Source organism: Mycobacterium sp. (genome assembly GCF_049608025.1).
GTDB lineage: Bacteria > Actinomycetota > Actinomycetes > Mycobacteriales > Mycobacteriaceae > Mycobacterium.
The window spans coordinates 1-57,671 of sequence record NZ_JBMYXC010000003.1 but is presented as its reverse complement, the minus strand read 5'-3'; the positions used below and the strand labels follow the sequence as shown (position 1 = coordinate 57,671).

Below are 57,671 nucleotides of genomic sequence, written 5' to 3'. Positions count from 1 at the left end.
CCGCGCGGGCATCTCCCGCCCGACCCACCCGGGCATCTCCCCCCCGCCCCACCCGGTGGTGGCCGGTAAAGCGGGTCGTCGTCCACTCCCACACGTTGCCGATCATGTCGACCAGTCCGAACCCGTTCGGCGAGAACGAACCCACCGGCGAGGTGCCCACCCACCCCAGCGCACCGTCGTTGCGGTAGGGAAATCGGCCCTGCCAGGTGTTGGCCATCAGCCGCCCGCCGGGAACGGGATCCTCGCCCCAGGCATAGGTCGCCGCCGAACCGCCACGCGCGGCGAACTCCCACTCCGCCTCGCTCGGCAATCGCCGGCCAGCCCAGTCGGCGTAGGCCAAGGCATCGGCGAAACACACCTGCACCACCGGGTGCTCGGACTTGCCTTCGATGGAGCTTTTCGGTCCGAAGGGATGACGCCAGTTCGCGCCTGGCATCCAGGCCCACCACTGCTGCCAGTCACGCAGGTCGACGGCGCCGTTCGTCTCCCTGAACACCAGTGCGCCGGGCACCAGATCCTCAGGCGCGGCGCCGGGGAACAGTGCAGGGTCGGGCGCCGTCTCGGCGAGGGTGCGGTAGTCAGTCTGAGCCACGAACTCGCCGAACTGTGCGTTTGTCACCGGGTGCCGCTCCACCGCGAACGGCGCAACGGTAACGGTGTGCACGGGAGCCTCTTCAGGGTAGAACTGCGTCGATCCCATCCGAAACGCCCCGCCGTCCAATTCGACGAGGTCGGTGAGCATGGCCTTCAGGGTAGGCCGATACGGTTTCGTCGGTCGGACATCACCCTCAGTCCTGGGCGAAGGCCTGAGCGAAATCCCGCTGCAGATCACGGTACGGGGCGCCGGACACGTCGACCCTCACCTCCGCGATGGTGCCGCCGGAGAACGGGAACGGCGCCTGGTAGGCCCGCGAAACCGCTTGTCCGACATTGCGGCCCACGCTGATGCCGCCGCCGGCCAGGCCGAAAATGAAGGGGTGGGCTCTTACGTCCGGCAAAGTCGCGACCGCAGCGTCGTTCACGTAGAGCGTCACCTCACCCACCGGGGTGTGACTGCCCTCAACCGTTCCTGTGCGGGCATAGCCCACACCGAGAACCTGGTTGCCCAGCCGCAGCCGCTTCCGAGCGGACACGCGTTGCTCCTCCTCGCCAAAGAAGTTGTAGACGAACTGCAGACGACCGTCCTCGACGTACAGCACGTAACCGCCGTGACCGGCACCCTGCTTCAACAACACGCCCTGAACATCCCGACTGGTTACGTCGACTTCGGCCAGCACCGAGAACGAACGGCCCATAATCTCCGCGCAGCCGCCCACCGCGACCGGCGCTGTGTTCGGGTAGTAGACGAAGGAGGAACGTTCACCTACCAGTGACGGGCGCGTACGCCCGACCATCTCCAACATGTTCAGGTCGGACAGCGGAAAACCGTTGTACTTCTGGGCTTCGGAGAACCACAGCGCCTGCAACTCGGCCAGCTTGTCGGGATGTTCGGCTGCCAGGTCGTGGCATTGACTGCGGTCGGAGTCGATGTGGTAGAGCTCCCAGCGGTCCTGATCGAAGTGCGACCAGCCCGACGGAGCCGCCGCGTGGACGGCGTTGGCAAACCAGCCCCGGTGCCAGATTCCCCGGGTTCCCAACATGGTGTAGAACTGGGTTTCCTTGCCGGTGGGCGCATCCGGATCATCAAGGGCCACTTTGAAACTGACACCGTCCAAGGGCTTCTGCGCGATGCCCTTCACGGTGGCCGGCGGCACGATATTCAACAAGTCGTATACGGTCGGGCTGATGTCGCACACGCTGGTGTAGTTGTCCCGGATTTCACCGCGCGCAGCGATGCCGGCGGGCCACGAAATGATCGCCGCGTCAGCGATTCCGCCCTCGTGCGAGGCGTACCGCTTGTAGAGCTTGTAGGGGGTGTTGAACGCCATCGCCCAGCCGATCGGGTAGAGGCAGTAGGTCGTAGGACCGCCCAACTCGTCGAAGAATCGCATGCTCTCCTCGACGGTGTCGATGTATCCGTTGAAGAACTTCCCCTCGTTGACCGACCCGTTGGGCCCACCCTCTCCGCTGGCACCGTTGTCACTGATCACCACGATGACGGTGTTGTCGAGCTGTCCGGATTCTTCGAGATAGTCCAGAATCCGGCCGATCTGAGCATCGGTGTAGGACAGGAAACCGGCGAAGACCTCGGCCATCCGGGCGAAGAGCCGCTTCTCCTCGTCGTTCAACGAATCCCATGGCCGCACGGTGTCCTGTTCAGGCCAGTCCTGCCCCTGCGGCCCCTTGGCGTCCTGATACGGATTGACCGACGAGAGTTCGGTTTCCGGTGGAACTATGCCCATCCGCTTCTGATTCTCGAGAACGACGTCCCGGTAGCGCTCGTACCCCATGTCGAATTTCCCGGCGTAGCGGTCAGACCACTCCTTGGACACATGGTGGGGGGCGTGACCGGCCCCCGGACACACATAGGAGAACCACGGCTTGTCGGGGGCGATAGTGGTTGAGTCGCGGATGAATTCGATTGCCTTGTCAGCCATATCCTTGGAGAAGTGATAGCCCTCCTCCGGGGTCGCGGGTGCCTCCACAGGGTGGCCGTCGTAGATGAGCTCGGGGTACCACTGATCGGTCTCGCCGCCCATGAAGCCGTAGAACCGGTCGAATCCGCGGGACAACGGCCAGTTGCGTCGTGACGCGGCCAGGTTGGACTCCTCCAGCGGCGTCAGGTGCCACTTGCCCACGCAGGAGGTGCTGTAGCCCTGCTCGGCCAGCACTTCGGAAATCAGCGCGGTGTCGTTGGGGATGCGCCCGTTGATGCCGGGGAAACCCTCGGTGAATTCTTCGACGACGGCCATCCCCACCGTCGTGGCGTTGCGACCGGTCAGTAGCGATGCCCTGGTCGGAGAGCACAGCGCAGTAGTGTGGAATTGCGAAAGCCGCACGCCACGTTCGGCGATCCTGCTCATCGCGGGCATCTCGACGAGCCCGCCGAAGCAATCCCAGGTCGCGATGCCGACGTCGTCCCACACCAGGTACAGCACATTGGGCGCGTCGGGCTGGGCCTTAGGAGCTGCGTAGGGTCCCCAGTCGGGTTCCGAGTCGCGGATGTCGAGCTCAATCTTGCCGTTGAATTCACGTGTCATGTCAGCCTCGTCTCCATCGTGGTGATCGATGCACGATCGCCCGGAGACTACACCCGGCGGGCGCGATTGGCGCCCGTATCGGTGTCGGCACCCTGTTACCTGTTGTCCGGCTAGGGCTCAACCCACCTGATGGAGAAGCCGTTTAGGCGGCACACCAAAGCCCCCGCCGCCGAGAGGCGTACGGGGGCTTTGGTTACAGCTCAGAGAAACGCGGGCTTACTTGGCCTTTTCCAGGATCTCCACGAGGCGCCAGCGCTTCGTCGCAGACAGGGGCCGGGTCTCCATCAGCGAAACGCGGTCGCCGACACCGGCATCGCCGTTCTCGTCGTGGGCCTTGACCTTGGTGGTGGTTCGGATGATCTTGCCGTAGAGCGGGTGGCTCTTACGGTTTTCCAGTTCGACCACGATGGTCTTCTGCATCTTGTCGCTGACCACGTATCCGATCGCGGTCTTGCGGCGACCGCGAACCTCCTCGTTCCGAGGGGTCCGCTTGGGTCCGGGCTCGGTACCTTTTTTTGAACTGACTTCAGCCATTACGAATCCTCACCTCCGGGTCCGGCGGCCAGACCCAATTCACGTTCGCGGAGCACGGTGTAGACGCGCGCGATCTCCCGCCGCACGATGCGCAGCCGGCGGTTGTTGGTCAGCTGACCGGTCGCCATCTGGAAGCGCAGATTGAACAGCTCTTCCTTCGACTCGCGAAGCTTGTCGGTCAGTTCGTTGTCGCCGAGCTCACGCAGCTCGCCGGTCGCGGTTCCAACGGCCATCAGAACTGCTCCTCTCGGGTGACGATGCGTGCCTTGATCGGCAGCTTGTGGATCGCTCGGGTCAACGCTTCCCGGGCAACCTTCTCGTCCGGGTAGCTCAGCTCGAACAGGATGCGACCGGGTTTGACATTGGCGACCCACCACTCCGGCGAACCCTTGCCCGAACCCATGCGGGTTTCGGCCGGCTTCTTGGTCAGCGGGCGGTCCGGGAAGATGTTGATCCACACCTTGCCGCCACGCTTGATGTGCCGGTTGATCGCGATACGCGCGGACTCGATCTGCCGGTTGGTGATGTAGGCATGGCCCAGGGCCTGAATGCCGTAATCGCCAAAGCTCACCGAGGTCCCGCCGCTGGCGATGCCGCGTTGCCGCGGGTGGTGCTGTTTGCGGTGCTTGACCTTGCGGGGAATCAACATGACTAACTCTCCGTTGTTTCTGGCTTGCTCGCATCAGGCACAGCCTCCGCTGCGGGGGCCTCGGCAACCGGAGCGGCATCAGCGGCCGGCGCCGCAGCGCCTTCCGAGGTCGCAGCACGGCCGGCGTCGGTACTCGTCGCGGTGGTGCCCGACGCACCACTACGGCGCGGCCTGGTTCCGGATGGGCGCTCACGACGCGGACGATCTGCTCCGGCGGGTGCCGCGGCGACCTGCTCCCGCTTACCACCGACGATGTCGCCCTTGTAGATCCACACCTTCACACCGATGCGGCCGAAGGTTGTCTTGGCCTCGTAGAGGCCGTAGTCGATGTCGGCGCGCAGCGTGTGCAGCGGAACCCGACCCTCACGGTAGAACTCCGAGCGGCTCATCTCGGCGCCGCCGAGACGGCCCGAGCATTGCACCCGGATGCCCTTGACGTTGGGCTGGCGCATCGCCGACTGGATCGCCTTTCGCATGGCGCGGCGGAACGCCACCCGGTTGCTCAACTGCTCGGCGACGCCCTGGGCTACCAACTGCGCCACCGACTCCGGGTTCTTCACCTCAAGAATGTTGAGCTGAACCTGCTTCTTGGTCAGCTTCTCCAGATCGGTGCGGATGCGGTCCGCCTCGGTGCCGCGGCGGCCGATCACGATGCCGGGACGCGCGGTATGGATGTCGACGCGCACGCGGTCACGCGTGCGTTCGATCTCCACGTCGGCGATGCCGGCCCGCTCCAGACCGGTAGACAGCAGCTTGCGGATGGCCACATCTTCTTTGATGTAGTCGGAGTACTGCTTGTCGGCGTACCACCGAGATTTCCAGTCGGTGGTGATACCCAGCCGGAAGCCGTGGGGGTTGATCTTCTGGCCCACTACTGCGAGCCTCCCTTCGCTTCGCTAGAAGCCTCGGTCGATGTCGCCTTCTTAGCAGCCGCCTTCTTGGCGCCTGCCTTGTTGGGGGCCGACTTTTTGGCAGTCGCCTTCTCAGCGGCTGCCTTCTTGGGGGCCGACTTTTTGGCAGTCGCCTTCTCAGCGGCTGCCTTCTTGGGGGCGGACTCGGCCGCACCGGCGGCACTCGCCGGAGCCGGACTCGTCCCACTCGCCGCCGGAGCGGGATTCGCCGCACTCGCCGCGGCAGCCTTGCTGCCCTGCGCTCGCCGCGACCGGGTGCTGGCTGCCGAACCGGCAGCCCCGCCGCCCTTGGCGCCGCCCTCTCGAGGGGGCCGGCTCTCGACGATCACGGTGATGTGGGTGGTGCGCTTGCGGATCCGGAACGCACGCCCCTGCGCGCGCGGCCGGATGCGCTTGGCGGTGGGGCCCTCGTCGGCATAGACGGTGGCCACGACCAGCGTGGCCGGATCCAGTCCGTCGTTGTTCTGGGCGTTGGCGGCAGCGCTCGCGATCGCCTTGGCGACCGGCTCGCTGGCCGACTGTGGTGCCCATCGCAGAATATCGAGGGCCTGCTCGACGCTCTTGCCCCGAACCAGGTCGATAACGCGGCGGGCCTTGCTCGCCGAGATGCCCACGTGACGGGCAACCGCAGTTGCGGTCGGGTATTCCGTAGCCGCAGAGTTCATAGAAGTCGTAGGCATTAGCGGTGTCCTCTGCTCTTCGCGCAAGCGCTCATCGCCGCTTCGCTTTCCGGTCGTCCTTGATATGACCCTTGAAGGTGCGGGTGGGGGCGAACTCGCCCAGCTTGTGCCCGACCATCGCTTCGGTGACGAACACCGGGACATGCTTGCGACCGTCGTGCACGGCGAGCGTGTGTCCGATGAAGTCGGGGATGATGGTCGACCGACGGGACCAGGTCTTGATGACCTGCTTGGTGTTCTTCTCGTTCTGGACGTCGACCTTCTTGAGAAGATGGTCGTCGACGAACGGGCCCTTCTTCAGGCTGCGTGGCATCGCTGGATACTCCTAGCGCTTGTTCTTGCCGGTGCGCCGGCGTCGGACGATGAGCTTGTCGCTCTGCTTCTTGGGCTTACGGGTGCGGCCCTCGGGCTTGCCCCAGGGGCTGACCGGGTGGCGACCACCGGATGTCTTGCCCTCGCCGCCACCGTGCGGGTGGTCGACCGGGTTCATCACGACACCACGAACGGTGGGGCGCCTGCCCTTCCATCGCATACGGCCGGCCTTGCCCCAGTTGATGTTCGCCTGCTCCGCGTTGCCGACCTCGCCGACGGTGCCGCGGCAGCGGACGTCGACGCGGCGGATCTCACCGGAGGGCATACGCAGGGACGCGTAGCTGCCTTCCTTGCCCAGCAGCTGGATGCTGACGCCTGCGGAGCGCGCCAACTTGGCGCCACCGCCGGGCCGCAACTCGACGGCGTGGATAACGGTGCCGGCAGGGATGTTGCGCAGCGGCAGGTTGTTACCCGGCTTGATGTCGGCGTTGGCTCCGGACTCCACGATGTCGCCCTGCGACAGTCCTTGCGGAGCAATGATGTAACGCTTCTCGCCATCGAGAAAGTGCAGCAGCGCGATGTTCGCAGTGCGGTTGGGGTCGTATTCGATGTGCGCGACCTTGGCGTTGACACCGTCCTTGTCGTGGCGACGAAAGTCGATCACCCGGTAGGCACGCTTATGGCCACCGCCCTTGTGCCGGGTGGTGATCCGACCGTGTGCGTTACGACCACCCTTGCCGTGCAGCGGACGCACCAAAGACTTCTCCGGGTGGTCGCGAGTGATCTCGGCGAAGTCAGAGACGCTGGAGCCGCGGCGACCCGGGGTCGTCGGCTTGTATTTGCGAATTGCCATGTCGTGTAAGTCTCTCTAGCTCTCTTGCCCCTGGCCGATCAGGCCGGCGCTCCGAACAGGTCGATCGGCTTGCTGCCCGCCGCCAGGGTGACGATCGCGCGCTTGGTGCTCTTGCGCGTCCCGTATCCAGCGCGCGTGCGCTTGCGCTTGCCCTGGCGGTTCAGGGTGTTCACCGAATCGACCTTGACCTTGAAGATCTTTTCGATCGCGATCTTGATTTGGGTCTTGTTCGAATCGGGATGCACCACAAACGTGTACACGTTGTCCTCGATCAGCCCGTACGACTTCTCCGAGATAACCGGAGCCAAGATGATGTCGCGGGGGTCGGTCACGGTAGCCATCAGGCCGAAACCTCCTGATCCTGATCGGTATTGGCTGCGTTGGCCTGGATGTAGGCATCCAGGGCCTCTACGCTGAAAACCAGGTCGTCTGCGTTCAGCACGTCGTAAGTGTTGAGCTGATCCGGCGAGATCACGTGCACGCCCGGCAGATTGCGAACGCTCTTGGCGCCCACCTCGTCAGCGCGGCCGATAACCACGAGCACCTTCGGGTTCTTGGCGGTGTTCGCGGCCAGGAGCGTCGCCAGGAATGACTTGGCGCTCTTGGTCGACGGGACCTGACCGGACACCAACTCGGTGACCGCGTGGATCCGATCGTTGCGCGCCCGATCGGAAAGCGCCCCGCGCAGGGCCGCGGCGATCATCTTCTTGGGAGTCCGCTGGCTGTAGTCGCGCGGCTGCGGTCCGTGCACGACGCCGCCGCCGGCGTACTGCGGCGCACGGGTCGAACCCTGGCGGGCGCGGCCGGTGCCCTTCTGCCGGTACGGCTTCTTGCCGCCGCCGGAAACCTGGGCGCGGGTTTTCGTCGCGTGCGTGCCCTGCCGCTTGGCGGCCAGCTGCGCGGTGACGACCTGGTGCATCAGCGCAATGTTGGCGTCGACGTCGAACAGTTCGGCGGGCAACTCGACGGTGCCGTCCTTCTTGCCGTCCGGCGTCTGCACGGTGATCTTCAAAAACTTCTCAGCCATTACTTCTCGCCTCGCTTGATTGCGCTGCGGACAACCACCAGTCCACCGTTGCGGCCGGGGATGGCGCCCTTGATCAACAGCACGCCGTTCTCGGCATCGACCTTGTGCACCTTGAGGTTTTGTGTGGTGACCCGGTCGCTGCCCATCCGGCCAGACATCCGGGTTCCCTTGAAGACGCGGCCCGGGGTGGAGCAGCCGCCGATCGAACCGGGCCGACGGTGCACCGCTTGCGCGCCGTGGCTCGCGCCCTGGCCTTTGAACCCGTGGCGCTTCATCGTGCCTGCGAAGCCCTTGCCCTTGGATGTGCCGGTCACGTCGACGTAAGTGCCGTCGACGAAGATCTCCGCGGTCAGCTCCTGGCCAACCTCGTAATCGGCGGCGGCGGACTCGTCATCGAGACGGAACTCGGCCAGGTGACGGCGCGGGTTCACCCCGGCGGCCGCGTACTGACCGGTGACCGGCTTGTTCACCTTCCGCGGGCTGATCTCGCCGTAAGCGAGTTGCACGGCGCTGTAGCCGTCGCGCTCAGGGGTGCGGATACGGGTCACCACGTTGGGCCCGGCCTTGACGACCGTTACTGGGACGACCTTGTTGTTCTCGTCGAACACCTGCGTCATACCCAGCTTGGTGCCCAGAATGCCTTTTCTTGCCATTGCTCTGGATTCTCCTACTGGGATAACTACTGAATGTTGACGTCGACGCTGGCCGGCAGATCGATGCGCATCAGGGCGTCAACGGTCTTCGGGGTCGGGTCGACAATGTCGATCAGCCGCTTGTGGGTGCGCATCTCGAAGTGCTCCCGCGAGTCTTTGTACTTGTGCGGGGACCGGATGACGCAGTACACGTTCTTCTCAGTCGGCAGCGGCACCGGGCCGACCACGCTGGCGCCCGTTCGGGTAACCGTCTCCACGATCTTGCGCGCCGAGGCATCAATCGCCTCATGGTCGTAGGCCTTGAGCCTGATGCGGATCTTTTGTCCCGCCACGCTTGTCCTACCTCACTACTCGTACGGGCCCTGGCCGTTCACGCACCCTTGCGGGCCTGGCTGTGCCGCCGCTGTTTACCTGTCTGTGGTCCACCGGCCCCCGCGGTCGGGTGTGTCGCCCGCACGCACACTCTCCCGCCACGAAATGCTCGTCACGATCGAGGTTGGGACCGGATGCGCCGGTGAGGGCGCTGGTCGCATGCCCGGCCAGGCGAACCCGGCTCAAGGCAACCCGAACAGTATGCCTGAAGAACCGGGCCTGCTCCAAATCTCCGGAGACGACCACCCCGCGGGACGGCCGACCGCGCAAAACCACCCGCCGGTGGGCCCCAACCGCACGGTCGGTGGATCCGTATTCCACCGACAATTAGGGTGGGGAAAATGAGTCCCGTGACCGCCACATATCGCATGTGGCAGCGGCTGGAAGGCCTGCCGGCGGGCCGCCACCTGTTCTCCGCGGCCGCCATGGCCCGGGTGCCCTACTTCGCGTCGGTTCTGCCGCGCGTGCGGCGCATGGAGCCCGGCTTGGCCGAGGTTGACGTCCCCAAGTGGTTCTTCGTGCATAACCACCTTCGGACTGTGCATGCCATCGCCTCGTGCAACGCCGCCGAGATGGCCATGGGCATGCTCATGGAGGCGACGGTGCCGACGACGCATCGCTGGATCCCCAAGGCGATGAGCGTGCAGTACCTGCAGAAGGCCACCACATCACTGCGCGCCACCGCCAGCATCGATCCGCCGGACTTCACCGGCATCACCGAGGGCATCGACATCGTCGTGCCCGTCAGCGTGACCGACCGAAGTGGCACCGAGGTGGTCCACGCCGACATCACCGTCTGGGTGACGCCGGCCGTCCGGGCGACATCGACGGTCTGAGCGCGCAAACGCAGTCAGACGCTCACCGCGTCGAATCCAGGGTCGAATCCAGCGTCGAATCCAGGGTCGACTCCGGCGTCGAATCCAGCAGGATTTTCGCGTCCTGCGGGTGCAGCGGGTTCGGAGGAGCGCCACTTCTCTCTCAGGATCGAGGGGCTGGACCCGAACCACCGCTGACATGATCGAGTGAGCACGCTCTGCTCGGCGTAGCCGAGTTCTCGGGCCAGATGGGACAGCGTCATCCGGGTGTCACGCAGGTAGCGCTGCGCCATGTCTCGGCGCACGTCATCGACCAGCGCCGCGAACGTCGTTCCCTCGGCAGCGAGTCGTCGCTGCAGTGCCTTCGGGTGCAGCCGGAACTGTCTGGCGATCACCGGCTGGCAGGCCGCCCCGGTCGGCAATAGTTGCCGCACCAGCTCGCGGACCGGTGTGATCATCCCGGGATCGTGGCGATCGATGACGCTGTCGAGGTACTCGAGCATGGCCCGGTGTGCCACCTCGTCCCGCACCAGCTGTCGATTCAGGTGATCGCTGGCAATGGTGAAACCCGCACGCCGCGCACCGAAGCTGGTCGGACCGGAAAAATAGCGTCGATAATCCTCGCGGGGACCGAGCGGATCGTGGGGTACGTGCACGAGGGTCGGCGCATAGGTGGACCCCAACAGGAAGCGAAGCACCCGCAACATGACACCGAGTGACAGCTCGATCACCTGCGGGTGCGCCGGCGGGCGCGCGAGCAGAACGCGGAACTCGAAGAAGCAGAATCGGAGGTCGGGCATCGGGGACAGGCTCACCGAGATCGCGGGACTGTAGGCAGCGAGATAGTGCTCGCAGGTATCCAGTGCCTGGGCGACCGTCCCCGCCGTGCGCGCCGCCACGCCGACCGCCCCCAGGATCTCGATACCCTGCCGCCGCCCGAGCCGGCGACCGAAGTCGGGTGTATCAGTCTGGGCCGCAGCCGATTCCAGCGCCTGAATCAAGGCAAGGTAGGTGAAGAACGCGTCGAACCGCGCGACGTCGTCTCGCCGGATGCCGGCGCGGCTCAGCAGCGCGTCGGAGTCTCCGCCGAGTTCGTCCACCAGCGCGGGATAGCCGGTCAGGGACGTGCCCCGGATCATCGACATGTCCTCTAATGTCAAGAACTTGTCCTCTACTGTCAAGACTTCGCCCAGGGTGGCGGGCAAGGTGGAGGTCACCAACAGACCCGAGACAAGGACAGATCACATGACCACGACACTTGCTCCCGCCCCGGCGAACACGTCCACCGGGGCGACGCTGCCAGTGGTGGCCCTGCCGCAGGGCGAGCTGCTGACGGTGAACGAGAAGGACATCCCACTGATCAAGAATTCGCTGGGCGCCGGCGTGCACTTCAAGCCGCTGCGGCTCGACATGGAACTCGGAGAGTGGGTGGTACTGGCCACTTTCGAGCCCGGCGCGCGAATCCCGCTGCACTACCACACCGGCGCGGTCGATGCCTGGACCATCAGCGGCAGCTGGCACTACGTCGAGTACGCCGACCAGCCCCAGACTGCCGGCTCCTATCTGTTCGAGCCCGGCGCCTCGGTGCACACACTGGCCTGCCCCGAATCCAACACCGAAAACACTGTTGTGCTATTCCGGGTCACCGGCGCCAACATCAACTTCGACGACGACGGCAGCTTCCACTCGGTTCTCGACGCCGCCCTGATCTCCTTCCTGACCGAATCGCTGGCCGCCGAGCAGAACCTGGGCACCATCAGCTACCTCACCGGCGGGACCGTCGGGTACACCAGCGCGCAGGTCCGATGACCGCCTCACAGGTGCACCGGCCCGCGCCATCGCTGGCGAACCGGAAGTTCTTCATCACCGGGGCCAACGGCTTCATCGGACGCGCCATGGCGGAGCGATTGCGCACCCTGGGCGCCGAAGTCGGCGGAGTCGACCTGGTCGCCGATCCGAAGCACGACGTAGTCGCCGGCGACATCACCGAACCGCAGCAGTGGGCAGCGGCTCTGGACGGAGTCGACACGGTGATTCACACAGCGGCGCTGCTCGGCGCGGCTTTCCCGTTGGAGCTGGCTTGGAAAGTCAACGTGCTCGGCACCAGTCGAGTTTTGGGTGCATCGGTTGAGTCGGGTGTGCGCCGGTTCGTGCACTTCTCCTCGATCGCTGCCTACGGCTTCGACTTTCCCGACGGTGTCGACGAAAGCTATCCGACGCAGGTGAACGGGGACGTCTACACCGACACCAAGATCAACTCCGAGGCGGTCGCGCTTACTGCTCACGCCGCCAAGCAGATTGACGTCACGGTGATCCGGCCCGGCGACGTGTGGGGACCCGGCTCGGTATGGGTGCGATCGCCCATCGTCGAGATGCGAAAGCCATTCGGTTTCCCATTGCCCAACGGCGGCAACGGTATTTTCTCGCCGGTCTACATCGACAACTTCGTCGACGGCATCGTGCTCGTGGTCACCACCGAGGCAGCCATCGGCCAGGTCATCACGCTCACCGACGGGGAAGGCATGCGCTGCGCGGATTTCTTCGGACACCTGGCGGCGATGTGCGACGGCACCATCCGTACATTGCCGATCCGGGTGGCCGCGCCGCTCGCGGACGCGGTGGGCTCGTTGCTGCGCCGCATGGGGCAGCGGACCGAACTGTCCGCCGGGACCATGTGGTTGCTCAACCGGCCAGGCACTTACTCGATCGGCAAGGCGCAGAGGATGCTTGGCTACCAGCCGCTGGTGACGATCGAGGAAGGCATGGCGCGAGTCGCCGAATGGGTTCGCGCGGAGGGACTTGTGGATGACTGATGCCGGCTGATCCCTGATAGCCGCCTGCTAACGAAGCCCATCCCAGAACTGGCAGCGGTGCGCCCGCGCGAAATCGGCAGACAGCCGGTTTCCGTCGGGATGCAGCGACATGACGGATTCGGCCGCACGCACGCTGGGCCAGTCCGCCTGGCCATCGGCCCGGGGGGTGCCGTTGGTCACGAACTGCGCCCAGTAGTCGATCATCTCGTCGGACAAGTTCTGTTGGGCGGGATCGAAAGGCGGCGCCCCGCCGACATCGAACAGGTAGCGAAGCTCCAATGAATGGCTGGCTCCGACCGGAAAGGGCAGAGTGCGCAACGGGTCGGGCGTCGGTGCGCCGCGGTCGCTGAACTCGTAGAAATAGACGCCATCGTCTTCATCTCGGTCCGGGCCGTCTCGGTCCAGCGCCCCGGCCATCCGGTTGCCGACACAGGCGAACGCCCCGTCGGTGACCGCCGCTGAATACGCCAGCGGAACGCTGTCGAAGTCAGCCAGCGGATACTGTTCGGCCACCGCGGCCGAGTTGCCCCCGAAGGTCGCCGCCAGCAGACCCGGATAGTCCGATTCGGTGAATGACTTGCCTTCACGCAGATATTCCAGGGCGACGAACAGCGTGAACTCATCGCGTGTGGTTCCGATCATGACCGGGACTCGCGCGGCCCGGCCTTCTTCGAAGCCGGTGACCGGATCGACCGGCAGCGCTGCCGTGCCGGTCACCGGACCGATGAGTTCTTTATCTCCGATATTGATGAACCACAGAGGTTTTCGCAGCTTGCCTACCGGCAGCGCGCGCAGGCACGCGGCGGCGAGCTCTGGATCGGCGCAGCCCACTTCGGCTGCGTAGTCGAGGCTGCGGACCTGCGCGACCGGCAGGCTGGCCTGCGCCTGACAGGGCGCGCTCTGGATGATCGCGGCGTCGAACAGTCCTCGGGAACCCGGGGCCACGAGGTGGTCGCATACCGACATGCCGCCGGCCGACTGCCCGGCCACCGTAACCTTGCCGGGGTCACCGCCGAATCGCGCGATGTTGTCACGTACCCAGCGCAGGGCGGCCTGCTGATCAACCAGACCGTAGTTGCCCACCTCTCCTGTGGGGCCGAGCGCCGGGTGGGCCAGAAAGCCCAGCACGCCGAGTCGGTAGTTGATCGTGACGACGATGATGTCGCCGCGCGCGGCGAGGCGGCGCGCGTCGTAGACGCCGCTGCTGCCGTTGGCGAAGGAGCCGCCGTGAATCCACACCATCACCGGCCGCGGCTGTGCCGGTGCCGACTCCCGGCTGGGCGCCGGCGTCCAGACGTTGAGGGTCAGGCAGTCCTCGTCCGTCTGGCGGCCCAGTTCGAGGTCACCTCCGAGATCCTGAATGCACCGCGGCCCGACGTGGCTGGCATCCCGCACTCCGTCCCACTTCGGTGCCGGCTCAGGGTATTTCCAACGCAGCTCGCCGACAGGCGCTGCGGCGTAGGGGATTCCGGCAAAGAAACGGTGGTCTTCGGCAAGCACTCCTCGTAGCGCTCCGGCCGCAGTCTGCACCACCGCCGAATCCGAAGGTGCCGCCTGCGGTTCCTGTTGCCCCCGGTTGCATGCGGCGACCATCGCCACGGCGGCCGCGGCCGCTACGCATACGAGATTGCGAAGAACCGAGGGGGGCGCCACGGGGTCCGAGCTTAATCGTGCACCGAGGATATGGGGCCGTATGGTGGCCGATGGCTACGGACTCGGTCGGACCCGGTCGGGCGTGCCCGAGCAAGTGGAGGGCCAATTGTGACGGAGATCGGGTTTATCGGCCTCGGGCACATGGGAGTTCCGATGGTGCGCCGTCTCATCCACGAAGACCACCACGTGGTCATCGTCGGGCGTCACCCCGAAGTGGTGCAGAGCTTGACGGCGCTCGGGGCCCGTGCGGTGGCATCTCCGAAAGACCTTGCCGATCAAGTCGAGACGGTGATGGTCTGCCTGCCCTCGCAGCAGGCTTCGCTGGACGTGGCAACCGGCGCCGCGGGGGTGATCGAAGGCTCACGGGTGAAGCGTTACGTCGAGTTGTCCACGGTGGGCAGCAAGACGGCAGTGCAGATCCATGATCTTCTCGCCGAACGGAATATCGCGGCGATCGACAGCCCGGTCAGCGGCGGGGTCAGCGGGGCCGAGAAGGGGACGCTTGCGGTGATGGTGTCCGGGCCTCATGACGAATTCGAATTGCTGCAACCGTTGCTCCAGGCGATTGGCCGACCATTCTTCGTCGACGCACGGCCGGGCGCGGCGCAGACCATGAAACTCATCAATAACCTCTTGTCCACCACCGCCCTCGTTGCGACGGCAGAAGCCATGGTGATGGGCGTCAAATCCGGACTCGACCCCGGCGTGATGCTCGATGTTCTCAACGCCGGTTCCGGTGCGACCACCGCGAGCCGCGACAAGTTCCCGCGCGCGATCCTTCCCCGCACTTTCGACTATGGCTTCGCTACCGGATTGATGGTCAAAGACGTGCGCCTCTACCTCGACGAAGTCAAGGCGCTCGGGATGACCACCGAAGTGGCTGACGCGGTCGGTCGACAGTGGGAACTCGCACTGCGCGATCAGGGCCCCGATTCGGACTTCACGACCGTGATCAAGCCGATCGAACAAGCTGCCGGCGTCGTCGTGAGCGAAGATGTGACGCCCGGCGGCAGGCGCGGCGTGCCACCTTCCCCCGCTGGGTCCCGTTCACCTAAACTGCAAAATTGACACCCGTCAAGTATTTCTTCAGCCTCGGACGAGGAGACCGCATGAACACTTCGGCAATCGAGGAAAAACAGCCTGCGAACGTCCTCGCCGATCCGACGGCCTATGCCGACGACTCCCGACTACATGCGGCGCTTGCCTCTCTGCGCGCCAACGAACCCGTCGCGTGGGTGAATAATCCACCGTATCGCCCCTTCTGGGCGCTCACCAAACACGCCGACATCATGGCCGTGGAACGCGACAATGAGTTGTTCATCAGCGGGCCGAGGCCCCTGCTGATGCCGGCCGAGGGCGACGATGTGATGAGGCAACAGCAGGAGGCCGGGATCGGACTGCGCACGTTGATCCACATGGACGACCCGCACCACCGCGACGTCCGCAAGATCGGCGCGGACTGGTTCCGGCCCAAGGCAATGCGCGACCTCCAGGTCCGGGTGGACGAACTGGCCAAACGGTACGTAGACCGGATGCGCGACATCGGTCCGACATGCGACTTCGTCACCGATATCGCGGTCAATTACCCGCTGTACGTGATCCTTTCGCTGCTCGGCTTGCCCGAGGACGACTTTCCCCGGATGCTCAAGCTCACCCAGGAGATGTTCGGCGGTGACGACACCGAACACAAGCGCGGTGAGGGCACCACCGAAGACCTGGTGGCGGTCCTGATGGATTTCTTCGCTTATTTCTCGGCGCTGACCACCTCGCGGCGTGAGAATCCCACCGGGGATCTGGCTTCGGCGATCGCCAACGGCACCATCAATGGTGAGCCGCTCTCGGACATGGACACCGTGTCCTACTACGTGATCGTTGCCAGCGCCGGCCATGACACCACCAAGGACGCCATCTCGGGCGGTTTACGTGCACTTATCGACAACCCGGATCAGCTTGCTCGCCTGCGCGGCGATCTCGGGCTGATGGGCACTGCCGTCGAGGAGATGATCCGTTGGACCACGCCGGTGAAAGAGTTCATGAGGACCGCCACCGCCGACACCGAGATCCGGGGGGTGCCGATCGCCGCCGGCGAGTCGGTGTACCTGGCATACGTCTCGGCCAACCGGGACGAAGAGGTCTTCGAGGAGCCGTTCCGCTTCGATGTGGGCCGTGACCCCAACAAGCATCTGGCCTTCGGGTACGGAGTGCACTTCTGTCTCGGCGCCGCGCTGGCGCGGATGGAAATGAACAGCCTGTTCACTGAGCTGCTGCCCCGACTGGAGTCCATCGAGCTCGCCGGCGAGCCAGAGCTGTCGGCGACGACGTTCGTCGGCGGCCTGAAGCACCTGCCCATCCGCTACTCACTCAAGTGATGAATTCGGCCGCGCGATGGCCCGCCATCACGATCGTCGCGTGCGGCCCACGACTGGTGATCGCGGGCAGTATCGAACCATCGACCACCCACAGTCCGTCCACCCCGAAGACCCGGCACTGATTGTCGACTACTGCGGCAGGGTCTCCGTCCCAGCCCATCCGGGCGCTTCCGCACAGGTGCTGCGAGGTCCCCCACGAAGCCTCGGATTGCACTGCTGCACCAGCTATTTCGCGCGCTAGCTCGGTTCCCGAGCGCAGCAGTTCCACATCGGCAGCCTCGCTGTCATAGCGATGTTCGATCACCGGAACGACGTCGGGGTCAGCGGACACCAGTGTTATTCGGCCCCGGGAGCGAGGACGCATCAACGTGACGCCCAGATGCGGCTGATCGGTGGGGTCGTCACGACGTCCGCTCACCATGGCGCCGAAGCCCGCCGTATACGGCCTGATCTCCAGCCCGTCCTGCGTGGTCAATATCGCCTCCAGCGGTGGGACGCCGTGGGTTGGCGGCCAGCTCACCGGCAGTACCCATTCCGGATGGTCGATGGTGTCGATGCCGACGGGAAGATCGACTGCAACGGGAACACCCGCGGCCCGCAACACCTGCTCGGGCCCCACACCCGACAACATCAGCAGGTGGGCTGAGCCGATGGCACCGGCGCACAGGACGGTCCGCTCAGCGGTCAGAGCCAGGCTTCCGCGCGGCCCCAGACAGTCGAGAGCCCCTACCCGGCCTCCGGCCAGGCGAATCCGTCGCACCCGGGTGTCGGTCAACAGTGTCAGGTTCTCACGATGCAATGCCGGTTGCAGAAAGGCCTCTCCAGGGCCGACACGATCACCGCCATTGATGTTCAACGGCACCGCACCCACTCCGGGAGGGAGCGGAGAACCCCGCGTCGCGCCGTTGAGGTCGCCGATCCAGCCGAAGCCCGCCGATCGCGACGACTCGACGAATGACGCTGTACAGCCGTCGAATTCGGTAGCCCGACGTACCGTGATAGGTCCATCGGACCCGTGCAGCGGGCCACCGAAGTCGATGTCGTTCTCGATGGCATTGAAGTGGGGCAGAACATCGGACCAGGACCAGCCGTCCAGCCCCCATCCGTCGATGTCCGAGGGCAGAGCGCGGCAGAAATAACCGCCATTGATGGCGCCCGATCCACCGACGACGGCGCCGCGGATGAGCTGGCCGTAACGTTTGGGCGCCTCGGTCAGGGTGGTGGCGTAGCGCCGAACCACTGAACTCGCTGCTCCGATCGGAAGCCTCAGGCCGTCAGTGATCTGCCCGAGAACTCGCGGACTCGCCGGTCCTGGACCCGATTCCACGACGGTGACCTGGCATCGCGCGTCGAGCGAAAGTCGTTCTGCCAATACTGATCCTGCGCTGCCGGCACCTACGATCAGGACGTCGCTGTGCACCGGGGAGCGCTCAGGTGCGAATCTGCGGCTTGAGTGCGCCTGCGTGGCGCTCCCGCACCACCCCGCCCCACAGCCCCAGGCCGTAGGCGATGTCGTCGAGCCGCTTGAGCAGGAGATAGGTGAACAGCCCGACCGGCTTGGTTTCGTCGTCGGCGCTGCCGTTGCGGCTGATCCAGTCGAATACTCCGTCCAACACCGCGGTTACCAGCACCACGCGGCGACAGCGTTTCGACAGCACCGCGGCGATCAGAGCGAGCGGCCAGTAGTGCCGGCAGATCGCCGCCGCCAACTGGCGGGCCGCCGTCCACAGCCCTTGTGCGGCGACGGCGAGGACCTCCATGGGCTCGGTCTGCACGCCGGACAGCGACGTCGCGATCCGGTGGCCGGTGATCCCCGCGACGACACCCGACGCCAGGTAGCCCAGACCTGAGCCGATGGCCGCCAGGATCCAGACCACCAACGTCCACCCCGAAATCACCAGGGGGGCCGTCTTGCCAGGGTGCCGGATTGCCAGCGGCGCTGCGGCCCTGCCGTAGAACCTCTTGCGGTCGAACCACTTTCGCAGATCAGTGCGATGATCGTGGGCTACTTCGGCAATCGGTTCATAGCGCAGTCGGGCGCCCGCCTCGCTTAGCCGCCAGCACAGGTCGACGTCCTCACCCGACTCGAGCGATTCATCGAAACCCCCGACCTCGAGCAACGTACGGCGGCGGCAGATGATCGCGGCGCTGGGCACGTAGGACACCGTTCCGAACGGGACCACCGGCGCCTCGCGCAAACCCAGATCGAGCGAGGAGCGCACCGCCTCGTAGCGAGCCACCACGCTGTCCGACGGATCCAGCGCGACAATCCGTGGTGCCACCAGCGCCACCGCGGGATCGCAGAAGTGCCCGAGCAGGGCCTCCAGCCATCCGCGACGGGGCACCACATCGGAGTCCAGAAAAGCGACGAAGTCCGTCTCGCAAGCTCTCAGTCCGGCATTGCGCGCGGCGGCGGGCCCCTTACTGCGGGGTTGCCTCAGGATCTGGATGTCGCAGGGCATGTTCTCGAAGTCGGAAGCCTGCACCGGCGTCACCGAGCCGTCATCGACGATGACGACCCGAAGTCCCCGCAAAGCCATGACCAGCCTCTTGAGCCCGGATAGATTATCCCGCACCGGGATAACAATCGTGACGTCCCGGTGTGACGGCCCGCTCTGCGGGCGCGGGTGGGCGACGGTAGCATCCAGCAGGGTCCGGGCCAGCTGTGCGCTGACGGCGTCGCGCACCTCGAGCCTGCCGCCGTTGAGCATCGTCTGTGCGGCAGGCGCCAGACGCAGCAGGCGGGTGGGCGAGCCGCCCAGCAGCGCAGCCCCCTCCCCGAGCACCCGCACACGCCGGTCCACCTGGACGGCGAAGCCGTCGGGTAGCCGAGGCCCGCTCACCTCAGCATCCCCTCATGATCGGGCGCCCACCGGATCACCCTTCCCAGACATGCGTCAACCATCTCGGCAAAGATTCTCCCCCCTTCGTCGGCGGTCGCTGTGGTCGGGTCCCCGAGCACTCCCAGCGAACTGACGGCGGATACTCCCCCACGGCGCATTTCCGGCATCAGCTCCGCCAGCGGAGCGCGGTTACCCGGCACTCGCTGATCCTCTTTGACAACGCCCGGCGAAATATGTAGCAATACAGATGTTTCGGTGTGCCCGGCGTGTGCGTCGGCGTTGCTCACGCTGCAGGTACACCATCCCGCGTCCCGCCCCTCGGCCCGCAACAGCCTGGCCGCGCGTCGCAGCGCCTCGACATTGCCTCCGTGGCCGTTGACGAAGACCATCCGAGCGGCCCAGCGACTCGCCGATCGGGCGAACTCCACCAGCAGTTCCGCCAGCACCGGCGTGCCGATCGAGAGAGTTCCCGCGAAGCCTTCGTGCTCCCCGCTGGCGCCGTACCCGATAGCGGGGGCGACCAGCCAGTTGGATCCATTCCCCGGACGATCATCGGCCGCACAGAGGCGCATGACGAGCGCGTTTGCGACCGCGGTCGCAATGCGGGTGTCGGTATCCAGCGGCAGGTGAGGTCCGTGTTGCTCGGTAGAACCGACCGGGACGACCAACGCGGGCGACGTGTTCTCTAGCTGCCTTGACGTCGAAATCCCGAGCTCGTTGGGAAAAGGCACGCGACGATGGTAGGACGAATTCACCTGGCGTGCACCAATTGTTTGCGCATCCGCGGCAAATACCTTTCTGCCGTCCGGCGCCAGGTCGCCCAACGGGATTCTCGCCAGCCCCCTGCGCCACGCCCGTACCAGGCTCACACCCCGAGCGTGCGGGTGAAGCCGTCGGGAATCAGGATGTCCTCGCGGGTCAGCTCATGGATCGAAGATTTGCCAAGGCCCATCAGAGCGGAGTCGACACCACTGCGGAGAATGTCAAGTACGTTCTCGACGCCCGCCTGGCCGTTGGCGGCCAAACCCCACAGATAGGCTCGGCCGATCATGACCGCCCTGGCACCCAGCGCGACGGCCTTGACCACATCGCTTCCTCGGCGGATGCCGCCATCCAGCAAAACCTCGACTTGGTCGCCCACCGCGTCCGCGATGGCGGGTAGACAGCGGATTGCGGCCGGAGTGCCGTCCAGGTTGTTGCCGCCGTGATTGGACACGGTGATCGCGGAAACGCCGGCATCGACTGCGCGTTTGGCATCGTCGACGCGCACCATGCCCTTGAGCAGGAACGGCCCGCCCCACTGCTCACGCAGCCAGGCGATATCTTCCCAGGTCGGCGGCGGAGTGCCCATCCACTCCCCATAGGCCTGGAAGAAGGTGGGACCGGCCTCGCCGCGTCTGCCCAGGTTGGGAACCCGCAGGTTCGGAGGGCGCAGGCCCTTGCCGAAACCCCACAACCAGCGCGGTTTGGTAACCACCTCGGGAGACATCCGCAGCATGGTGGCAAGGTTCATCTGCTCGGGAATCTTCGGACTGCCCCAGTCGCGGCCGTGCGAGAAGCTCCAGTCGGTAGTCACAATGAGCCCGACGGCCCCCGCGTCTTTGGCACGCTGCACCCGTTCGGCGATCTGGTCGCGGCCGCCCAACCAGTAAGCCTGGAAGAAGATCTTGTCGTTGACGGCCACGACTTCTTCCACTGGCTTGCTGGCGAAGGACGACAGCCCCATCGCGGTGCCCCGCGCGGCCGCGGCCCGCGCAACGGCCACCTCGCCGTCGGCGTCAACAGCCTGCACGCCGGTGGGCGAGATGATCACCGGCAACGAAATGTCTTGACCCAGAACTGTCGTCGCCATATCCCGTTTCTCGGTGGCACCGATGACATGCGGGGCGAAGCCGAGTTGATCGAACGACTCGACGTTGTCGCAGACCGTTACTCCCTTCTCGCTGGCCGATATCAGCGACGAGTAAACGGATTTGGGCAGCCGCTTCTTCGCGCGCTGCTGAGCGACGGCGACGGTTTCGAACCAGGTATCGCGGGCCATGAATTCAGACAGGACTTTCGTTGCAGAACTTCTTGGGGGGAGCGCTCAGCAGTGTGAGCGGGATTGGACCCGAGGGAGTGTTGCGGTTGGCGGCTCGAGAATGGTCGACACTGGACTTGGGCTTGGCACGCTCGCGGGCCAGAGCGGGTTCGCCGTAACCCTGCACGCATTCTGGGTCCGGGCCATCCAGCGGCAGCCCGGTGAAGAACTTCGCCGCCATGCAACCTCCGCGGCAGCTGTCGTAGTGTCCGCAGCTTCCACACGCACCGGCTGACTGCGGTTCACGCAGCTCGCGGAACAGCTCCGAATTCTGCCAAACATCCTGGAAGCGGGTCCCAAAGCCTGATTCCGACAGCACATTCCCGGCCAGGAACGTGTCATGAATCGCGAATGGGCACGCATAGACGTCCCCGACCGGATCGATGAGGCACACCACCCGGCCGGCTCCGCACAGGTTCAGCCCGGCCAGTGCGCCGGGATCACCCAGCCCCGACAGATGGAAAAATGAGTCGCCGGTGAGCACCCGCTCGCCGTTGGCCACCAGCCAGTCGTACAACTGAACCTGCTGAACGGGCGTGGGGTGCAGTTCGTCCCACACGTCGGCACCGCGGCCAGAGGGCCGCAACCGGGTGATGCGCAGTGTCGCGCCGTACCCGTCGGCCAATGCCTTGAAGTCGTCGAGCTGGTCGATGTTATGGCGCGTCGCCACCACAGAGACCTTGGCGTCGGAGAAGCCGGAGTCCTTGAGGTTCTGCAGCGCGCGGGTAGCCATCGCGAAGGAACCCGGACCGCGCACCGCATCGTTGACTTCCGCGGTTGCACCGTCCAGCGAGATCTGCACATCGACGTAGTCGCAGGCGGCCAGTCTCGCTGCCACCTCAGCGGTGATGCGGACTCCGTTGGTGGAGAACTTGACCCCCACATGGTGCGCGGTCGCATAGTCCACGAGTTCCCAGAAGTCCGCTCGCACAGTGGGTTCCCCGCCACCGATGTTCACGTAGAACACCTGCATGCGTTCCAGCTCGTCGATGATGTCCTTGCACTGCTGTGTGGTCAGCTCCCGCGGGTCCCGCTTTCCCGAAGATGACAGACAGTGCACGCACGACAGGTTGCACGCGTAGGTCAGTTCCCAGGTAAGGCAAATCGGCGCATCCAGACCGCGTTCGAACTGATCGACAAGCCTGGGGGGAGATTCCATCCCGGTCATGGTGTCTCCTCATGGACCAACATCGCCGACCGCGCGAGTACCCCCAGCGCGTGCAAATAGGGCGCCTGGGCCGCCTCCTCGATCCCCGCGGCAAGGCAGGCAGATCGAGCGTCGGGATGGTCCGGCAACGAATTGACCACTTCTACGATCGTCTGATTCTTCAGGAACGACAGCTTGCGGGTACCGAAGTGGTAAAGCAGCGCGCCGAAGGTTTCGGGCCGCACCGCGACCCGGGGGTGCAGACGCCAACGCAGGCCCGGGTCGAAAGTCGGGTTCTGCTGGAGTTCAGCCATCGGCGCGGCCACGATCAGTAGACCCCGCACATCCCGTCAATCGAGACTTCCTCGACCAGGCTCTCGGTGACCATCTCCTCGGTCTCCACGCTCTGATTCGGCTCCATTGGGTTCACCTTTCTGCGATGCGGGCTCCGAGTAGGGGCTCGACAATTGTGATCCAGGTCGCAACAATATGGCATCGGGTGCCGGAATGAAAGGAGAGTGCCGATGGACACTGCCAAGGCACCCGTGGGTCGCCGCCGGTCGACAAGTTGGGAACACATCAGCGACGTGGCGATCGACCTGTTCATGACGCAGGGGTTCGACGATGTCAGCGTCGAGGATGTTGCGGCGGCCGCGGGGATCGCGCGCCGCACGCTGTTTCGCTACTACCCGTCGAAGAACGCGCTGCCATGGGGTGATTTCGACGCGCATCTCGAGCATATGCGCGCACTGCTGGACAACCTCGAACCCAGCGTGCCGATCCGCGAGGCACTGCGCGCCGCGCTGTTGGCGTTCAACCAGTTCGATGACACCGACCGGCACCGTCAGCGCATGCGACTGATTCTGGAAACTGAAGCTCTGCAAGCCTATTCGATGACGATGTATTCGGGATGGCGCGCTGTGGTGGCCACCTTCGTGGCGGGTCGACTCGGTGTCGCACCCGCCGATCTGGTGCCGCAGACGGTGGCGTGGACCACGCTCGGAGTCGCGCTTGCGGCCTATGAACACTGGCTCCGGGACGAAACGGTCTCCCTGCCCGACGCACTGAGCGACGCGTTCGACATGCTGGCTCCGGGGCTGACCGGCCTGATGCGCTAACCCCTACGCCCTGTCCCGCACGCGCACATGTCGAAACGCCCATTACACATGCACTCTGATTCGGCAAGAGCCCCTAGAGTTGATTCCACGGATCCTTCTAGACGATTGGCGCGTGCAACAGTTGGACACCGAAGCGGTGGTGCAGCCCGGCCAACGCGCCGCACTGGCCCCGCCGAAGGTCCGATCTCACGCCCAGATCTCCAACAGCTGGATCGGGCGCCTGCGCGGCGCCCCCGCGAACGTCGGGCTGGCGGTGGGGCTCGACATCTGTTCGGCCGCATCGGCAGTCCTGTTGGCCCAGTGGTGGATAACCGGTAGTGCGTCGGATCGCAATGTCGCCCGCTACGCATGGCTCTTCGTGCCGATCGTCGTGGTCGTGTTGGCCATGCGGTCGATGTACCGGCGCAGGTTGAACCAGCGTTTCGCCCACGCCTCCGAATCGCTGGAATCGTCCATCGCGGTTGCCGCGCTGGCGACGCTGATGATCACCCTGCTGCTCGTTCCTCCGCTCCACGCGAGCGAACTTGCTGTCCCCCATGTCCGGCCCGGCGAGATGGTGCTCAAGCTGTGGGTCTGCGCGGCCGTTGTGATGCCCGTGGTGCGCCTGACCAAGTCGCTGTTGCAGCGGCACCTGCGGAGGAGATTCCGCTTCGGCAGTCCGGCGCTCATCATCGGCTCCGGCCCCATCGCTCAACAGCTGATCACGCGCATGCGTCAGGTCCCGGAATACGGCCTGAATCCTGTTGGTCTACTCGATGATAGGCCGCCATCAGCCGCGGACTCATTGAATGTGCCGTACTGCGGGACGACCGACAATCTCGCGGCCGCCGCGCGCCTGACCGCCGCTGCAGAGCTCATTGTCGCGCCGTCGTCAGCGTCGGACGAACAGCTTGCTCGTACCGCGCAGCTGGCACAGAGCCTCGGCATTCGGGTGCGCGTCGTACCTCGGCTGATGGACGCCGTCGGCGGCGGCACATGGGTCGAGCACCTGGGTGGCGTACCATTGATGATGCTCTGCCACGTCAACCCGAAGGGCTGGCAGTTTGCGCTAAAACACTCTTGCGACCGAGTAGCGGCCGGGGCGGGATTGGTGTTGATCTCACCGCTGTTCCTAGGCCTGGCACTGCTGGTCAAGCTCACTTCCCGCGGTCCGATCTTCTTTAGTCAGGAGCGCGTGGGACGTGACGGCAAGGTCTTCGGCTGTCTGAAGTTCCGGAGCATGCGTTGCCTGGGTCCTGGAAGCGAGTCCTTCGCTCTCCGAACGGGTTCGGCACCAGGGGGTGTGGAAGGCGACGACCGGCGCACTTTCGTCGGGCGGATCATGCGTAAGGCTTCGTTGGATGAGTTGCCTCAGCTACTCAACGTGCTGCGCGGCGACATGAGTCTGGTCGGTCCCCGTCCCGAGCGGCCCGAGTTCGTCGAACTGTTCGAGACGAACTTGCGGCGCTACGGCGACCGGCACCGGGTCAAGGCCGGCATCACCGGATGGGCGCAGGTACACGGCCTGCGGGGGCAAACCTCAATCGCCGACCGGGCTGAGTTCGACAACTACTACATCGAGAACTGGTCGCTGCTGTTGGACTTCAAGATCTTGGTGCTGACCTTATTGACGGCGCTGCGCAGCGGGGAAGACTGACTTCAGCCCAGGACCTCGGCGATCGGCGCACCCGCGGCGACCTTCGATCTGGCCTTCATCACCTTGCCCGGCATTCCGCCCCCGACCACACCGGCCAGTGCACCGTCGCGCTCGTAATAGGCCAGAAACCTGCGGCCGTCGTCCTCGACGACATGGACGGTATCGGTGGCCTCGGGTTCGCCCAGGCACTGAATCTTGACATCGTACTGGTCACTCCAGAAGTACGGCACCGGGACCGTCGAAGGGGCATCAATACCGAGAAGCGCGGGCACCAGAGTCCGAGCCTGGTCGGCGACATTGCTCCAATGCTCAACGCGCACTTGGCCTGCCACGTCGTCTTGCCAGGAGGCCACATCCCCGATGGCCCAAACGTGGGGCGCACTCGCGCGGCCCACCCCATCGCAGACCACGCCATTGTCGACCTCGATCCCACTCCCCTCGAGCCACCCCGTCGCGGGATGGGAGCCGATGCCCACGATGACCAGATCGGCATCCACTTCCGTGCTATCACCGAGCGTGACCTTCTGCACCCGGCCCTGTCCACTGACCTCCGAAACGCTCACGCCGCAGCGGACGTCGACGCCCTCGGCGCGGTGCAGCCTGGTCACCAGTTCACCGATCGTCTGGCCCAGCACCGAGGCAAGCGGTGTCGGCTGCGGTTCCACCAGCACCACATCAACGCCGAGACTGCGCAGGCTGGCGGCCACTTCACACCCGATGAATCCGGCCCCCACCACGACGGCGCGGCGGGCGCTGCCCGCCGCCTCGCGCATCGCAAGACTGTGCTCGTATGAGCGCAGGACGTGGATGCCGGCCAGGTCCGGGAACGAAGAAATGCGTCTGGGTATCAGACCGGTGGCTATCACCAGTTCGCCGTAGGGCAGTTCAGTGCCATCGGCGAGTTTCAGGGTCTGCGCGGTCGTGTCCACCGAAGTGACTGCGTTGCCGAGCAGCACCGTGATGTCTTTCTCTGCGTAGTACTCGGCCGGCTTGAGTGTGACGTCATCAGTTTCAGAACGCAGTACTTCCTTGGACAGCGGCGGCCGATCGTAGGGCAGGTGGCTCTCATCGCTGACGATCGTGATGGCTCCGGCGTACTCGGAACGACGTAATTGCTCGGCCGTGCGGGCAGCGGCCAGCCCGCCACCAACGATCACGACACCCGATGATGTGCTCACGTGGGTGTTCTACACGATCACGTGGGACCGATGTGCATTACCCCGCCTACCGAGCTTCGGGGCCCGGAACTCAACCCTGCGCACGCTCGATCAGGTTGGACAGCACGACGGTGCTTTCGCTGCGCTCGACATCGGCGCTCGCGCGGATGCGCTCGAGAGCCTCCTCGAGGTGGCCCATGTCACGGGCCAGCACGTGCAGCAAGGCATCTGAGGTGCCGGTGACGGTGGCGGCACTCACCACCTCGGGAATGTCCTTCCACGCCGCACGAAGCGCGTCAGGGGCAATGGTGCCGTGGCAGAACACCTGGACGTAGGCCTCAGTGGTCCAGCCCAATGCAGTGTGGTCGACGATGGTGGTGAAACCCCGGATGACACCACTGTCGAGCATCCGGTCGACCCGCCGCTTGACCGCGGGTGCCGACAGATTCACCCGCTGCCCGATCTCGGCGAACGTCGCCCTGGCATGTTCCACCAACTCGTTCAGGATGCGTTCGTCGGTCTCGTCCAAACGGTCCATGACCCTCCTAGCGCAATGAATCGCTGCAATTGTTTATTCTACGCAACTTATTAAGCCTTACTGCGCAACAACTGGCGATTGATTGCGTAGCCTGGGTTCCATATCGTTATTGCCATGTCGCTCTCCGATATCGACGGGGTCGTTGCGTCCCCCATCACCGATGTCACCACCCGGCGGTCGGCCCGGCCGCGCCGCTATGTCATGGCCGCACCGAGATTTTTCGCCGTCGAGTACGTCATCAACCCGTGGATGGACACCTCGACCTCAGTCGATCCCCGGCGCGCTCTCCAACAGTGGGAGGCGCTGAGACAGACCTACGCCGAGCTCGGGCACACCGTCGAACTCGTCGCACCGGTGGCAGGCCTGCCGGACATGGTCTACGCCGCCAACGGCGGATTCATCGTCAACGGCAAGGCGGTGGTCGCCCGTTTCGCCCATGCCGAGCGCGCCGGCGAGTCCACCGCTCATGCCGACTGGATGTTCTGCAACGGCTATCCACCCTCCCGGACCCGGTACGTCAACGAGGGGCAGGGCGACTTGTTGCTGGTCGGCTCGACCATCCTGGCCGGCCATGGCTTCCGCACAGACCGACGCGCCCACGACGAGGTCGCCGGACACCTCGGAATGCCGGTCGTCAGCCTGGAACTCGTCGACCCTCGCTTCTATCACCTCGATACCGCGCTGGCCGTCCTCGATGAGGACACCATCGCCTACTACCCGCCGGCGTTCGCCCCGCGTTCCCGCACGATGCTGACCCAACTGTTCCCCGACGCCATCGAGGTGACCAGCGCCGACGCCTACGTCCTCGGCCTCAACGTCGTCTCCGACGGCCTCAACGTCGTCCTGCCCGCCGCCGCCACCGGCTTCGCCGAACAACTCCGACAGACCGGTTTCCGGCCGGTCGCAGTGGACCTGTCCGAACTGTTCAAGGGTGGCGGATCCGTCAAATGCTGCACACTGGAGATACATTCATGACGATGACCCTTGCCGGAAGCAACGCAACCCCCGCTGGAAGCGACGGAAGCCCCGCTGGAGGCAGCTCTACGGTGGATGCCACGACGACGGATTCCGGCGCCGCGATCGCACTCGACCACCGCCATGTCGCGCACAACTACTCGCCGCTTCCCGTCGTGGCCGCCAGCGCTGAAGGCGCCTGGATCACCGACATCGAGGGCCGTCGCTATCTGGACTGCCTCGCCGCATACTCCGCGGTCAATTTCGGCCACCGAAATCCGGAGGTCACAGCGATCGCCCACGCGCAGCTGGACACCGTGACCCTGGTCAGCCGCGCCTTTCACTCTGATCGCCTCGCCCCGTTTTGCGAGGCCCTGGCCGCACTGTGCGGAAAAGACATGGCGCTGCCCATGAACAGCGGCGCCGAAGCGGTGGAGAGCGGCATCAAGATCGCCCGTAAGTGGGGGCTCGAAGTCAAAGGTGTTCCCGCCGGGCAGGCCAATATCGTCGTAGCGCGCAACAACTTCCACGGACGTACCACGACAATCATCAGCTTCTCCGACGACCACACTGCGCGCCGGGGCTTCGGTCCCTACACCCCCGGTTTTCGTTCGGTACCCTTCGGCCCCGAAGATCCGTCCGCAGCCGCCATGGCCGACGCGATCGACGATGACACCGTCGCCGTGCTGATCGAGCCCATCCAGGGCGAGGCGGGGATCATCGTGCCGCCCGACGACTACCTGCCACGGGTGCGCGCCCTGTGTACTGAGCGCAATGTTCTCCTGATCGCAGATGAGATACAGTCCGGGCTCGCCCGCACCGGCCGTACCTTCGCCTGCGATCACTGGGACGTCGTGCCCGATGTTTACTTGCTGGGCAAGGCCCTCGGCGGAGGCGTCGTTCCGCTCTCCGCGGTGGTCGCCGACCGGGACATCCTCTCAGTGCTGCAACCCGGCGAGCACGGTTCGACCTTCGGCGGCAATCCGCTGGCGGCGGCGATCGGAGCCACCGTGGTCGATATGCTCCTTCGTGGCGGATTCCAGTCCCGCTCAACCGAACTCGGTGCACACCTGCACACGCGGCTACGAGGCCTCATCGGCCACGGCGTGATCGCGGTACGCGGAAAAGGGCTGTGGGCCGGCGTCGACGTCGACCCGGTGCACGGCACCGGCAAACAGATCAGTCTGAAGCTGTCCGATCGCGGCGTGCTGGTGAAGGACACCCACGGGTCGACGCTGCGGTTCGCCCCGCCACTGGTAATCACTGCAGACGAAATTGACTGGGCTGTTGATCAGTTAGCAGGCGTTCTGACCGAAACGGGTTCACACTAGGTCAGTACTGCCGCCCACGATCAGGAGGCTTCATGCCCGCGCCGTCGCCGATAAGCCTCGCCGAGCAGATGCTCAGAAGACGCCCCGCGATCGGCGCCCCGGTCGCCCACGGCGCCTCCGAAAACCTCGAGCGCAGCATCGGCACCTTCCAGTTGACGATGTTCGGCGTGGGCGCCACCGTCGGCACCGGTATCTTCTTCGTTCTGTCCGAGGCGGTGCCCGAAGCCGGTCCGGCGGTGATCATCTCATTCATCATCGCCGGTATCGCCGCCGGCCTGTCGGCCATCTGCTATGCGGAGATGGCCTCGGCCGTGCCGGTGTCGGGATCGAGCTACTCCTACGCCTACACGACGCTTGGCGAGTTCGTCGCGATGGGTATCGGCGCCTGCCTGCTCCTCGAATACGGCGTGTCCATCTCCGCGGTCGCCGTCGGCTGGAGCGGCTATGTGAACAAGCTGCTGGACAACCTTTTCGGCGTGCAAGTTCCCGAGGTACTCTCGGCTGCACCGTGGGACGATGCGGGCGGCCTCATCAACTTGCCCGCAGTCCTGCTGATCGTCATGTGCGCAGTGCTGTTGATTCGCGGCGCCAGTGAGTCCGCCGTTGTCAACACGATCATGGTCGTCATCAAACTCGGCGTGCTGCTGCTGTTCGTGGTCATTGCCCTCACGGCATACAACTCCGACCATTTTGCCGGGTTCTGGGACGCAGGCTTCTCCGGGATCACCCTCGCCGCAAGCGGAATCTTCTTTTCCTACATCGGACTTGACGCCGTCTCCACCGCCGGCGACGAGGTGAAAAATCCTCAGAAGACCATGCCACGCGCGATCCTGGCCGCACTGATCATTGTCACCAGCTTCTATGTGCTGGTGGCGTTCGCCGCACTCGGGTCGCAGCCCACCGCAGAATTCGGTTCACCCGAGCAATCCACAGCCGGCCTGGCGGTGATCTTGGAGAACATCACCGGCAGCACGTGGGCCAGCACGGTCCTCGCGGCCGGCGCGGTCATCTCCATCTTCTCCGTCGCACTTGTGGTGATGTACGGGCAGACCCGCATTCTGTTCGCGATGGGTCGCGACGGTCTGCTCCCGTCGCTGTTCGCCAAGGTCAATCCCCGCACGATGACGCCAGTCAACAACACCGTCATCGTGGCCGTCGTGTGTTCACTCCTGGCCGGCTTCGTTCCGCTGGGAAATCTACTCGACATGGTGTCCATCGGCACGCTGATCGCATTCATCACGGTGTCCATCGGTGTCATCGTCTTACGGGTCCGCGAGCCTGACCTGGAGCGCGGTTTCAAGGTGCCCTTCTACCCCATCACGCCGATCCTCTCGGTGGCCGCATGCCTCCTGGTGCTGTGGGGCCTGCACTGGTACACATGGATCGCGTTCGGCGCTTGGGTCGGCGTTGCCCTGCTGTTCTGGGCGTTCTGGAGCAGGCACCGCAGCGCGCTGGGCCACAGCGGCGACGGCACAATCTTCTCGGCCGTAACGGATGTCGAGGACCTGAAGTGACGGTCCTGGCGGGTTACCTAGCTGGGAAGTGCGGGCACGCGCCCCTCAATCTGGCCGTGGAAATGGCGCGATCGCTCAAGACATCGCTGTTCGTGACCGCGGTAGTGCCCAGGCCGTGGATGACCCCATCTCCCGCCCGGGTCGACGCCGAGTTCGCTGCTTACGCACACCAATTGGCATCCGACTCCGAGAGCGAGGCACGACAGTACCTCGATACCGCGGCTCCAGATCTGGAGGTCGGCTTTCTCCAGGTATCCAGTCGTACCGCTGGAGACGGACTGCTGGATGCCGTCGAGCGCGTCGGTCCCGACGTGCTCGTCGTCGGATCTTCGGCCGGCGGTGCGCTCGGGCAGGTGGTTCTGGGGTCCACCACCGATTGGTTACTGCATGCCTCTCCGGTGCCGGTCGCGTTGAGCCCGCGCGGTTATCGCGGATCACGCTCGGGCGCGTTGGGGAGGATCACATGCGCCTACTCGGGCACACCGGAGTCAATACGGGTAGTCGAGCGCGTCACCGCGCTCACCGCGGCGCTCGGTCTGCCGCTTCGCGTCGTGAGCTACGCCATCCGGGGGCGCACCATGTTCCCCCCGCAGGTGGGATTGCACGCCGAGGACTCACTGCTCGACGCCTGGGCCTCTCAGCTGCGGCAAATCACGGCAAAGCTCAAGTCCGACAAGGTCGTCGGTGAAGACGTTGAGCTACAGGTCATCACGGGCAACGGCTGGGATCAGGCGCTGGACGCCACCGTATGGGAGGAGGGTGACGTGCTGGCACTGGGTACGACGTCACGCCGCGATATCAAAGGGGTGTTCCTTGGTTCGCACGGCGCCAAAATCATCCGACACAGCCCTGTTCCGGTGTTGATGCTGCCCGCTTGACCGACTTGGCTGCGGCCTCAGTATTTCGCGGTCCCACGGTCGACCGCGATCTGGGAACCGGATATCGTCGCGGACCCATCACCGGCCAGCCAGGCCACCACGTCTGAAACCTCTTCCGGCGCCATGAATTCCTGTAGGCCCTTCTTGGCGTTGTGGTTCACCGGACGGTAAGGCATCGGCGAGAAGCTGTGAAGGAAGGCCGGGTACTTCCCGAAGATCTCCATCATCACTTCGGGCTCGACCATCGGCGTGTCGACCGAATAGGGGTGGATCGAGTTGACCCGAATCCCGAACTCACCCGCTTCGATGGCCAGAGAGTTGGTGATCGCCACGAGCCCGTGCTTGGAGGCTGCATAGTGGGCGTTGCCCGGGGTGGCCTTGGTGCCTGCCGATGAGCTCACGATGATTATCGACCCCCCGTTGCCGGCCTCGATCATCGCCGGAACCGCGGCGCGGATGGTGCGCCAGGTGCCGTTGAGGTTGACGTCGATGACACTGTCCCACTGCTCTTCGGACATCTCGAATATCCGGCCCCAACTCAGGATGCCCGCGTTCGCCACGACGATGTCCAGTCGGCCGAAGTGTTCGATTCCCCGGGCAACCACCTGCTGCTGCGCCTCGAGGTCACGAATATCGACCTCACCAACGATCACCTTGCGCCCGTTGGCCTCGACCATTCGCGCAGTTTCGGCCAGATCCTCGGCTGTCGGCATGGGGTAGGTGATGGCATCCGATACCGACCCGCACACATCGATCGCGATGATGTCGGCGCCCTCGCGCGCCAGTCGGACAGCGTGCGCACGACCTTGTCCGCGCGCCGCTCCGGTGATGAATGCGACGCGACCATCCAGAGGCCCTTCAGCTGTCACGACTCTTCCTCCTATTTCTTCGCGAACCCGCGCGCCCGCACCCGCAGACGCCGTCGCAGCCTGACCGCCGCGCGCTCACTCACAAAGTGTGGGCCAAAGCAGCATCAGGCTAGCAGCAGAACTAGAACACGTTCTAGAGCACGGTCGTCTGTCAGGAATCCAGCGCGTCGCGCATGATCGGGCACGTCATGCAGTGCCCGCCGCCGCGGCCGCGACCGAGTTCTGCACCAACGATGGTGATCACCTCGATACCTGCCCTGCGCAGCAGGGAGTTGGTGTGGGTGTTGCGGTCATAAGCGAACACCACTCCCGGTTCGACGGCCACGAGGTTGTTTCCGCTGTCCCATTGCTGACGTTCCGAGTCGTACTTGGTCCCGCCGGTTTCGACGACCCGCAATGCCGGCACATCCAACGCCGAAGCCACGACTTCGACGAACGGCTTGCTCTCCTCAATAACCTCGACACCAACCGCGCTGTCACTCGGGAGAAGAGTGAAAGAGGCTATGCCGTTGACGATCTCAGGATAGACCGTGACCACGTCGCGGTCGGCGAAGGTAAAGACAGTATCCAGGTGCATGGCGGCACGCAGCTTCGGCATGCCTGCAACGACCACCTTTTCAGCGGCGCCCTTCGCAAACAGGTCGGCCGCAACCTGGGTGATGGCTTGGCGCGACGTACGCTCACTCATCCCCATGAGCACCACCCCGTTGCCCGGAACCAGCACATCGCCACCCTCGATGGTGGCCAGCCCCCAGGATTTCTCGGGATCACCCCACCACACCGTGGATCCGACGAAGTCTGGATGGAACTCGTAGATCGCCTTCATCAACAGCGTCTCGTCGTGGCGTGCCGGCCAGAACAGCGGGTTCAGCGTGAGCCCGCCGTAGATCCAGCACGTCGTGTCACGGGTGTACAGGGTGTTGGGTAGCGGTGGCATCAGGTACTCGGCGACCCCGGTGTCCTCCCGCACCAGCGTCCGGTACCCGGCACCCAGGTCGGCGGGCAGGTCGCGGGTCGACATCCCGCCGATCAGCAGCTCCGCCAAGCGATGCGACTGCAGGCAGTCCAAGAAGCCCCGGGTGTCCTCCAACAGCCCGAGGCCCACCTGATTGGCCACGATTTTGCGGTCCAACAACCAGGCCTTGGCCTCCGGGATCTGCATCGTCTCGGCGAGTACGTCGTGCAACTCGACAACGTCGACGTCGCGATCGCGCATCTTGTCCATGAAGTCGAAGTGGTCGCGGCGGGCGTTCTGCACCCAGAGCACATCGTCGAAGAGCAGGTCGTCGCAATTGGTCGGGGTGAGGCGCTCGTGGGCCAAGCCCGGCGAGCACACCAGGACCTTACGCAGCTTTCCCACCTCGGAGTAAACGCCGTAGGAAGCCGCTGGCGCCACGGAATTCATCATGGATCGATCCTCTCGATTGCCCCTCCTTCGTCGCGAGTGGGACTCGCGGTCAACTGTGGTCTATCAATCCACTGGGCCGACATGAGTTCGGTGGACGTGACATAGCGCAGCGCGGCGGAAACCAGACGTCAAGTCTTGTCATATCAAGCCCTCACGCGAAGAAAACCGGCCGACCCCTCGACGGCCGTCGTACCTACATCGTCGGGTTCATCGCGCGCGTTACAGCTCGCTCGCGCGCGTTACAGCTCGCTCGCTCGCGACGAAGGCGCGAGAAATGCCGGTGGATCGCGGCGTGTCGTGTGCCGACACGCGCGCTCGCCGGGAACCGGGTGCCGACACGCGCGCTCGCCGGGAACCGGGTGCCGACACGAAGAGTGGCGCCCACCGTGTCGGGTGAGCGCCACTCTCGGTAGCTGGAACCTACTTGATGATCTTGGTGACCCGACCGGCACCGACGGTCCGGCCGCCCTCGCGGATCGCGAAGCGCAGGCCTTCGTCCATGGCGACGGGCTGGATCAGCACCACGGAGATGTCGGTGTTGTCACCGGGCATCACCATCTCGGTGCCTTCCGGCAGCGTCACCACTCCGGTCACATCGGTGGTGCGGAAGTAGAACTGCGGACGGTAGTTGTTGAAGAATGGCGTGTGACGGCCACCTTCGTCCTTGGACAGGATGTAGACCTGGCCCTCGAACTCAGTGTGCGGGGTGGTGGTGCCCGGCTTGATCACAACCTGGCCGCGCTCCACGTCCTCGCGCTTGATGCCGCGCAGCAGCAAACCGACGTTGTCGCCGGCCTGGCCCTGGTCGAGCAGCTTGCGGAACATCTCCACACCGGTGACCGTGGTCTTGGTGCTGGTCGGCTTGATACCGACAATCTCGACTTCCTCGTTCACATTGACCATGCCGCGCTCGACACGGCCGGTGACCACGGTGCCACGACCGGTGATCGTGAAGACATCCTCGACGGGCATCAGGAATGGCCGCTCGGTATCGCGGACCGGATCCGGGATCGACTCATCGACGGCGTCCATGAGCTCCTCGATGGACTTGACCCACTTCTCGTCGCCCTCGAGCGCCTTGAGCGCCGAGACCTTGACAACCGGGGCTTCCTCGTCGAAATCCTGCCCGGCCAGCAGTTCGCGGACCTCCAGCTCAACGAGCTCGATGAGTTCCTCGTCATCGACCATATCGGCCTTGTTCAGCGCCACCAGAATGTAGGGCACGCCGACCTGACGGGCCAGCAGCACGTGCTCGCGAGTCTGCGGCATCGGGCCGTCGGTGGCCGCCACCACCAGGATCGCGCCGTCCATCTGGGCGGCACCGGTGATCATGTTCTTGATGTAGTCAGCGTGACCGGGGGCGTCGACGTGTGCGTAATGACGCTTCTCGGTCTGGTACTCCACGTGGGAGATATTGATCGTGATACCGCGCTGACGCTCCTCAGGCGCGTTATCGATCTGGTCGAATGCGCGCGATTCGTTCAACTCGGGATGCTTCTCGTGCAGAACCTTCGTGATTGCTGCAGTCAGTGTGGTCTTGCCGTGGTCAACGTGACCGATGGTCCCGATGTTGACGTGCGGCTTCGTCCGCTCGAACTTCGCCTTCGCCACTTCTGTGTCCTCCTGGACTGTGTTGGTGCTTCTTGTAAAGCAGAGTTGATCTTTGCAGTTGCTGATCGCCGCAATGCCGACGGGTCAGGTTATTGACCCGTCGCCTTCGCGATGATCTCCTTCGACACGTTCGCCGGAACCTCTGCGTACGAGTCGAACACCATGGAGTAGTTCGCCCGGCCCTGAGTCTTCGACCGAAGGTCTCCGACGTAGCCGAACATCTCCGATAGCGGTACATGCGCCTTCACGACGCGAGCACCGCTGCGCTCCTCCATGGCCTGGATGTGACCACGGCGGGAGTTCAAGTCACCGATCACTTCACCCATGTAGTCCTCGGGTGTGATGACCTCGACGGCCATGATCGGTTCCAGGATGATGGGTTGGGCCTGGTTCGCGGCCTTCTTCAGCGCCTGGGAGCCGGCCACCTTGAACGCCATCTCCGACGAGTCGACCTCGTGGAACGCCCCGTCGAGAAGGGTGACCTTCACGTTCACCAGCGGGTAGCCGGCCAGCACGCCGTACTGCATGGCGTCCTGGGCGCCGGCGTCCACCGACGGGATGTACTCGCGCGGGACGCGGCCGCCGGTGACCTTGTTCTCGAACTCGTAGGTGGCACCGTCCTCGCCGCTGAACGGTTCCAGGGAGATGATGACCTTCGCGAACTGGCCCGAGCCACCCGTCTGCTTCTTGTGGGTGAATTCGACCTTGTCGACCTTGCGCTTGATGGTCTCCTTGTAGGCGACCTGAGGCTTGCCGACGTTGGCCTCGACCTTGAACTCCCGGCGCATCCGGTCCACCAGGATGTCCAGGTGCAACTCGCCCATACCGCCGATCACCGTCTGGCCGGTCTCGGCATCCAGGTGCACCTTGAAGGTCGGATCCTCCTCGGCCAGCTTCTGGATCGACAGGCTGAGCTTCTCCTGGTCGCTCTTGGTCTTGGGTTCGATCGCCACCTCGATGACCGGATCGGGGAAGGTCATCGACTCGAGTACGACCTGGTTGCTCGCGTCGGACAGCGTGTCGCCGGTGGTGGTGTCCTTCAGGCCGATCACCGCATAGATATGGCCGGCTGCAGCCGCGTCGACGGGATTTTCCTTGTTCGAGTGCATCTGGAACAGCTTGCCCAGACGCTCCTTCTTGCCCTTGGTCGCGTTGACGACCTGCGAACCGGAGTCGACCTTGCCCGAGTACACGCGGACGTAGGTGAGCTTGCCGAAGAACGGGTGGGTGGCAACCTTGAAGGCCAGTGCCGAAAACGGCTCGTCGGTCGACGGCGCGCGGGAAACCTCGACATCCTCCTTGCCGGGCGCGTGACCGACAGCGGCGGGCACATCCAGCGGGGTGGGCAGGTAGTCGATCACCGCGTCGAGCATGGGCTGAACACCCTTGTTCTTGAACGCGCTGCCACACAGAACCAGGTAAGCCTCGGAGTTGATGGTGAGCTTGCGCAGCGCACCCTTGATCTCCTCGATGGACAGTTGCTCTCCACCGAAGTACTTCTCCAGCAGCGAGTCATCGGTCTCGGCCACCGCTTCGAGCAGCTTGGTCCGGTACTCGTCGGCCTTGTCCTGCAGCTCAGCTGGGATGTCGATGGTCTCGTAGGTCTCGCCGAGTTTGGTCTCGCCGCGCCAGACCTTGGCATCCATCTCGACCAGGTCGATGATGCCCTCGAAGTCACCCTCGGAGCCGATCGGCAGCTGGATCGGGATGACGTTGGCGCCCAAGCGATCTTCCATCGTCTGCACCGAGAAGTAGAAGTCGGCGCCGATCTTGTCCATCTTGTTGACGAAGCAGATGCGCGGAACGTCGTACTTGTCGGCCTGGCGCCAGACCTGCTCGGACTGTGGCTCGACGCCTTCCTTGCCATCGAAGACGGCGACTGCGCCATCAAGCACCCGCAGGGAGCGCTCGACTTCCACGGTGAAGTCGACGTGGCCCGGGGTGTCGATGATGTTGATCTGGTGGCCGTCCCAGAAGCAGGTCGTCGCGGCCGAGGTGATGGTGATACCCCGTTCCTGCTCCTGCTCCATCCAGTCCATCGTCGCGGCACCGTCGTGCACTTCACCGATCTTGTAGCTGATGCCGGTGTAGTAGAGGATGCGCTCGGTCGTCGTCGTCTTGCCGGCATCGATGTGCGCCATGATGCCGATGTTGCGGACCTTCGTGAGGTCGGTCAGCACGTCCTGTGCCACAGCTAGGTTCCCACTCTTTCGCTTGCTAGTCAGATGTGTTTATGCGCTCGCCGGACCACTTCTTGCAGGGGAACCGGCGAGATCAATCACCAGCGGTAGTGCGCGAAGGCTCTATTCGCCTCGGCCATCTTGTGGGTGTCCTCACGCCGCTTGACGGCAGCACCGAGGCCGTTGCTGGCGTCCATGATCTCGTTGGCCAGCCGCTCGACCATGGTCTTCTCTCGGCGGGCCTTGGAGAAGCCGACCAGCCAGCGCAGGGCCAGCGTGGTCGAGCGCTCCGGGCGCACCTCGACGGGCACCTGGTAGGTGGCACCGCCAACCCGGCGGCTGCGGACCTCGAGGGCGGGCTTGACGTTGTCGAGAGCACGCTTGAGGGTGACCACCGGATCGCTGCCGGTCTTGTCACGGGCCTGTTCGAGCGCACCGTAGACGATGCGTTCGGCCAGCGATTTCTTTCCATCCAGCAACACTTTGTTGACCAGCTGGGTGACCAGCTGGGACCCGTAGACCGGATCGTTGACCAACGGACGCTTAGGCGCGGGACCCTTGCGCGGCATCAGCTCTTCTCCTTCTTGGCGCCGTACTTGCTGCGCGCCTGCTTACGGGACTTGACACCCTGGGTGTCCAGTGAGCCGCGAATGATCTTGTAGCGCACGCCGGGGAGGTCCTTCACACGACCGCCACGCACCAGCACCATCGAGTGCTCCTGCAGGTTGTGGCCCTCGCCGGGGATGTAGGCGGTGACCTCGACCTGGCTGGTCAGCTTGACGCGAGCGACCTTACGAAGCGCAGAGTTCGGCTTCTTCGGGGTGGTGGTGTACACGCGGGTGCACACGCCACGGCGCTGCGGGCTGCCCTTGAGGGCCGCCGTCTTCACCTTGGCGATCTTGTCGCGGCGACCCTTGCGGACCAGCTGGTTGATGGTTGGCATGTACCGGCTTCCTGTGTAGCTCGTGCTGTGTTGCTCGTCTTGTGGCGCGTCATTCGGTCGTGCTTCTGAAGTTCTCGTGTCCTGAAGTTCTCGTATGCTGCAGTTTCGCCCCGCCCGGTTACCCCGGGGCCGGGCGTGTCGCACCAGCCGCCGAGGAAATATCGAGGCGGCGCCCGCACTTCCAAAGCATGTCGGGCATGCGAAGTTGCCCGGCGTGCAGGCATGCTCATGAATCCTAAGAGACACAAGCGCCTTATCTGCCAGGCACGATCGTCCACAATACCAGGGCAGACCGCGCCGCTCCAAACCCGCAGAGAAGCCCCCTGGTGCGACGTTCACGCAGGTCAACGCTATCCGCAGCGAGCCGTGGCGTCACTCACCGACTTCGAATGCCGCTGGCCAGCCTCATCACCATATCCGCGAACACCGCGTCGGTGTCGATACCGGCCATCACCCCGGTCATCTCCAGCAGGACGAACCCGTGCATCGCCGACCAGAACTCCAACGCCGCGAAGAACGCCGCGTCGGTGTCGAGCCCGTAAGCGGCCAGCACCGAGATCACCGGCGCCGCCGCGGCCCTGGTGGCCTCGGTGAATTCGGGGTCGTCACCGCCCAACGGCATCCTGGTGAACGCGGAGTACCGACCAGGATGATGGTGGGCATAGCTCCGATAGGCGCCGGCCATGACCATGACCGCGTCGTCGGGGGGTCGGCCCTGCCCGACTGTGTTGAGCATGCCGATGATGTCGCCGACAACCCGCATCCGGACTGTGCGGCGCAGGTCATCGAGGCTGTGCACGTGGTTGTACAGCGACGGCCCCTTGGTGCCCAGTTGATTGGCCAGCGCATTGATCGTCAGCGCATCCCAACCTTCGCGGTCGAGGAACGTCAGAGCTGCGTTGACGATGGACTCACGGCTCAGCCTCGCCGAACGCGGCGGCCGAGCTGCCATCTCGCCAGTCCCCTTCAGATCGGTCAGGCAACCCTTCGCAGGATCAGCCGGATCAGCGAAACTGTAGCCGCTCGCGGATGCCCAGATCCGTTCGCTCTCGGTTCGCCCGCGGCACCTGCCCCGTTCAGCCGCGGCACCTGCCCGGTCAGCGGCCGCACCTGCCCCGTTCATACTGCGCCGAGGGTGAAGACTTGCGGTAGGCGCGCGCCGCAGGCGCGGTCTGAACGTAGGCTGGGTTGTCGATCCACCCAGGTCCATTGTCTTGAACCAGAATTGTCTTCAACCAGATAGGTGGCGACCAAGATGCCTGCAATCCCTCTGCAACTGATCGGCTGGGTCGGCGTTGCCGCGCTCTCGGCAACCCTCGGACTGACCGCGTGCGGCTCCAGCGGTCAGGACACCTCCGACCCGACGATGACGGCCGGAACGTCGGGCGCGCAGGTCGAGATCGGCAACACCATCAACTACGGCTCATTCGGCACCACCGCCGACATCGACTGCGCGGACGGCAAGGCACTCAACATCGGCGGATCCAACAACACGCTGACGGTCAAGGGCAGGTGCGCGAGCGTCAACGTCGGCGGCGCCGACAACACGCTCACCTTCGAGCAGGTTGACAACGAACTCTCCGTCGTCGGGCTGAACAACACGGTGACCTACCGCGAAGGTGAGCCGAAGATCAACGACACCGGCAGCAACAACACCATCACCAAGGGCTGAGCCAGTCGGCACCTCAGCGTGGGTCACTGGCGCCGTGGCGGCCCGCTCCCGCGGCGAATCGTGCCGCGCCCTCCAAGGATTCCGCAGCCACCTCCGCCATGCTGGCGAACTCGACGTCCATCGCGTCGGTCTCCGACAGTCCCCACTGCGTGAGCACCGAGCGGCGGTCGGCGCGTAGACACTGCTGCGGCAACGCCGCGAGTTCAGCGGCCAGTTCTTCGGCCCGCGCCCGGGATTCGCCGGTGGGCACGACCCGGGTGGCCAGTCCCATCGCCAAAGCCTCGTCGGCGTCGACGCTCCGGCCGGTCAGGATGAGATCCAGGGCGCGGCTGTGGCCGATCAGCCGTGGCAGCCGCACCGTGCCCCCGTCGATCAGCGGGACACCCCAGCGGCGACAGAACACTCCCATGATCGCGTCCTGCTCGACCACGCGCAGATCACACCACAGCGCCAGTTCCAAACCGCCGGCGACGGCGTGCCCGCTGACCGCGGCGATGACGGGTTTGGACAACGTCATTCGGCTGGGCCCCATCGGGCCCGGCCCATCCCGGTGCAACGGGTTGGCCTGCGGTGTGCCCAGGGCCTTGAGATCAGCTCCAGCGCAAAAGGTTCCGTTATCCCCCCACAGCACGGCCACCGATGCCGAATCGTCACGGTCGAACTCCTCGAACGCGGCGAACAATTCCCTCGCGGCGGCACCGTCGACGGCGTTGCGGGCCTTGGGCCGGTTCATGATCACCGTCGTCACCGCTCCGACACGCTCCACCCGCACACCGCCGCCGTTTTCCCCGGTCGCTGCACTGCTGCCCGCCGTTGCTGATCCGCTCATGGCACCTCCGCAAGTTTCACACCATCGCGCCGCGCGACCATTTCGGCGGCGAAGTTTTCGTAGGCAGTCCGTAGCGCGGCGCCCGGCCAGTCCTCGGGTAGCAGTTCGTCGGGCAATACCGGGTCGCTCAGCAGGTGACGCACCATCGCCGCAGCGATGACGAATCTGCCCGGAACATCGCGGCTCTCGGCCAGTGCAGTCAACATTTCCCGCCCCGCACTCGCCCACCCCGATAGATCCCATAGCCGGGCGGCCAGCTCAACGGGCGCCTCGTCGTAGGCTCGAAGCAGTCGGACCCGCTCGGAGACCGCATCACCAAGCTCGACGGAGACGTTGTCCGGCCGCATCCACACGCCTTCACGCAACTCGGCGAAGCGCTTTTCCTGCAGGGCATTTCGAAGCGCCGCACGGGTTCGCGGATCAGTGCCGACGCTGGTGATCACCAACGTGGTCCATATGCCGTCCCATGACCGCCGACGCGGGTTGATCGCGTCATCCTGGCGGCGCTGACGGGCCAGCAGACGATCCGAGAGCCGGTAGCCATCCTGGGAGCGCACCAGATCACCCGAGGCGACCATGCGCGTCAGCGCCACCCGCACGGTCGACTCCCGAATGCCGAAATCACTGGTGAGCGAAAGCAGCTCACCGACCGTCGCCCATGCCGGGTGCGCACCGAGCAGCACGCTCAACACGACCGAACGCCCCGTCATCCGCGAATCCGCCATCCGCCAATCCGACCGGGCCACGCCTACACGCCCGAGACTGTTCGACCGTGGTCACCGAACGGTTCGTCGCGGCGGCGCACGGCATCGCGAAAGCCGTGCTCGCGGGATTCGGCAACGAAGGCGTGCCCCTCCGGAGTGTGGCGCGCGACGCCATCGAACACCGTCGAGATCATCGCGCTGTTCGCCACGCCCTGCTGGTACAAAGCGCTGTTCATCGCCAGCTTGACCATCATCAGCTGGTTGATCGGGACCGCGGCGATCCGCTCGAGGAGGCGCTCGACCCGGTCATCCAAGTCCTGCGGCTCCGGTGCCTCCACCGCCAGCCCCCATTCGGCGGCCTGCGCGCCGGTGATGCAGTCACCGGTCAGCAGCAGCCGTTTCGCTCGTTGATCTCCGAGGCGATGCGCCCATAGTCCTGCCGCGGGAACTCCCCACACCCTGGTGGGCGGGTAGCCGATCTTGGCGTCGGAGGCGGCGATCACCTGATCGGCATGCAACGCGATGTCGGTGCCGCCGGCGACGCAGTATCCGTGAATTTTGACCACGGTCGGTTTGTCGGCGTGCATCAGGCTGGCGAATCCGCGGACGAACCGGCTCATCATCTGGTAGTCGATCATCGGATCCCAGGGCCGATCAGGCAGGTGGTTGATCGCCTGGGTCCGGCCCGACAGCACGGTGTCCCGGTACGGGTTTCCAGTCGAGCCGGCCGATGAGGAACCCTCCGCGTAGGCGGACAGGTCGAAGCCCGCACAGAATCCGGCGCCGCGGCCGGAGACCAGGATGACGTGCACATTCGGGTCGAGGTCAGCGCGCTCCACCAGAGCCGATAGCTCGAGCGGCGTAGCGGCGATGATCGCGTTGCCCTTCTCGGGACGGTTGAAGGTGATTCGCGCGATCCGGCCGGTGACCTCGTAGGTCATCGTCTGCAGATTGTCGAAGTCGACGGGGCTGCCCGAGTGGGTCATATGCAATCCCTCCGGCTGCGTGAACTGGGCCCATGCGTGAGCCGGGTAACGCACAGTAGGCCGATACGCCCATGTTTCTGCACGGTGTGCGCCTGCTGGGCCCTGGTAGTCGTCATGCCTTGATCGTGGCCCGCTCGATGATCGGCGCCAAATCCAGCCCCGTCGGCAAGGTGCCGAAGGCACCGCCCCAGGCCCCACCGAGTCTGCTGGCCAGGAACGCCTCGGTCACGGCGGGGTGCCCGTGACGCAACAACAGCGAGCCCTGCAGCGCCAGCGAGATGTCTTCGGCGATCTTGCGGGCGCGGTAGGCAACCGTGTCCAAGTCCTCCAGTTGGGGTCCGAGCCGGCCGACATGGGCGTCCAGCCGTGGATCGAGGCCGGCGGTCGCGCCGAGCTCGTCGAACAGCACCTCAATGCACTCGGGCCGAGTGGCGATGGCCCGCAGCGTATCCAACGCACTGACGTTGCCCGAGCCTTCCCAGATGCCCATCAGCGGGGCCTCCCGGTACAGCCGCGGCATCCCCGACTCCTCGGCATAGCCATTGCCGCCCAGACACTCCATCGCTTCGGCGGCGTGCGGGGTCGCGCGCTTGCACACCCAGTACTTGGCCGCCGCCAAGCCGATCCGGCGCAGCAGGGTCTCACGATCGTCGCCGCGGACCGCCCGGTCGGTGGCGCCGGCCATCCTCATCGCCAACATGGTCGCGGCCTCGGCCTCGACGGCGAGGTCGGCAAGCACGTTGCGCATCAGGGGCTGATCGATCAGGTAGGCGCCGAACGCTTTGCGATGTTGGGCATGATGGACCGCGCGCATCAAACCGGTGCGCATGCTCGTCGCGCTGCCCAGTGTGCAGTCCAGCCGCGTGAGGTTGACCATCTCGATGATCGTCGGGACCCCGCGGCCCTCCTCGCCGACCAACCAGGCCGTGGCGTCGTCGTATTCGACCTCGCTGGAGGCGTTGGCGTGATTGCCCAGCTTGTCCTTGAGCCGCTGCAGGAACATCCGATTGCGACTGCCGTCCGGTAGCACCCGCGGCAGAAAGAAACAGCTCAGGCCGGCGGGCGCCTGCGCGAGCACCAGGAAGACGTCGCACATCGGCGCCGAGGTGAACCACTTGTGACCGGTCAGCCGATAGGTACCGTCACTGTTCGGAACGGCCTGCGTTGTGCCGGCCCGGACATCGGAGCCGCCCTGCTTCTCGGTCATCGACATCCCCGCGGTGATGCCCGCCTTGGCGGCAGGCACGCCGAGGTCAGGGTCGTAGCTTCGGCTGGTCAGCAGGGGCTCGTACTGCTTCGCGAGTTCCGGGTTGTGACGCAGTGCCGGCACCACCGCGTAGGTCATCGAGATCGGGCACATATGGCCGGGTTCAGGCGTCCACACCGAGGTCTTCGCCGCACGCACGACATGGGCCCCCGGGCGGTCATCCGCCCACGGTGCGGCATGCAGCCCGTGACCCACCGCGACGGTCATCAGCTCGTGGTAGGCCGGGTCGTACTCGACCTCGTCGACGCGGTGCCCATACCGGTCGTGCGTGCGCAGGATCGGCCGGTTGCGATCGGCCAGCTCACCCCACCTCTGCGCTCGCGGGCTGCCCCCGATCGCGCCCAATTCCATGACCTCCTCGACGCCCCACTCCCCGCCCTCGCGGATCAACGCCTCGGCCAGCATCGGCGACGCGGCTGGGTTGTAGTTGTCCAGCGGGGGGACCTGATTGGTGACGACGTGAGTGTCCGACATGGACACACTGTTACATTTTTCCAACGACCGCACAAGCACATGTAATACCGCTACACTTCCGGTGCCATTCGGGACACCGCACAGGAAATGGAACCCATGGACGCTTACACCGGCGAGTCCGCGGACGAGTTCCCCGCCGGCCGCGGGGCTTCGGCCAAGAACGTCGGACGGCTGCTGCTGCGCTGCGCAGACCGACCCGGACTCGTGGCTGCGGTGAGCCGGTTCCTGGCGGGCGAAGGCGCCAACATCGTATCCCTGGACCAACACTCCACTCAGCAGTCCGGCGGAGTATTCATGCAGCGCACAATCTTTCACATGCCAGGCCTGACAGCGGCACGCGACGGCCTCGAACGCGCCTTCGCCGAACGGGTGGCCTCGGAGTTCGACATGGACTTTCGCCTCACCGAAGCGGCCAAACCCAAACGGGTCGCGATCCTGGCATCCAAGGAGGACCACTGCGTCCTCGACCTGCTGTGGCGCAATCGCCGCGGCGAGTTGGACATGTCGGTGGTGATGGTGATCGCCAACCATCCCGACCTCGCCGACGACGTCCGGCCGTTCGGGGTGCCGTTCATCCATATCCCGGCGAACAAGGATATCCGCGACGCCGCCGAGCAGCGCCAACTCGACCTCCTGCGCGGGAACGTCGACCTGGTCGTGCTCGCTCGCTACATGCAGATCCTCACGCCGCGGTTCATCGGGGAAGTCGGGTGCTCGATGATCAACATCCACCACTCATTTCTTCCGGCCTTTATCGGAGCCGCGCCCTACCGCCGCGCCAAGGAACGTGGCGTCAAGCTGGTCGGGGCAACCGCGCATTATGTGACGGACGCCCTCGATGATGGCCCGATCATCGAACAGGACGTGGTGCGCGTCGACCACCGGCACAACGTCACCGATCTGACCCGTCTGGGGGCTGACGTCGAGAGGGCAGTCCTGTCGCGCGCGGTGTTGTGGCACTGCGAGGACCGGATCGTCCGTTACGGCAACCAGACCATCGTGTTCTGAGAGCCTGCCGCCTTCAGGAGGCAGCAGCAGGCTCCATATCCTGGGCCTCGGACCGTCGTAGTCGCCAGCGCTGGAACCGGGAGAGGAAGACGATCACCACCGCCGCCAATGCCCACCCGAGCAGCAGGTCGACCACGTAATGCTCCGCGGTGTACACCAACGTGAACGCCATGACCAGCGGATAGGCCACCAGGACCGGACGCCAGGCCCGGTTGACGCGGTGCCACAGGAATGCCGCCAGCGCAGCCGACATCCCTGCGTGCAGCGACGGGATCGCCGCAACCAGGTTGACGCTGGCCTGCCCCTGATCGAGCAACGCAGTCGCTGAGTGCAGGTTCAGATTGCCCCAGCCGCGACCGACGATGCGTTCGATCCAGCCATTGGCCCCTTCCTGGCTGGTCTGCATGGCACCCAATACGCTGCCGTCGGTGACGCCGCGCGCCGACCTGAACATGCACCGCGGGCCGGATGGCCCCCCCGCCACGTCGGACGCCGTGCAGCGCGCCGCGGCCCACGGTGGGGCGGCTGGCAGCAGCACATAAACGATCAGCGCCGCGAGGTTCAGGCCGACGAACAACCGGACAAACGCCTTCCACTCCTCGCGGTCCCGTAACCACAGAATGCCGGCGATCACGTAGGGCAGGATGAAGAACGACATGTAGACACTGCTGATAATCACCTCCCACCAGGGCGGATGCCGCATCTTCAATTGTTCCTGTAACCACACCGTCGGCATGTGGCCGAAGAAAATCAGCCGGTCCATGTCAGCCTGCCAGTGCCACAACGTGGGCCGCCCGACGAGCGTCGCCGCTCCCCTGCTCAGGTCATAGGCGATCAGAATGAGCGCGAACGGCAACCAGTCCCGGACCACATAGAGCACGCGACGACCCTGGCCGATGCTGGCGGCAGCCAACCCCGTGCAGATGTAGAGCAGCAGCAGTTCGCGGTTGAACGCGAAGCCGTCGGTGATGGTTCGCCAGATCACCACGCTCGCCCAGATCGCGACGGCCGCCCACCGCGCGATCCTCAGCCACGCAGCGCGCCGATCCGGCAGCGGGGCGTCCTCGACGTGCGTCAGCGCAATTGACGACTGGTCAAGTGCGGACACAACGGGCCTTTCGAGGCTGGCTTCGAGGCGGACGGCAGAGGAATTCCCAGGCGCTAGCCTAATTAACCTCGAAGCAACCCGCGGTTCAAGGCCCGTTCGGATGCCCGTTCATGCACAAACTGTAACCAAACGGCGTGTTAGTGAATGTGCTCCCGCAGAAAGGCGATGTCGGCTTTGCGTCCCTGGTCCGCGGTCTCACAGATGACCGGCGCGTCGGCGGCCTTGACCACGGCCGCCAGCAGCTGCGGATCGATCTGCCCGGTCCCGAAGTTGGCGTGCCGGTCGGCACCCGAGCCTGCGGCGTCGCGTGAGTCGTTGCAGTGCACGAGGTCGATGTGGCCGGTGATCGCCTTGATCCGCTCGACGGCGTCGACCAGCGCCTCACCGGCTGCCCAGGCGTGGCAAGTGTCCAGGCAGAACCCGATGCCCATGTCTCCGATGTGGTCCCACAACCGGGCGATGGTGTCGAAGTGGCGGGCCATTGCGTGGTCGCCGCCGGCGGTGTTCTCGAGGTAGACGGGCATGTCGGTCTTGAGGCTGGCCAGCGCCTTGACCCAGCGCTCGAAGCCGGCGTCCAGGTCGTTGTCGTCAGCGTGGCCACCGTGCACGATCACCGCGTTGGCATTGATCGCCGACGCCGCGTCGCAGGTGTCCTGCAGGATCTTGCGGGACGGAATCCGGACTCGGTTGTTGGCCGACGCGACGTTGATCAGATACGGGGCGTGCACGTAGATCGGCACCGCGGAAGACCTCAGTGCCTCGGCGTCCTCGCGCGGCGGCGGCTTCTTCCAACTCTGGGGGTTGCCGAGGAAGAACTGCACAACGTCGGCACCGTCAGCCCGTGCCGCCGCCAGGGGATCATCACCACGAACATGGGAACCAATGAGCACGGCGTCGAGTCTAGGCGCCCGGCCCCCGCCGAACGTGAGGCCATCTTCACACCCGAACCCCAGCGTGAAGGTGCCTTCACGCTCGGCGGCTCACCCGCGCACACTCGGCGGCTCGCCCGCGCACACTCGGCGGCTCACCCGCGCACACTCGGCGGCTCACCCGCGCACGAAGATGCCCCCGCGCTCGGCGGGGGCATTTCCGTGGACTGCAGTTACCGGTAGTCGCTGTAGCCGTAGTCGTCCAACGGCACGGCGACGCCGGTCGCCTGGCCGAAGTCCGGGCTGTAGTACTGATCCTCGTAGGACGGGATCGTGTAAGCAGCTGCCCGTGCCTCTTCCGTCGGCTGCACCTGGATGTTGCGGTAGCGGCCGATGCCGGTACCGGCCGGGATCAGCTTGCCGATGATCACGTTCTCCTTCAGACCGTTCAGCCTGTCGCTGCGGCAGTTGATCGCCGCGTCGGTCAGCACGCGAGTGGTCTCCTGGAACGACGCCGCCGACAGCCACGAATCGGTGGCGAGGCTCGCCTTGGTGATACCCATCAGGACCGGGCGTCCCGCCGCGGGCTCTGCGCCCTCGGTGACGACCCGACGGTTCTCGGCCTCGAACTCGCCGCGCTCGGTCAGCGAGCCGGGCAGGAACTCCGTCGCGCCCGAATCGATGATCGTGACGCGCCGCAGCATCTGCCGAACGATCACCTCGATGTGCTTGTCGTGGATCGACACACCCTGGGCGCGGTAGACCTCCTGGACCTCCTTGACGAGGTGGATCTGCACCTCGCGGGGACCCTGAACGCGCAGCACCTCGTGCGGGTCGGCCGAGCCTTCCATCAACTGCTGGCCCACCTCGACATGGTCGCCATCGGTCAGCAGACGCTCGGAACCGTCGTCGTGCTTGAACGCCTTCAACCGCTGGCGACGAGTGAGCTTGTCGTACACGACCTCTTCGCCCCCGTCGTCGGGAACGATGGTGATCTTGTAGAACTTTTCACTCTCCTCCAGGCGGATCCGTCCGGAGACATCGGCGATCGGCGCGCGGTTGCGCGGAACGCGAGCCTCGAACAGTTCCTGCACGCGAGGCAGACCACCGACGATGTCCTGCCCGCCGGTGACGCCACCCTGGTGGAAGGTGCGCATGGTCAGCTGCGTACCGGGCTCACCGATAGACTGCGCCGCGACGATGCCCACCGCCTCGCCGATGTCGACCAGTTTGCCGGTCGCCATCGAGCGGCCGTAGCACTTCGCACACACGCCGGTGCCGGTCGCGCACGTCAGCACGGAACGGACCTTCACCTCGGTGATGCCTGCTGCCAACAGCGCGTCGATCGCCGGGTCGCCCAGGTCGTGGCCGCGTTCGACGACGACGTTGCCCTTGCTATCCACCGCGTCGGTGGCCAGCGTCCGCGCATAGGCAGAGGTCTCGATGTGCTGATCGCGAACCAGCGGTCCCTCGGCTTGCACTTCAGCCAAGGTGACGTTGATGCCGCGCTCGGTCTCGCAGTCGGTCTCGCGAACGATCACGTCCTGGCTCACGTCGACCAGACGTCGGGTCAGGTAGCCGGAGTCAGCGGTACGCAGCGCAGTGTCCGCCAGGCCCTTGCGGGCGCCGTGGGTGTTGATGAAGTACTCCAGCACGGTCAGGCCCTCACGGAACGAAGACCTGATGGGGCGCGGGATGAACTCACCCTTCGGATTGGTCACCAGGCCCTTCATGCCTGCCAAGGTCCGAGTCTGGGTCAGGTTGCCCGTCGCGCCGGACTTCACGATCGTGATGATCGGGTTGTCCTCGGGGTAGTACTCCTCCAGAGCCTTACCGACATCTTCGGTGGCGTCCTGCCAGATCTTGACCAGTGCCTCGTTCCGCTCCGTCTTGTTCAGAGCGCCACGCTGGTACTTCTTCTCGATGCCGTCGGCTTCCGCCTCGTAGCGGTCGAGGATCTCCTGCTTCTGCGGCGGGACCAGCACGTCTGCCATCGACACGGTCACGCCGGACCGCGTGGCCCAGTGGAACCCAGCGTCCTTGAGCTTGTCGACGGTCTGCGCGACCACGATCATCGGGTAGCGCTCGGCCAGATCATTGATGATGCGGGCCTGCACCTTTTTGTGTTGCTGCTCGTTGACGAACGGATAGCCCTTCGGCAGCAACTCGTTGAACAGCACCCGGCCCAAAGTGGTGTGCGCGATCCACGCATCGCCCGGCTTCCAGCCCTCCGGGAACAGCTCGGCCTCGACCTCAGCGGATGGACGCTGATCAGTCAGCCGCACCCGGATCTTGGCCCGCACCGACAGCGCACCGCGATCCAACGCCATGATGGCTTCTGCGGAAGAGCTGTACACGCCCGACTCCGGCTGATCCTTGGCTGCAGGCACGTATTCGCCGGTATCGCCATCGATCTCGGTGGTCAGGAAGTACAGACCGGTCACCATGTCGAGACGCGGCATAGCCAACGGACGGCCCGACGCGGGCGACAGGATGTTATTGCTGGACAGCATCAGGATGCGGGCCTCGGCCTGCGCCTCGGCCGACAGCGGCAGGTGGACTGCCATCTGGTCGCCGTCGAAGTCGGCGTTGAACGCCTCACAGACCAGCGGGTGCAGCTGAATGGCCTTACCCTCGACCAACTGCGGCTCGAAGGCCTGAATACCGAGGCGGTGCAGCGTCGGTGCACGGTTCAGCAGCACCGGATGCTCGGAGATGACCTCTTCGAGGACGTCCCACACCTGCGCGCGCTGGCGCTCCACCATGCGCTTGGCGCTCTTGATGTTTTGCGCGTGGTTGAGATCGACCAGCCGCTTCATCACGAACGGCTTGAACAGCTCCAGTGCCATCAGCTTGGGCAGACCGCACTGATGAAGCTTGAGCTGCGGGCCAACGACGATAACCGAGCGGCCCGAGTAGTCGACACGCTTGCCGAGCAGGTTCTGCCGGAATCGACCCTGCTTACCCTTGAGCAGATCCGACAGCGACTTCAGCGGACGGTTGCCCGGACCGGTCACCGGCCGGCCGCGACGGCCGTTGTCGAACAGCGCGTCCACCGACTCCTGAAGCATGCGCTTCTCGTTGTTGACGATGATTTCGGGCGCGCCCAGATCGATCAGCCTCTTCAACCGGTTGTTGCGGTTGATCACCCGGCGGTACAGGTCGTTGAGGTCGGAGGTGGCGAAACGTCCACCGTCGAGCTGAACCATCGGACGCAGCTCCGGCGGAATCACCGGCACCGCGTCCAGCACCATGCCCATCGGCGAATTGCGGTTCATCTGGAACGCTGCGACCACTTTGAGCCGCTTGAGGGCACGAAGCTTCTTCTGCCCCTTGCCATTGCGAATGGTGTCGCGCAAGAACTCGGCCTCGGCGTCGATGTCGAAGTTCTCGATGAGCTTCTTGATGGACTCCGCGCCCATGGCGCCCTCGAAATACTCGCCGTAGCGGTCCTGCAGCTCGCGGTAGAGCAGTTCGTCGACGATGAGCTGCTTGGGGGCCAGCTTGGTGAAGGTCGTCCAGATCTCCTCGAGCCGGTCCAGCTCGCGCTGGGTCCGATCACGGAGCTGGCGCATCTCGCGCTCCCCGCCGTCACGCACCTTGCGGCGCACGTCGGACTTGGCACCCTCCTCCTCGAGCTCCTTCATGTCGGCCTCGAGCTTCTGGGCCCGAGCCTCCAGATCGGCGTCCCGCTGATCCTCGACCGCTTTGCGCTCGACGGCCATTTCGGCTTCCAGCGTGGACAGCTCGTTGTGCCGCATCTCGTCGTCGACCGTGGTGATCACGTAGGCGGCGAAATAGATGATCTTCTCGAGATCCTTGGGTGCCAGATCCAGCAGGTAGCCCAAGCGCGACGGAACGCCCTTGAAGTACCAGATGTGGGTGACCGGAGCCGCGAGTTCGATGTGCCCCATCCGTTCACGACGCACCTTGGCGCGGGTCACCTCGACGCCGCAGCGCTCACAGATGATGCCCTTGAAGCGGACACGCTTGTACTTGCCGCAGTAGCACTCCCAGTCGCGAGTCGGTCCGAAGATCTTCTCGCAGAACAGGCCGTCCTTCTCAGGCTTCAGCGTGCGGTAGTTGATCGTTTCGGGCTTCTTGACCTCGCCGAAGGACCAGTTGCGGATGTCATCGGCGGTAGCCAGACCGATACGGAGTTCATCGAAGAAGTTGACGTCGAGCACGTAACTTCCTTTCCCCTTGCGGGTTTAGTTGCGGAACTAGATCAAGCGAACGAAAGAGATCACGCAAGATCTTCGACTGAAGCGGATTCGTTGCGGGACAGGTTGATTCCCAGGTTCGCGGCGGCGCGTTCCAGGTCCTCGTCATCACCGTCACGCATCTCGATCGCGGCGCCGTCAGAAGACAGCACCTCGACGTTGAGGCACAACGACTGCAGTTCCTTGAGAAGGACCTTGAACGACTCAGGAATACCGGGTTCGGGAATGTTCTCGCCCTTGACGATCGCCTCGTACACCTTGACCCGGCCGACGGTGTCATCGGACTTGATGGTCAACAACTCCTGCAGCGTGTAGGCGGCGCCATAGGCCTGCATGGCCCAGCACTCCATCTCACCGAATCGCTGACCGCCGAACTGCGCCTTACCACCCAGCGGCTGCTGGGTGATCATCGAGTACGGACCGGTCGAACGGGCGTGGATCTTGTCGTCCACCAAGTGGTGCAACTTCAGGATGTACATGTAGCCGACCGTCGCCGGGTACGGGAACGGTTCACCACTGCGGCCATCGAACAGCTGCGACTTGCCCTCGGCGTTGACCAACACATCGCCGTCGCGGTTGGGCAGCGTCGAGGCCAGCAGGCCCTCCAACTCACCCTCGCGGGCCCCGTCGAACACCGGGGTGGAGACGATGCTGTCAGCAGGCGCCGACAGCAACTGCTCGGGCAGGTTGGCGGCCCACTCAGGGACTTCAGCGGCTCCGTCAGCCCCTTGGATGTTCCAGCCCGCCTTGGCGACCCACCCCAGGTGCGTCTCGAGGATCTGGCCGATGTTCATCCGTCGCGGCACACCGTGGGTGTTCAGGATGATGTCGACCGGGGTGCCGTCCGGAAGGAACGGCATATCCTCAGCCGCCAGGATCTTGCCGATGACGCCCTTGTTGCCGTGGCGTCCGGCGAGCTTGTCGCCGTCGGAGATCTTGCGCTTCTGGGCCACGTAGACGCGGACCAGTTCGTTGACACCGGCGGGCAATTCGTCGTCATCCTCGCGAGAGAACACTCGGATGCCGATGACCTTGCCGGATTCACCGTGGGGCACCTTCAGCGAGGTGTCGCGGACCTCTCGGGCCTTCTCGCCGAAGATGGCACGGAGCAGGCGCTCCTCGGGGGTCAACTCCGTCTCACCCTTGGGCGTGACCTTGCCGACCAGGACGTCGCCGTCACGGACCTCGGCGCCGATGCGGACGATGCCGCGCTCGTCGAGATCAGCGAGCACCTCATCGGAGATGTTGGGGATGTCCCGGGTGATCTCCTCGGCGCCCAGCTTGGTGTCGCGGGCGTCGATTTCGTGCTCTTCGATGTGAATCGAGGTGAGCACATCCTCTTCGACCAGACGGTTGGAGAGGATGATCGCGTCCTCGTAGTTGTGCCCCTCCCACGGCATGATCGCCACGAGCAGGTTCTTGCCCAGCGCCATCTCACCGTTCTCGGTGCAGGGCCCGTCGGCGATCACCTGACCCGACTCCACGCGCTGCCCGGCGTCCACGATGGGACGCTGGTTGGCGCAGGTGCCGTGGTTGGAGCGGGCGAACTTGCGCATCCGGTAGGTGCTGCGGGTGCCGTCGTCGGCCATCACGGTGACGTAGTCGGCCGAGACCTCCTCGATGACGCCGGACTTCTCGGCGACGACGACATCGCCGGCATCGATCGCCGCGCGCAGTTCCATGCCGGTACCGACCAGCGGCGCCTCGCTGCGTACCAGCGGAACTGCCTGGCGCTGCATGTTGGCGCCCATCAGGGCACGGTTGGCGTCGTCGTGCTCGAGGAACGGAATCATGGCGGTCGCCACCGACACCATCTGGCGCGGCGAAACATCCATGTAGTCGACCTCGGAGCTGGACACGTTCTCGACCTCGCCGCCCTTACGGCGAACCAGGATGCGGTCCTCGACAAACCTGCCGTCCGGGTCGATCGACGAGTTGGCCTGCGCCACGACGTGGCGGTCCTCCTCGTCGGCCGTCAGGTAGTGAATGTCATCGGAAACAACACCGTCGACGACTTTCCGATACGGCGTCTCGATGAAGCCGAACGGGTTCACCCGCGCGTAGACCGACAGCGATCCGATCAGGCCGATGTTCGGACCCTCGGGAGTCTCGATCGGGCACATGCGGCCGTAGTGGCTGGAGTGCACGTCTCGGACCTCGAGGCCGGCGCGCTCACGGGACAGACCGCCGGGACCCAGCGCCGACAGCCGGCGCTTGTGGGTCAAGCCCGACAACGGATTGTTCTGGTCCATGAACTGCGACAGCTGGCTGGTACCGAAGAACTCCTTGATCGCCGCCACGACGGGACGGATGTTGATCAGGGTCTGCGGCGTGATCGCCTCGACGTCCTGGGTGGTCATCCGCTCCCGGACGACGCGCTCCATCCGGGACAGGCCGACGCGGATCTGATTCTGGATCAGCTCGCCGACCGTACGCAGACGACGGTTCCCGAAGTGGTCGATGTCGTCGGTCTCCACCGGGACCTCGCTGCCGCCGGGCGCGGTCATGACGTTATCGCCCTGCTGCAGCCGCACCAGGTACTCGATGGTGGCGACGACGTCCTCTTCGGTCAGCGTCGAACTGGTGATCGGCTGCCCGACGTTGAGCCCCAGCTTCTTGTTGACCTTGTAGCGGCCCACCCGGGCCAGGTCGTAGCGCTTCTCCTTGAAGAACAGGTTCTCCAGCAGGGTCTGCGCGGACTCCTTGGTCGGCGGCTCGCCCGGGCGCAGCTTGCGGTAAATGTCCAGCAGCGCCTCGTCGCAGCCTGCGGTGTTGTCCTTCTCCAACGTGCCCATCATGATCTCGGAGAAGCCGAAGCGCTCCACGATCTGCTCGCTGGTCCAGCCCAGCGCCTTGAGTAACACCGTGACCGGCTGACGGCGCTTGCGGTCGATACGCACGCCGACGGTGTCGCGCTTGTCGACGTCGAACTCCAGCCACGCTCCGCGGCCAGGGATGACCTTGACGCTGTGCAGCGTCTTCTCGGTGGACTTGTCGATGGATTCGTCGAAGTACACACCGGGCGAACGGACGAGCTGCGACACGACGACGCGCTCGGTGCCGTTGATGATGAAGGTGCCTTTTTCGGTCATCATCGGGAAGTCACCCATGAAGACCGTCTGGCTCTTGATCTCACCGGTGTTGTTGTTGATGAACTCGGCGGTGACGAACAGCGGAGCCGCGTACGTCATGTCCTTGTCTTTGCACTCGTCGACCGGTGCCTTGACCTCGTCGAAGCGCGGATCAGAGAACGACAGCGACATGGAGCCGGAGAAGTCCTCGATCGGCGACAGTTCGGTGAGCACCTCTTCGAGGCCGCCGACGGGATTGCCCTCACCACGGTCACTGACGTTGGCACGCCAACGCTCAGACCCGATCAACCACTCGAATGAATCCGTTTGCACGTCGAGAAGCCCCGGAACCTCGAGGGGCTCGCGAAGCTTGGCGAACGAAATTCGATTGGGAGCTCCGGGAACGGAGTTACTGGTGGAACCTACTGCGGAATTTGTTGCCTCGATCTGGCGGGAGCCTGCCAAGATGCATCCTTCCAGCACCTAATGCGACATTCAGGTGCCCGGAAACCAAGTCGGTGACCGGACCGTATTGCCGCGATATCTACGTCGGTTCGGCTGGCCGATCAGGCCCCGCGACTCTGCCGCACGGCACGCGACTAGTTCACTGAGCACGAAACAGGGCTCAGGCGTAGTCCACGTGTGGTGTGCGGCTTAGAGAGGACGTGTGGGCAGGATGCAGCCAGCGCAACGTCCAACAGTAACGCAGGACGGCATATTCCTCAAATCAGCAACGCTCGGCACGCTCGAGGCGAACGGGGCGCTGGCTGGCGTCCTCAATCCACGAAAATCCATCGTAAACGTGCTGGCCAATAGAGTGGCCCGGTTTCGCGCGTCCGTCAAGAGATAGAGCCGTGTTTAGCTTGGTCAATTCCATCACGATACCTGTCGGCTGCCCCGCCGGCAGCGCAAACGGGCCATCGGACGGCACCGCGCACCTAGCGAAGTCGAGCCCGAAGATGATGTCCACAAAGAACTCGAAAACCACGTCGATGACGGTCAGCCGCTCGGGCGGACCCGGCGTCACATACGCCTCTGCGGCGCCCCGCGGCGTCTCGATCACGAGCGTCGATCCCGGCGCGCCATAGTAGGGCGACGTCGGGCTCCCGGCGAACATGTCGTTGATCCAGGCCGCGCTGAGGATCTCGGCGGCCTTGACGTTCTCGACCTTCGACCACCCGGTGACGAGGTTGAGACCGGCCTGAATCAGCGGATTTCCACCCAGCATCGTGTCGGAGTGCAATCCCCCGACGAGTCGCACGCCGTTGAACCTGCCGGGCCATTCCGTCTCGAGAGCGGCGCCGGCGCTCCCGTTCAGGTTCCAGAAGTAGGCTTTACCGGCAAGGTTGTAGACCGGTAACTCATCGGGCAGCTTGGCCAGCGCCTCCGGCACCACTGGACCGAAGCCCACCCCGTCCAGCATTACCACGCCGGCCAGCCGGTCGATTGCGCCGTTCTCCGTCATGTATCCCGCGGCACCTGTCGCCAATCCGCCACCCGCCGAGTGACCGGAGAGCACGACCTTTTCCACGCCGCCCAGCAGAGATGGGCCCAAGCCTGCCGCGCCCGCGCTGGCGGCTAGGGCGGTGTTGTCGGCGACGAACAAGTCCGCCACTGCCCTGTGCATCGGCGAACCGCCGACCCAGCATCCGTCACACGCGAGGAAGTTCGATGTCAGGGATGTCGTGACGACGATGCTCTGGGTGGTCTCGGCCAACCGGGACGCCGTGTAGCTGTAGAACGGCCCCGCGGCCAGGAAACCGTGCTGTAGGTAGATCAGCTGCGTCGGTGTCGGACCCTCCGGGACGTACCAATCTGCGGGCACCTCGTATCCATCGCCACAGTCGATCTCCAGCTTCGAGCTGTGCACCGTGACGGCGCTGCCCCACGGCAGCAGGGGCGGGCCGCCGACCACCCTGATAGCGAACGAATACAAGTTGAAGACGATGGCCCCGACGATGCTGAGCAAGGTCTGCCTGGGAGCGGTCGCGTCGGCCGAGGGGGCGTCCGCCGCGGACAGCACCCCAACGTGTTCGATTACCGGCGTCGGCGTGGTCACCACCTCGGGCTCGGTGGCCCTGGTCACGCCTACCGGGACTGCCAACTGTCCTGGCGCCCGCTCGGGCCTGGTAGCAGGCTCGGCGTCCGCCGGGCCGCCAACGGTCAGCGGCATTGTCATGTCCAACGATGTCGGGTCCAACGATTCAATGACCGGGGTGGCGAGTGCTGACGGCTGGATCGCCGCGTGATCGGTGGGGGGATCTTGGCTGGCGGTTTGTTGGGCGCCCGTTTCTTGGGAGCCGGCATCCGGAGCGATGACAGCTGCGGTGACCTCCGAGTGCTCTTCGGCGGCGAACTCGGCAGCGGCGGCGAGGGCAGGGGCGTCGGGGGCGGGGGCGGCCTCCGCATCGGTGACGTCCGCATCGGTGACGTCCGCATCGGTGACGTCCGCATCGGTGACGTCCGCATCGG

Annotated in this window: 53 protein-coding genes (1 of these 53 running past the window's edge); 13 read left to right on the top strand and 40 right to left on the bottom strand. The window is 64.9% G+C overall.

Features of this window, described 5'->3' with window-relative positions; genetic code table 11:
• The 13 genes from ACPGXI_RS01915 to rpsJ all read right to left on the bottom strand — a co-directional run.
• Positions 1-742, bottom strand: the 5' portion of a protein-coding gene (locus ACPGXI_RS01915; RefSeq protein ID WP_526649233.1) for a formylglycine-generating enzyme family protein. The gene continues 185 nt to the left of window position 1, outside the view; the window shows 742 of its 927 coding nt (coding positions 1-742); its start codon is at positions 740-742; its stop codon lies off the left edge, out of view.
• A 46-nt stretch (positions 743-788) separates the two neighbouring features.
• Positions 789-3,140 carry an arylsulfatase gene (locus ACPGXI_RS01910; RefSeq protein ID WP_526649231.1) on the bottom strand — a complete coding sequence of 784 codons (2,352 nt, stop codon included), beginning with the start codon at positions 3,138-3,140 and terminating at the stop codon, positions 789-791.
• A gap of 216 nt (positions 3,141-3,356) precedes the next feature.
• The gene (rpsQ, locus tag ACPGXI_RS01905) at positions 3,357-3,674 is read right to left on the bottom strand and encodes a 30S ribosomal protein S17 (RefSeq protein ID WP_526649229.1); all 318 of its coding nucleotides are present in this window, start codon (positions 3,672-3,674) and stop codon (positions 3,357-3,359) included.
• Positions 3,674-3,907: a 50S ribosomal protein L29 gene (gene rpmC, locus ACPGXI_RS01900; RefSeq protein ID WP_526649227.1), complete on the bottom strand. Its 234-nt coding sequence runs from the start codon at positions 3,905-3,907 to the stop codon at positions 3,674-3,676. Before rpmC ends, rpsQ begins: the two co-directional genes overlap by 1 nt.
• Positions 3,907-4,323 carry a 50S ribosomal protein L16 gene (gene rplP / locus ACPGXI_RS01895; protein ID WP_526649225.1) on the bottom strand — a complete coding sequence of 139 codons (417 nt, stop codon included), beginning with the start codon at positions 4,321-4,323 and terminating at the stop codon, positions 3,907-3,909. Before rplP ends, rpmC begins: the two co-directional genes overlap by 1 nt.
• Before the next feature lie 2 nt (positions 4,324-4,325).
• Positions 4,326-5,195, bottom strand: coding sequence for a 30S ribosomal protein S3 (rpsC, locus tag ACPGXI_RS01890; RefSeq protein WP_526649223.1), 870 nt, complete (start codon positions 5,193-5,195; stop codon positions 4,326-4,328).
• Positions 5,195-5,899 (bottom strand): 50S ribosomal protein L22, encoded by a 705-nt coding sequence (gene rplV / locus ACPGXI_RS01885; protein ID WP_526649384.1) that lies wholly within the window; start codon positions 5,897-5,899, stop codon positions 5,195-5,197. Before rplV ends, rpsC begins: the two co-directional genes overlap by 1 nt.
• A gap of 46 nt (positions 5,900-5,945) precedes the next feature.
• Positions 5,946-6,227 (bottom strand): 30S ribosomal protein S19, encoded by a 282-nt coding sequence (gene rpsS, locus ACPGXI_RS01880; protein ID WP_526649221.1) that lies wholly within the window; start codon positions 6,225-6,227, stop codon positions 5,946-5,948.
• Positions 6,228-6,239: 12 nt separating this feature from the next.
• A complete protein-coding gene (gene rplB, locus ACPGXI_RS01875; RefSeq protein WP_526649219.1) occupies positions 6,240-7,079 on the bottom strand; it encodes a 50S ribosomal protein L2 in 840 nt (279 codons plus the stop codon).
• 38 nt (positions 7,080-7,117) lie between these two features.
• Positions 7,118-7,420, bottom strand: a complete 303-nt coding sequence (gene rplW / locus ACPGXI_RS01870) for a 50S ribosomal protein L23 (RefSeq protein WP_526302956.1) — start codon at positions 7,418-7,420, stop codon at positions 7,118-7,120.
• A complete protein-coding gene (gene rplD / locus ACPGXI_RS01865; RefSeq protein WP_526649217.1) occupies positions 7,420-8,106 on the bottom strand; it encodes a 50S ribosomal protein L4 in 687 nt (228 codons plus the stop codon). Before rplD ends, rplW begins: the two co-directional genes overlap by 1 nt.
• The gene (gene rplC, locus ACPGXI_RS01860) at positions 8,106-8,759 is read right to left on the bottom strand and encodes a 50S ribosomal protein L3 (protein ID WP_526649215.1); all 654 of its coding nucleotides are present in this window, start codon (positions 8,757-8,759) and stop codon (positions 8,106-8,108) included. The genes rplD and rplC overlap by 1 nt, the downstream gene beginning before the upstream one ends.
• A gap of 26 nt (positions 8,760-8,785) precedes the next feature.
• Positions 8,786-9,091, bottom strand: coding sequence for a 30S ribosomal protein S10 (gene rpsJ / locus ACPGXI_RS01855; protein ID WP_018177839.1), 306 nt, complete (start codon positions 9,089-9,091; stop codon positions 8,786-8,788).
• Positions 9,092-9,472: 381 nt separating this feature from the next.
• Here rpsJ and ACPGXI_RS01850 point away from each other — a divergent pair, with 381 nt between their 5' ends.
• A complete protein-coding gene (locus ACPGXI_RS01850; protein ID WP_526649212.1) occupies positions 9,473-9,967 on the top strand; it encodes a PaaI family thioesterase in 495 nt (164 codons plus the stop codon).
• Positions 9,968-9,981: 14 nt separating this feature from the next.
• On the opposite strand, the gene ACPGXI_RS01845 is transcribed toward ACPGXI_RS01850, so the two are convergent.
• Positions 9,982-11,091 carry a helix-turn-helix transcriptional regulator gene (locus tag ACPGXI_RS01845; RefSeq protein WP_526649382.1) on the bottom strand — a complete coding sequence of 370 codons (1,110 nt, stop codon included), beginning with the start codon at positions 11,089-11,091 and terminating at the stop codon, positions 9,982-9,984.
• 100 nt (positions 11,092-11,191) lie between these two features.
• Here ACPGXI_RS01845 and ACPGXI_RS01840 point away from each other — a divergent pair, with 100 nt between their 5' ends.
• Positions 11,192-11,755 carry a 2,4'-dihydroxyacetophenone dioxygenase family protein gene (locus ACPGXI_RS01840; RefSeq protein WP_526649210.1) on the top strand — a complete coding sequence of 188 codons (564 nt, stop codon included), beginning with the start codon at positions 11,192-11,194 and terminating at the stop codon, positions 11,753-11,755.
• Positions 11,752-12,759 carry an NAD-dependent epimerase/dehydratase family protein gene (locus tag ACPGXI_RS01835; RefSeq protein ID WP_526649208.1) on the top strand — a complete coding sequence of 336 codons (1,008 nt, stop codon included), beginning with the start codon at positions 11,752-11,754 and terminating at the stop codon, positions 12,757-12,759. Before ACPGXI_RS01840 ends, ACPGXI_RS01835 begins: the two co-directional genes overlap by 4 nt.
• A gap of 27 nt (positions 12,760-12,786) precedes the next feature.
• On the opposite strand, the gene ACPGXI_RS01830 is transcribed toward ACPGXI_RS01835, so the two are convergent.
• A complete protein-coding gene (locus tag ACPGXI_RS01830; protein ID WP_526649380.1) occupies positions 12,787-14,352 on the bottom strand; it encodes a carboxylesterase/lipase family protein in 1,566 nt (521 codons plus the stop codon).
• Positions 14,353-14,517: 165 nt separating this feature from the next.
• On the opposite strand from ACPGXI_RS01830, the gene ACPGXI_RS01825 reads away from it, so the two are divergent.
• A complete protein-coding gene (locus ACPGXI_RS01825) occupies positions 14,518-15,480 on the top strand; it encodes an NAD(P)-dependent oxidoreductase (RefSeq protein ID WP_526649378.1) in 963 nt (320 codons plus the stop codon).
• 41 nt (positions 15,481-15,521) lie between these two features.
• Complete coding sequence (locus tag ACPGXI_RS01820) at positions 15,522-16,781, top strand: cytochrome P450 (protein WP_526649206.1); 1,260 nt, start codon at positions 15,522-15,524, stop codon at positions 16,779-16,781.
• On the opposite strand, the gene mftG is transcribed toward ACPGXI_RS01820, so the two are convergent.
• From mftG to mftA, 7 genes are all read right to left on the bottom strand, one after another.
• Positions 16,774-18,201 carry a mycofactocin dehydrogenase MftG gene (gene mftG / locus ACPGXI_RS01815; RefSeq protein ID WP_526649204.1) on the bottom strand — a complete coding sequence of 476 codons (1,428 nt, stop codon included), beginning with the start codon at positions 18,199-18,201 and terminating at the stop codon, positions 16,774-16,776. The two genes, ACPGXI_RS01820 and mftG, sit on opposite strands and share 8 nt — an antisense overlap.
• A gap of 10 nt (positions 18,202-18,211) precedes the next feature.
• A complete protein-coding gene (mftF, locus tag ACPGXI_RS01810) occupies positions 18,212-19,624 on the bottom strand; it encodes a mycofactocin biosynthesis glycosyltransferase MftF (RefSeq protein ID WP_526649202.1) in 1,413 nt (470 codons plus the stop codon).
• Positions 19,621-20,379: a mycofactocin biosynthesis peptidyl-dipeptidase MftE gene (gene mftE / locus ACPGXI_RS01805; RefSeq protein ID WP_526649376.1), complete on the bottom strand. Its 759-nt coding sequence runs from the start codon at positions 20,377-20,379 to the stop codon at positions 19,621-19,623. Before mftE ends, mftF begins: the two co-directional genes overlap by 4 nt.
• A 110-nt stretch (positions 20,380-20,489) precedes the next feature.
• Positions 20,490-21,665: a pre-mycofactocin synthase MftD gene (gene mftD / locus ACPGXI_RS01800; RefSeq protein WP_526649200.1), complete on the bottom strand. Its 1,176-nt coding sequence runs from the start codon at positions 21,663-21,665 to the stop codon at positions 20,490-20,492.
• Between the two features lie 4 nt (positions 21,666-21,669).
• Positions 21,670-22,863, bottom strand: coding sequence for a mycofactocin radical SAM maturase (mftC, locus tag ACPGXI_RS01795; protein ID WP_526649198.1), 1,194 nt, complete (start codon positions 22,861-22,863; stop codon positions 21,670-21,672).
• 5 nt (positions 22,864-22,868) lie between these two features.
• Positions 22,869-23,165, bottom strand: a complete 297-nt coding sequence (mftB, locus tag ACPGXI_RS01790; protein ID WP_526649374.1) for a mycofactocin biosynthesis chaperone MftB — start codon at positions 23,163-23,165, stop codon at positions 22,869-22,871.
• A gap of 14 nt (positions 23,166-23,179) precedes the next feature.
• Positions 23,180-23,272 carry a mycofactocin precursor MftA gene (gene mftA / locus ACPGXI_RS01785; RefSeq protein ID WP_526649196.1) on the bottom strand — a complete coding sequence of 31 codons (93 nt, stop codon included), beginning with the start codon at positions 23,270-23,272 and terminating at the stop codon, positions 23,180-23,182.
• A gap of 103 nt (positions 23,273-23,375) precedes the next feature.
• Between mftA and mftR the strand changes: the two genes are divergently transcribed.
• Both mftR and ACPGXI_RS01775 read left to right on the top strand, forming a co-directional pair.
• On the top strand, positions 23,376-23,969 hold the full coding sequence (mftR, locus tag ACPGXI_RS01780; protein WP_526649194.1) for a mycofactocin system transcriptional regulator MftR: 594 nt from the start codon (positions 23,376-23,378) through the stop codon (positions 23,967-23,969).
• Between the two features lie 112 nt (positions 23,970-24,081).
• Entirely contained in the window at positions 24,082-25,605 is a 1,524-nt protein-coding gene (locus ACPGXI_RS01775; protein ID WP_526649192.1) for an exopolysaccharide biosynthesis polyprenyl glycosylphosphotransferase, read from the top strand.
• 2 nt (positions 25,606-25,607) lie between these two features.
• Here the strand turns inward: ACPGXI_RS01775 and ACPGXI_RS01770 are convergent, their stop codons facing one another.
• Both ACPGXI_RS01770 and ACPGXI_RS01765 read right to left on the bottom strand, forming a co-directional pair.
• Complete coding sequence (locus tag ACPGXI_RS01770; protein ID WP_526649190.1) at positions 25,608-26,783, bottom strand: NAD(P)/FAD-dependent oxidoreductase; 1,176 nt, start codon at positions 26,781-26,783, stop codon at positions 25,608-25,610.
• Between the two features lie 70 nt (positions 26,784-26,853).
• Complete coding sequence (locus tag ACPGXI_RS01765) at positions 26,854-27,300, bottom strand: Rv2324 family transcriptional regulator (protein ID WP_526649188.1); 447 nt, start codon at positions 27,298-27,300, stop codon at positions 26,854-26,856.
• A gap of 114 nt (positions 27,301-27,414) precedes the next feature.
• Between ACPGXI_RS01765 and ddaH the strand changes: the two genes are divergently transcribed.
• Genes ddaH through ACPGXI_RS01745 form a run of 4 tightly spaced genes read left to right on the top strand, consistent with a single transcriptional unit; the run spans position 27,415 to position 31,977 of the window.
• The gene (gene ddaH, locus ACPGXI_RS01760; protein ID WP_526649186.1) at positions 27,415-28,275 is read left to right on the top strand and encodes a dimethylargininase; all 861 of its coding nucleotides are present in this window, start codon (positions 27,415-27,417) and stop codon (positions 28,273-28,275) included.
• A 2-nt stretch (positions 28,276-28,277) separates the two neighbouring features.
• On the top strand, positions 28,278-29,585 hold the full coding sequence (gene rocD, locus ACPGXI_RS01755; RefSeq protein ID WP_526649184.1) for an ornithine--oxo-acid transaminase: 1,308 nt from the start codon (positions 28,278-28,280) through the stop codon (positions 29,583-29,585).
• Between the two features lie 32 nt (positions 29,586-29,617).
• Complete coding sequence (locus ACPGXI_RS01750) at positions 29,618-31,099, top strand: amino acid permease (protein WP_526649182.1); 1,482 nt, start codon at positions 29,618-29,620, stop codon at positions 31,097-31,099.
• Positions 31,096-31,977 carry a universal stress protein gene (locus ACPGXI_RS01745; protein WP_526649180.1) on the top strand — a complete coding sequence of 294 codons (882 nt, stop codon included), beginning with the start codon at positions 31,096-31,098 and terminating at the stop codon, positions 31,975-31,977. Before ACPGXI_RS01750 ends, ACPGXI_RS01745 begins: the two co-directional genes overlap by 4 nt.
• A gap of 17 nt (positions 31,978-31,994) precedes the next feature.
• Here ACPGXI_RS01745 and ACPGXI_RS01740 read toward each other — a convergent pair whose 3' ends face one another.
• The 7 genes from ACPGXI_RS01740 to ACPGXI_RS01710 form a co-directional block, all read right to left on the bottom strand.
• Positions 31,995-32,828 carry a mycofactocin-coupled SDR family oxidoreductase gene (locus ACPGXI_RS01740; RefSeq protein ID WP_526649372.1) on the bottom strand — a complete coding sequence of 278 codons (834 nt, stop codon included), beginning with the start codon at positions 32,826-32,828 and terminating at the stop codon, positions 31,995-31,997.
• 169 nt (positions 32,829-32,997) lie between these two features.
• Entirely contained in the window at positions 32,998-34,254 is a 1,257-nt protein-coding gene (locus tag ACPGXI_RS01735; RefSeq protein WP_526649178.1) for an arginine deiminase, read from the bottom strand.
• A gap of 420 nt (positions 34,255-34,674) precedes the next feature.
• The gene (tuf, locus tag ACPGXI_RS01730; protein WP_526649177.1) at positions 34,675-35,865 is read right to left on the bottom strand and encodes an elongation factor Tu; all 1,191 of its coding nucleotides are present in this window, start codon (positions 35,863-35,865) and stop codon (positions 34,675-34,677) included.
• 89 nt (positions 35,866-35,954) lie between these two features.
• Positions 35,955-38,057 carry an elongation factor G gene (fusA, locus tag ACPGXI_RS01725; RefSeq protein WP_526649176.1) on the bottom strand — a complete coding sequence of 701 codons (2,103 nt, stop codon included), beginning with the start codon at positions 38,055-38,057 and terminating at the stop codon, positions 35,955-35,957.
• 86 nt (positions 38,058-38,143) lie between these two features.
• Positions 38,144-38,614: a 30S ribosomal protein S7 gene (rpsG, locus tag ACPGXI_RS01720; RefSeq protein WP_526649175.1), complete on the bottom strand. Its 471-nt coding sequence runs from the start codon at positions 38,612-38,614 to the stop codon at positions 38,144-38,146.
• Positions 38,614-38,988 carry a 30S ribosomal protein S12 gene (gene rpsL / locus ACPGXI_RS01715; RefSeq protein WP_319456790.1) on the bottom strand — a complete coding sequence of 125 codons (375 nt, stop codon included), beginning with the start codon at positions 38,986-38,988 and terminating at the stop codon, positions 38,614-38,616. The genes rpsG and rpsL overlap by 1 nt, the downstream gene beginning before the upstream one ends.
• A gap of 376 nt (positions 38,989-39,364) precedes the next feature.
• Positions 39,365-39,940: a TetR/AcrR family transcriptional regulator gene (locus ACPGXI_RS01710; protein WP_526649174.1), complete on the bottom strand. Its 576-nt coding sequence runs from the start codon at positions 39,938-39,940 to the stop codon at positions 39,365-39,367.
• Between the two features lie 303 nt (positions 39,941-40,243).
• On the opposite strand from ACPGXI_RS01710, the gene ACPGXI_RS01705 reads away from it, so the two are divergent.
• Positions 40,244-40,660: a DUF3060 domain-containing protein gene (locus ACPGXI_RS01705; RefSeq protein WP_526649173.1), complete on the top strand. Its 417-nt coding sequence runs from the start codon at positions 40,244-40,246 to the stop codon at positions 40,658-40,660.
• Positions 40,661-40,673: 13 nt separating this feature from the next.
• Here the strand turns inward: ACPGXI_RS01705 and ACPGXI_RS01700 are convergent, their stop codons facing one another.
• From ACPGXI_RS01700 to ACPGXI_RS01685, 4 genes are all read right to left on the bottom strand, one after another.
• Positions 40,674-41,489: a crotonase/enoyl-CoA hydratase family protein gene (locus ACPGXI_RS01700; RefSeq protein WP_526649172.1), complete on the bottom strand. Its 816-nt coding sequence runs from the start codon at positions 41,487-41,489 to the stop codon at positions 40,674-40,676.
• Positions 41,486-42,199, bottom strand: a complete 714-nt coding sequence (locus ACPGXI_RS01695; RefSeq protein ID WP_526649171.1) for a PaaX family transcriptional regulator C-terminal domain-containing protein — start codon at positions 42,197-42,199, stop codon at positions 41,486-41,488. The genes ACPGXI_RS01700 and ACPGXI_RS01695 overlap by 4 nt, the downstream gene beginning before the upstream one ends.
• A gap of 38 nt (positions 42,200-42,237) precedes the next feature.
• Positions 42,238-43,179, bottom strand: coding sequence for an enoyl-CoA hydratase/isomerase family protein (locus tag ACPGXI_RS01690; RefSeq protein WP_526649170.1), 942 nt, complete (start codon positions 43,177-43,179; stop codon positions 42,238-42,240).
• 112 nt (positions 43,180-43,291) lie between these two features.
• Positions 43,292-44,920 (bottom strand): acyl-CoA dehydrogenase family protein, encoded by a 1,629-nt coding sequence (locus ACPGXI_RS01685; protein WP_526649169.1) that lies wholly within the window; start codon positions 44,918-44,920, stop codon positions 43,292-43,294.
• An 87-nt stretch (positions 44,921-45,007) separates the two neighbouring features.
• On the opposite strand from ACPGXI_RS01685, the gene purU reads away from it, so the two are divergent.
• The gene (gene purU / locus ACPGXI_RS01680) at positions 45,008-45,928 is read left to right on the top strand and encodes a formyltetrahydrofolate deformylase (protein ID WP_526649168.1); all 921 of its coding nucleotides are present in this window, start codon (positions 45,008-45,010) and stop codon (positions 45,926-45,928) included.
• Positions 45,929-45,941: 13 nt separating this feature from the next.
• Here purU and ACPGXI_RS01675 read toward each other — a convergent pair whose 3' ends face one another.
• From ACPGXI_RS01675 to ACPGXI_RS01655, 5 genes are all read right to left on the bottom strand, one after another.
• Complete coding sequence (locus tag ACPGXI_RS01675) at positions 45,942-47,036, bottom strand: phosphatase PAP2 family protein (RefSeq protein ID WP_526649167.1); 1,095 nt, start codon at positions 47,034-47,036, stop codon at positions 45,942-45,944.
• A gap of 137 nt (positions 47,037-47,173) precedes the next feature.
• Positions 47,174-47,926 carry a deoxyribonuclease IV gene (locus ACPGXI_RS01670; protein WP_526649166.1) on the bottom strand — a complete coding sequence of 251 codons (753 nt, stop codon included), beginning with the start codon at positions 47,924-47,926 and terminating at the stop codon, positions 47,174-47,176.
• Positions 47,927-48,138: 212 nt separating this feature from the next.
• The gene (locus tag ACPGXI_RS01665; RefSeq protein WP_526649165.1) at positions 48,139-52,092 is read right to left on the bottom strand and encodes a DNA-directed RNA polymerase subunit beta'; all 3,954 of its coding nucleotides are present in this window, start codon (positions 52,090-52,092) and stop codon (positions 48,139-48,141) included.
• A gap of 59 nt (positions 52,093-52,151) precedes the next feature.
• The gene (rpoB, locus tag ACPGXI_RS01660; RefSeq protein WP_526649164.1) at positions 52,152-55,664 is read right to left on the bottom strand and encodes a DNA-directed RNA polymerase subunit beta; all 3,513 of its coding nucleotides are present in this window, start codon (positions 55,662-55,664) and stop codon (positions 52,152-52,154) included.
• A 262-nt stretch (positions 55,665-55,926) separates the two neighbouring features.
• Positions 55,927-57,671: hypothetical protein (locus ACPGXI_RS01655; RefSeq protein WP_526649163.1), on the bottom strand; the 1,745-nt coding region annotated here is incomplete at its 5' end.

Coding starts and splice junctions, on each gene's coding strand:
- ACPGXI_RS01850 (WP_526649212.1), top strand. CDS start 9,473: ATGAGTCCCGTGACCGCCACATATCGCATGTGGCAGCGGCTGGAAGGC.
- ACPGXI_RS01695 (WP_526649171.1), bottom strand. CDS start 42,199: ATGACGGGGCGTTCGGTCGTGTTGAGCGTGCTGCTCGGTGCGCACCCG.
- rocD (WP_526649184.1), top strand. CDS start 28,278: ATGACCCTTGCCGGAAGCAACGCAACCCCCGCTGGAAGCGACGGAAGC.
- ACPGXI_RS01845 (WP_526649382.1), bottom strand. CDS start 11,091: ATGTCGATGATCCGGGGCACGTCCCTGACCGGCTATCCCGCGCTGGTG.
- ACPGXI_RS01735 (WP_526649178.1), bottom strand. CDS start 34,254: ATGATGAATTCCGTGGCGCCAGCGGCTTCCTACGGCGTTTACTCCGAG.
- mftC (WP_526649198.1), bottom strand. CDS start 22,863: ATGGAATCTCCCCCCAGGCTTGTCGATCAGTTCGAACGCGGTCTGGAT.
- rpsQ (WP_526649229.1), bottom strand. CDS start 3,674: ATGGCTGAAGTCAGTTCAAAAAAAGGTACCGAGCCCGGACCCAAGCGG.
- rpmC (WP_526649227.1), bottom strand. CDS start 3,907: ATGGCCGTTGGAACCGCGACCGGCGAGCTGCGTGAGCTCGGCGACAAC.
- ACPGXI_RS01765 (WP_526649188.1), bottom strand. CDS start 27,300: ATGGACCGTTTGGACGAGACCGACGAACGCATCCTGAACGAGTTGGTG.
- mftB (WP_526649374.1), bottom strand. CDS start 23,165: ATGGCTGAACTCCAGCAGAACCCGACTTTCGACCCGGGCCTGCGTTGG.
- mftA (WP_526649196.1), bottom strand. CDS start 23,272: ATGGAGCCGAATCAGAGCGTGGAGACCGAGGAGATGGTCACCGAGAGC.
- rplW (WP_526302956.1), bottom strand. CDS start 7,420: ATGGCTACCGTGACCGACCCCCGCGACATCATCTTGGCTCCGGTTATC.
- rpsL (WP_319456790.1), bottom strand. CDS start 38,988: ATGCCAACCATCAACCAGCTGGTCCGCAAGGGTCGCCGCGACAAGATC.
- rplD (WP_526649217.1), bottom strand. CDS start 8,106: ATGGCTGAGAAGTTTTTGAAGATCACCGTGCAGACGCCGGACGGCAAG.
- ACPGXI_RS01830 (WP_526649380.1), bottom strand. CDS start 14,352: ATGGTCGCCGCATGCAACCGGGGGCAACAGGAACCGCAGGCGGCACCT.
- ddaH (WP_526649186.1), top strand. CDS start 27,415: ATGTCGCTCTCCGATATCGACGGGGTCGTTGCGTCCCCCATCACCGAT.
- ACPGXI_RS01910 (WP_526649231.1), bottom strand. CDS start 3,140: ATGACACGTGAATTCAACGGCAAGATTGAGCTCGACATCCGCGACTCG.
- ACPGXI_RS01840 (WP_526649210.1), top strand. CDS start 11,192: ATGACCACGACACTTGCTCCCGCCCCGGCGAACACGTCCACCGGGGCG.
- mftR (WP_526649194.1), top strand. CDS start 23,376: ATGGACACTGCCAAGGCACCCGTGGGTCGCCGCCGGTCGACAAGTTGG.
- ACPGXI_RS01700 (WP_526649172.1), bottom strand. CDS start 41,489: ATGAGCGGATCAGCAACGGCGGGCAGCAGTGCAGCGACCGGGGAAAAC.
- purU (WP_526649168.1), top strand. CDS start 45,008: ATGGAACCCATGGACGCTTACACCGGCGAGTCCGCGGACGAGTTCCCC.
- rplP (WP_526649225.1), bottom strand. CDS start 4,323: ATGTTGATTCCCCGCAAGGTCAAGCACCGCAAACAGCACCACCCGCGG.
- ACPGXI_RS01835 (WP_526649208.1), top strand. CDS start 11,752: ATGACCGCCTCACAGGTGCACCGGCCCGCGCCATCGCTGGCGAACCGG.
- ACPGXI_RS01705 (WP_526649173.1), top strand. CDS start 40,244: ATGCCTGCAATCCCTCTGCAACTGATCGGCTGGGTCGGCGTTGCCGCG.
- rpsG (WP_526649175.1), bottom strand. CDS start 38,614: ATGCCGCGCAAGGGTCCCGCGCCTAAGCGTCCGTTGGTCAACGATCCG.
- rpsS (WP_526649221.1), bottom strand. CDS start 6,227: ATGCCACGCAGCCTGAAGAAGGGCCCGTTCGTCGACGACCATCTTCTC.
- rplC (WP_526649215.1), bottom strand. CDS start 8,759: ATGGCAAGAAAAGGCATTCTGGGCACCAAGCTGGGTATGACGCAGGTG.
- ACPGXI_RS01710 (WP_526649174.1), bottom strand. CDS start 39,940: ATGGCAGCTCGGCCGCCGCGTTCGGCGAGGCTGAGCCGTGAGTCCATC.
- rplV (WP_526649384.1), bottom strand. CDS start 5,899: ATGAACTCTGCGGCTACGGAATACCCGACCGCAACTGCGGTTGCCCGT.
- rplB (WP_526649219.1), bottom strand. CDS start 7,079: ATGGCAATTCGCAAATACAAGCCGACGACCCCGGGTCGCCGCGGCTCC.
- ACPGXI_RS01820 (WP_526649206.1), top strand. CDS start 15,522: ATGAACACTTCGGCAATCGAGGAAAAACAGCCTGCGAACGTCCTCGCC.
- ACPGXI_RS01685 (WP_526649169.1), bottom strand. CDS start 44,920: ATGTCGGACACTCACGTCGTCACCAATCAGGTCCCCCCGCTGGACAAC.
- ACPGXI_RS01690 (WP_526649170.1), bottom strand. CDS start 43,179: ATGACCCACTCGGGCAGCCCCGTCGACTTCGACAATCTGCAGACGATG.
- mftD (WP_526649200.1), bottom strand. CDS start 21,665: ATGGCCCGCGATACCTGGTTCGAAACCGTCGCCGTCGCTCAGCAGCGC.
- ACPGXI_RS01750 (WP_526649182.1), top strand. CDS start 29,618: ATGCCCGCGCCGTCGCCGATAAGCCTCGCCGAGCAGATGCTCAGAAGA.